This window comes from Microbulbifer maximicatervae (SeqCode) (genome assembly GCF_056232625.1).
On record NZ_CP174324.1, the window covers coordinates 1,155,930 to 1,213,600 of the forward strand.

General features: G+C 47.5%; 51 protein-coding genes and 1 pseudogene (2 of these 52 cut by a window edge). 31 read left to right on the top strand and 21 right to left on the bottom strand.

Annotation, left to right across the window (positions count from 1 at the left end; all coding sequences use genetic code 11):
• The 9 genes from ACJJI6_RS05040 to ACJJI6_RS05080 form a co-directional block, all read left to right on the top strand.
• Positions 1–654: the 3' portion of a sugar phosphate isomerase/epimerase family protein gene (locus ACJJI6_RS05040; RefSeq protein ID WP_475712676.1), read on the top strand. Its footprint begins 408 nt before the window's first position; only the last 654 of its 1,062 coding nucleotides appear in the window; its start codon lies off the left edge, out of view; it ends in the stop codon at positions 652–654.
• Between the two features lie 56 nt (positions 655–710).
• Positions 711–2,033, top strand: a complete 1,323-nt coding sequence (locus ACJJI6_RS05045; RefSeq protein WP_475712677.1) for an MFS transporter — start codon at positions 711–713, stop codon at positions 2,031–2,033.
• Between the two features lie 56 nt (positions 2,034–2,089).
• The gene (locus ACJJI6_RS05050; RefSeq protein ID WP_444897240.1) at positions 2,090–3,097 is read left to right on the top strand and encodes a LacI family DNA-binding transcriptional regulator; all 1,008 of its coding nucleotides are present in this window, start codon (positions 2,090–2,092) and stop codon (positions 3,095–3,097) included.
• Between the two features lie 70 nt (positions 3,098–3,167).
• Entirely contained in the window at positions 3,168–3,878 is a 711-nt protein-coding gene (locus ACJJI6_RS05055; RefSeq protein WP_475712678.1) for a 3-keto-disaccharide hydrolase, read from the top strand.
• Positions 3,879–3,881: 3 nt separating this feature from the next.
• On the top strand, positions 3,882–4,100 hold the full coding sequence (locus tag ACJJI6_RS05060) for a twin-arginine translocase TatA/TatE family subunit (protein WP_108733294.1): 219 nt from the start codon (positions 3,882–3,884) through the stop codon (positions 4,098–4,100).
• Positions 4,097–5,008, top strand: a complete 912-nt coding sequence (locus ACJJI6_RS05065) for a sugar phosphate isomerase/epimerase family protein (protein ID WP_475712679.1) — start codon at positions 4,097–4,099, stop codon at positions 5,006–5,008. The genes ACJJI6_RS05060 and ACJJI6_RS05065 overlap by 4 nt, the downstream gene beginning before the upstream one ends.
• Positions 5,009–5,260: 252 nt before the next feature.
• Positions 5,261–7,057, top strand: coding sequence for a GMC oxidoreductase (locus ACJJI6_RS05070; RefSeq protein ID WP_444957666.1), 1,797 nt, complete (start codon positions 5,261–5,263; stop codon positions 7,055–7,057).
• 1 nt (position 7,058) lies between these two features.
• Entirely contained in the window at positions 7,059–7,754 is a 696-nt protein-coding gene (locus ACJJI6_RS05075) for a gluconate 2-dehydrogenase subunit 3 family protein (protein WP_475712680.1), read from the top strand.
• Positions 7,755–8,000: 246 nt separating this feature from the next.
• Positions 8,001–10,670: a TonB-dependent receptor gene (locus ACJJI6_RS05080; RefSeq protein ID WP_475712681.1), complete on the top strand. Its 2,670-nt coding sequence runs from the start codon at positions 8,001–8,003 to the stop codon at positions 10,668–10,670.
• 741 nt (positions 10,671–11,411) lie between these two features.
• Here ACJJI6_RS05080 and ACJJI6_RS05085 read toward each other — a convergent pair.
• Complete coding sequence (locus ACJJI6_RS05085; RefSeq protein ID WP_475712682.1) at positions 11,412–12,074, bottom strand: TetR family transcriptional regulator; 663 nt, start codon at positions 12,072–12,074, stop codon at positions 11,412–11,414.
• Between the two features lie 272 nt (positions 12,075–12,346).
• Here ACJJI6_RS05085 and ACJJI6_RS05090 point away from each other — a divergent pair, with 272 nt between their 5' ends.
• The 3 genes from ACJJI6_RS05090 to ACJJI6_RS05100 all read left to right on the top strand — a co-directional run bounded on the left by ACJJI6_RS05090 (position 12,347) and on the right by ACJJI6_RS05100 (position 17,505).
• Positions 12,347–13,531, top strand: coding sequence for an efflux RND transporter periplasmic adaptor subunit (locus ACJJI6_RS05090; RefSeq protein WP_475712683.1), 1,185 nt, complete (start codon positions 12,347–12,349; stop codon positions 13,529–13,531).
• A gap of 11 nt (positions 13,532–13,542) precedes the next feature.
• Positions 13,543–16,725 carry an efflux RND transporter permease subunit gene (locus ACJJI6_RS05095; RefSeq protein WP_475712684.1) on the top strand — a complete coding sequence of 1,061 codons (3,183 nt, stop codon included), beginning with the start codon at positions 13,543–13,545 and terminating at the stop codon, positions 16,723–16,725.
• Positions 16,726–17,136: 411 nt separating this feature from the next.
• Entirely contained in the window at positions 17,137–17,505 is a 369-nt protein-coding gene (locus ACJJI6_RS05100; RefSeq protein ID WP_413665743.1) for a hypothetical protein, read from the top strand.
• Between the two features lie 68 nt (positions 17,506–17,573).
• Here ACJJI6_RS05100 and ACJJI6_RS05105 read toward each other — a convergent pair.
• A pseudogene (locus tag ACJJI6_RS05105) lies at positions 17,574–18,449 on the bottom strand (IS256 family transposase); the annotation flags it as partial.
• A gap of 995 nt (positions 18,450–19,444) precedes the next feature.
• Here ACJJI6_RS05105 and ACJJI6_RS05110 point away from each other — a divergent pair.
• Both ACJJI6_RS05110 and ACJJI6_RS05115 read left to right on the top strand, forming a co-directional pair.
• Entirely contained in the window at positions 19,445–20,005 is a 561-nt protein-coding gene (locus ACJJI6_RS05110) for a putative adhesin (protein ID WP_475712685.1), read from the top strand.
• Positions 20,006–20,043: 38 nt separating this feature from the next.
• Positions 20,044–20,241, top strand: a complete 198-nt coding sequence (locus tag ACJJI6_RS05115; RefSeq protein WP_475712686.1) for a transposase family protein — start codon at positions 20,044–20,046, stop codon at positions 20,239–20,241.
• A gap of 161 nt (positions 20,242–20,402) precedes the next feature.
• Here ACJJI6_RS05115 and ACJJI6_RS05120 read toward each other — a convergent pair whose 3' ends face one another.
• Positions 20,403–20,744: an IS30 family transposase gene (locus ACJJI6_RS05120; protein WP_475712687.1), complete on the bottom strand. Its 342-nt coding sequence runs from the start codon at positions 20,742–20,744 to the stop codon at positions 20,403–20,405.
• 77 nt (positions 20,745–20,821) lie between these two features.
• Here ACJJI6_RS05120 and ACJJI6_RS05125 point away from each other — a divergent pair, with 77 nt between their 5' ends.
• From ACJJI6_RS05125 to ACJJI6_RS05140, 4 genes are all read left to right on the top strand, one after another.
• Positions 20,822–21,082 (top strand): hypothetical protein, encoded by a 261-nt coding sequence (locus ACJJI6_RS05125; RefSeq protein WP_475712688.1) that lies wholly within the window; start codon positions 20,822–20,824, stop codon positions 21,080–21,082.
• A gap of 433 nt (positions 21,083–21,515) precedes the next feature.
• The gene (locus ACJJI6_RS05130; RefSeq protein ID WP_475712689.1) at positions 21,516–21,788 is read left to right on the top strand and encodes a class I SAM-dependent methyltransferase; all 273 of its coding nucleotides are present in this window, start codon (positions 21,516–21,518) and stop codon (positions 21,786–21,788) included.
• 1,002 nt (positions 21,789–22,790) lie between these two features.
• Positions 22,791–23,921: a hypothetical protein gene (locus ACJJI6_RS05135; RefSeq protein WP_475712690.1), complete on the top strand. Its 1,131-nt coding sequence runs from the start codon at positions 22,791–22,793 to the stop codon at positions 23,919–23,921.
• Positions 23,922–23,923: 2 nt separating this feature from the next.
• Positions 23,924–24,745 (top strand): hypothetical protein, encoded by an 822-nt coding sequence (locus ACJJI6_RS05140; RefSeq protein ID WP_475712691.1) that lies wholly within the window; start codon positions 23,924–23,926, stop codon positions 24,743–24,745.
• Positions 24,746–25,012: 267 nt separating this feature from the next.
• On the opposite strand, the gene ACJJI6_RS05145 is transcribed toward ACJJI6_RS05140, so the two are convergent.
• Positions 25,013–25,606: an FMN-dependent NADH-azoreductase gene (locus ACJJI6_RS05145; RefSeq protein WP_475712692.1), complete on the bottom strand. Its 594-nt coding sequence runs from the start codon at positions 25,604–25,606 to the stop codon at positions 25,013–25,015.
• Between the two features lie 101 nt (positions 25,607–25,707).
• Here ACJJI6_RS05145 and ACJJI6_RS05150 point away from each other — a divergent pair, with 101 nt between their 5' ends.
• Positions 25,708–26,157, top strand: a complete 450-nt coding sequence (locus ACJJI6_RS05150) for a LysR family transcriptional regulator (protein WP_475712693.1) — start codon at positions 25,708–25,710, stop codon at positions 26,155–26,157.
• Positions 26,158–26,200: 43 nt separating this feature from the next.
• Here the strand turns inward: ACJJI6_RS05150 and ACJJI6_RS05155 are convergent, their stop codons facing one another.
• Positions 26,201–26,506 (bottom strand): PhnD/SsuA/transferrin family substrate-binding protein, encoded by a 306-nt coding sequence (locus ACJJI6_RS05155; RefSeq protein WP_475712694.1) that lies wholly within the window; start codon positions 26,504–26,506, stop codon positions 26,201–26,203.
• Positions 26,507–26,510: 4 nt separating this feature from the next.
• Complete coding sequence (locus ACJJI6_RS05160) at positions 26,511–26,819, bottom strand: PhnD/SsuA/transferrin family substrate-binding protein (protein WP_475712695.1); 309 nt, start codon at positions 26,817–26,819, stop codon at positions 26,511–26,513.
• Between the two features lie 774 nt (positions 26,820–27,593).
• Here ACJJI6_RS05160 and ACJJI6_RS05165 point away from each other — a divergent pair.
• Both ACJJI6_RS05165 and ACJJI6_RS05170 read left to right on the top strand, forming a co-directional pair.
• Entirely contained in the window at positions 27,594–28,763 is a 1,170-nt protein-coding gene (locus tag ACJJI6_RS05165) for a hypothetical protein (protein WP_475712696.1), read from the top strand.
• The gene (locus ACJJI6_RS05170) at positions 28,751–29,587 is read left to right on the top strand and encodes a hypothetical protein (RefSeq protein ID WP_475712697.1); all 837 of its coding nucleotides are present in this window, start codon (positions 28,751–28,753) and stop codon (positions 29,585–29,587) included. Before ACJJI6_RS05165 ends, ACJJI6_RS05170 begins: the two co-directional genes overlap by 13 nt.
• Positions 29,588–29,713: 126 nt before the next feature.
• Here the strand turns inward: ACJJI6_RS05170 and ACJJI6_RS05175 are convergent, their stop codons facing one another.
• Entirely contained in the window at positions 29,714–30,307 is a 594-nt protein-coding gene (locus tag ACJJI6_RS05175) for an FMN-dependent NADH-azoreductase (protein ID WP_475712698.1), read from the bottom strand.
• A gap of 101 nt (positions 30,308–30,408) precedes the next feature.
• Between ACJJI6_RS05175 and ACJJI6_RS05180 the strand changes: the two genes are divergently transcribed.
• Complete coding sequence (locus ACJJI6_RS05180; RefSeq protein ID WP_475712699.1) at positions 30,409–31,341, top strand: LysR family transcriptional regulator; 933 nt, start codon at positions 30,409–30,411, stop codon at positions 31,339–31,341.
• Positions 31,342–31,386: 45 nt separating this feature from the next.
• Here ACJJI6_RS05180 and ACJJI6_RS05185 read toward each other — a convergent pair whose 3' ends face one another.
• Positions 31,387–32,268: a putative selenate ABC transporter substrate-binding protein gene (locus ACJJI6_RS05185; RefSeq protein WP_475712700.1), complete on the bottom strand. Its 882-nt coding sequence runs from the start codon at positions 32,266–32,268 to the stop codon at positions 31,387–31,389.
• Positions 32,269–32,807: 539 nt separating this feature from the next.
• Between ACJJI6_RS05185 and ACJJI6_RS05190 the strand changes: the two genes are divergently transcribed.
• Positions 32,808–33,635 (top strand): alpha/beta hydrolase, encoded by an 828-nt coding sequence (locus ACJJI6_RS05190; RefSeq protein ID WP_475712701.1) that lies wholly within the window; start codon positions 32,808–32,810, stop codon positions 33,633–33,635.
• Between the two features lie 129 nt (positions 33,636–33,764).
• Here ACJJI6_RS05190 and ACJJI6_RS05195 read toward each other — a convergent pair whose 3' ends face one another.
• Together ACJJI6_RS05195 and ACJJI6_RS05200 are read right to left on the bottom strand one after the other, a co-directional pair.
• A complete protein-coding gene (locus ACJJI6_RS05195; RefSeq protein WP_475713438.1) occupies positions 33,765–34,226 on the bottom strand; it encodes a DUF1097 domain-containing protein in 462 nt (153 codons plus the stop codon).
• A gap of 116 nt (positions 34,227–34,342) precedes the next feature.
• Complete coding sequence (locus ACJJI6_RS05200) at positions 34,343–35,152, bottom strand: SDR family oxidoreductase (protein WP_475712702.1); 810 nt, start codon at positions 35,150–35,152, stop codon at positions 34,343–34,345.
• Positions 35,153–35,210: 58 nt separating this feature from the next.
• On the opposite strand from ACJJI6_RS05200, the gene ACJJI6_RS05205 reads away from it, so the two are divergent.
• Positions 35,211–36,101 carry a LysR family transcriptional regulator gene (locus tag ACJJI6_RS05205; RefSeq protein ID WP_475712703.1) on the top strand — a complete coding sequence of 297 codons (891 nt, stop codon included), beginning with the start codon at positions 35,211–35,213 and terminating at the stop codon, positions 36,099–36,101.
• 271 nt (positions 36,102–36,372) lie between these two features.
• A complete protein-coding gene (locus ACJJI6_RS05210; RefSeq protein ID WP_475712704.1) occupies positions 36,373–37,569 on the top strand; it encodes a M12 family metallo-peptidase in 1,197 nt (398 codons plus the stop codon).
• Positions 37,570–37,648: 79 nt separating this feature from the next.
• Here ACJJI6_RS05210 and ACJJI6_RS05215 read toward each other — a convergent pair whose 3' ends face one another.
• Positions 37,649–38,494 (bottom strand): mechanosensitive ion channel family protein, encoded by an 846-nt coding sequence (locus ACJJI6_RS05215; protein WP_475712705.1) that lies wholly within the window; start codon positions 38,492–38,494, stop codon positions 37,649–37,651.
• A 238-nt stretch (positions 38,495–38,732) separates the two neighbouring features.
• Positions 38,733–39,482: a flavodoxin family protein gene (locus ACJJI6_RS05220; RefSeq protein ID WP_444913741.1), complete on the bottom strand. Its 750-nt coding sequence runs from the start codon at positions 39,480–39,482 to the stop codon at positions 38,733–38,735.
• 253 nt (positions 39,483–39,735) lie between these two features.
• On the opposite strand from ACJJI6_RS05220, the gene ACJJI6_RS05225 reads away from it, so the two are divergent.
• Positions 39,736–40,326 (top strand): hypothetical protein, encoded by a 591-nt coding sequence (locus ACJJI6_RS05225; RefSeq protein ID WP_475712706.1) that lies wholly within the window; start codon positions 39,736–39,738, stop codon positions 40,324–40,326.
• 299 nt (positions 40,327–40,625) lie between these two features.
• Complete coding sequence (locus ACJJI6_RS05230) at positions 40,626–41,306, top strand: GlcG/HbpS family heme-binding protein (RefSeq protein WP_475712707.1); 681 nt, start codon at positions 40,626–40,628, stop codon at positions 41,304–41,306.
• Positions 41,307–41,541: 235 nt separating this feature from the next.
• On the opposite strand, the gene ACJJI6_RS05235 is transcribed toward ACJJI6_RS05230, so the two are convergent.
• A complete protein-coding gene (locus ACJJI6_RS05235; RefSeq protein ID WP_475712708.1) occupies positions 41,542–41,913 on the bottom strand; it encodes a VOC family protein in 372 nt (123 codons plus the stop codon).
• Positions 41,914–42,183: 270 nt separating this feature from the next.
• Here ACJJI6_RS05235 and ACJJI6_RS05240 point away from each other — a divergent pair, with 270 nt between their 5' ends.
• Positions 42,184–42,639: a macro domain-containing protein gene (locus ACJJI6_RS05240; RefSeq protein WP_475712709.1), complete on the top strand. Its 456-nt coding sequence runs from the start codon at positions 42,184–42,186 to the stop codon at positions 42,637–42,639.
• 87 nt (positions 42,640–42,726) lie between these two features.
• Here the strand turns inward: ACJJI6_RS05240 and ACJJI6_RS05245 are convergent, their stop codons facing one another.
• Positions 42,727–43,737 (bottom strand): tyrosine-type recombinase/integrase, encoded by a 1,011-nt coding sequence (locus ACJJI6_RS05245; protein ID WP_475712710.1) that lies wholly within the window; start codon positions 43,735–43,737, stop codon positions 42,727–42,729.
• A 192-nt stretch (positions 43,738–43,929) separates the two neighbouring features.
• Here ACJJI6_RS05245 and ACJJI6_RS05250 point away from each other — a divergent pair, with 192 nt between their 5' ends.
• Positions 43,930–44,988 carry a DNA-binding protein gene (locus ACJJI6_RS05250; RefSeq protein ID WP_475712711.1) on the top strand — a complete coding sequence of 353 codons (1,059 nt, stop codon included), beginning with the start codon at positions 43,930–43,932 and terminating at the stop codon, positions 44,986–44,988.
• A 261-nt stretch (positions 44,989–45,249) separates the two neighbouring features.
• Positions 45,250–46,947 (top strand): BCCT family transporter, encoded by a 1,698-nt coding sequence (locus tag ACJJI6_RS05255; RefSeq protein ID WP_444893859.1) that lies wholly within the window; start codon positions 45,250–45,252, stop codon positions 46,945–46,947.
• A 30-nt stretch (positions 46,948–46,977) separates the two neighbouring features.
• Here the strand turns inward: ACJJI6_RS05255 and ACJJI6_RS05260 are convergent, their stop codons facing one another.
• The gene (locus ACJJI6_RS05260) at positions 46,978–47,889 is read right to left on the bottom strand and encodes a M15 family metallopeptidase (protein ID WP_475712712.1); all 912 of its coding nucleotides are present in this window, start codon (positions 47,887–47,889) and stop codon (positions 46,978–46,980) included.
• A gap of 286 nt (positions 47,890–48,175) precedes the next feature.
• On the opposite strand from ACJJI6_RS05260, the gene ACJJI6_RS05265 reads away from it, so the two are divergent.
• The gene (locus tag ACJJI6_RS05265; RefSeq protein ID WP_475712713.1) at positions 48,176–49,843 is read left to right on the top strand and encodes a BCCT family transporter; all 1,668 of its coding nucleotides are present in this window, start codon (positions 48,176–48,178) and stop codon (positions 49,841–49,843) included.
• Between the two features lie 55 nt (positions 49,844–49,898).
• Here ACJJI6_RS05265 and ACJJI6_RS05270 read toward each other — a convergent pair whose 3' ends face one another.
• The 6 genes from ACJJI6_RS05270 to ACJJI6_RS05295 form a co-directional block, all read right to left on the bottom strand.
• Positions 49,899–50,612: a TorF family putative porin gene (locus ACJJI6_RS05270; protein ID WP_475712714.1), complete on the bottom strand. Its 714-nt coding sequence runs from the start codon at positions 50,610–50,612 to the stop codon at positions 49,899–49,901.
• Between the two features lie 63 nt (positions 50,613–50,675).
• Entirely contained in the window at positions 50,676–51,893 is a 1,218-nt protein-coding gene (locus ACJJI6_RS05275) for a BCCT family transporter (RefSeq protein WP_475712715.1), read from the bottom strand.
• A gap of 123 nt (positions 51,894–52,016) precedes the next feature.
• Positions 52,017–53,690 (bottom strand): choline dehydrogenase, encoded by a 1,674-nt coding sequence (betA, locus tag ACJJI6_RS05280; RefSeq protein ID WP_445354255.1) that lies wholly within the window; start codon positions 53,688–53,690, stop codon positions 52,017–52,019.
• Between the two features lie 12 nt (positions 53,691–53,702).
• Positions 53,703–55,166 carry a betaine-aldehyde dehydrogenase gene (gene betB / locus ACJJI6_RS05285; protein ID WP_475712716.1) on the bottom strand — a complete coding sequence of 488 codons (1,464 nt, stop codon included), beginning with the start codon at positions 55,164–55,166 and terminating at the stop codon, positions 53,703–53,705.
• 477 nt (positions 55,167–55,643) lie between these two features.
• Positions 55,644–56,567 (bottom strand): TPR end-of-group domain-containing protein, encoded by a 924-nt coding sequence (locus ACJJI6_RS05290; protein ID WP_475712717.1) that lies wholly within the window; start codon positions 56,565–56,567, stop codon positions 55,644–55,646.
• On the bottom strand, positions 56,552–57,671 hold the 3' portion of the coding sequence (locus ACJJI6_RS05295) for an aspartate kinase (RefSeq protein WP_475712718.1). 311 nt of this gene lie beyond the right edge of the window; the window shows 1,120 of its 1,431 coding nt (coding positions 312–1,431); the start codon falls outside the window, past its right edge; the stop codon is at positions 56,552–56,554. Before ACJJI6_RS05295 ends, ACJJI6_RS05290 begins: the two co-directional genes overlap by 16 nt.

The window sequence follows — 57,671 nt, forward strand, 5'->3', positions numbered from 1 at the left end:
CATGCAACTTTCTCCGGCGCTTTACTCTGGCACACTTTTTATCCATGGCCCCAGCGCCCAGCGATGTTGGTTGAAGAAGGTTTTCGCGAACTGGCCCGTTTGTGGCGTCCGATATTGGATGCGTTTGACAGCGCGGGGGTCGATGTCTGCTATGAGCTGCACCCTGGTGAAGACCTGCATGATGGCTTGACCTTCGAGCGGTTTCTTTACGAGGTGGAAGATCACCCTAGAGCCAACATCTTGTATGACCCGAGCCATTTGCTCTTACAGCAAATGGATTACCTGGCCTTTATCGATATCTATCACGAGCGAATCAAGGCTTTCCATGTGAAAGATGCGGAGTTTCATCCGAGTGGAAGGGCTGGAGTATACGGCGGTTACGCCCCCTGGATTGACCGCCCCGGTCGCTTTCGCTCCCTGGGGGATGGTCAGGTAGATTTTCGTGGGATTTTTAGCCGACTGACCCAGTACGGTTACGATCGCTGGGCGGTATTGGAATGGGAGTGTTGCATTAAGGATCAACAGCAGGGGGCCAGCGAGGGTGCGCCATTTATTCGGGAGCACCTGATAACCGTGGCTGACAAAGCTTTTGATGATTTTGCCGGTGCTGAAACAGATCGCGCTCGAAATCGTAGGATTTTAGGGCTGGACTAGTTTTTGCCAATCCCAGTGAACAACGAATAACAATAAATCATGCGGAGACTGGATAGATGAGTACACAGACAAAGGCTTTGCACAGGAACGTCTTCCTGGTGGGAAATCTGTCAATCTTTATGATTGGCCTTGGGTTTGCTGTGAGGGCTTCGATCGCCGGCAACTTACAGTCGGATATTTATGATCATATTGATCTTGCCAACTCCACCGCAATGGTTGGAGAAGCGCTTGGATTTACCTTTACAGGGTTTGCCCTAACCCTGCTATTTGGCAGCGCATTGGTAGACTTGGTCGGTATCAAACGGATGTTAATGCTCTCATCAATAGGCTACGTGTTGGGCAGCCTGCTTATTATTGCAGCATCCTTGGTAACCCCCGGGGAGGGCGTTGAGAACTTGGTTCTTGCGGGGCTGTTACTTACCGGTTTGGGCTGGGGGGCAGTGGAGGCCGCCAGTAATCCAATGGTTGCAGCGGTTGATCCTGAAAATAAAACTCAGCGGCTAAATGTACTACATGCCTGGTGGCCTGCCGGGATTGTGGTGGGCGGATTACTTGGGTTAGCCATTTCTGCGCTTGAACTTCCCTGGCAGTTGAACCTGATTGTTTTGGCCCTACCGGCTGTGGTCATGGCGTGGCTTGTGTCCAGAACAGAATTCCCGGTAACTGAACGGGTTTCCTCTGGCATCAGTTATGGCGAGATGTTTAAAGAAGTTTTCAGGCAGCCGATGTTTATCGTGCTATGGATCTGTATGTGGCTAACCGCTGCAACAGAGCTGGCTCCAGGGCAGTGGGTTGACCTGACGCTCTCTCGAGTAGTCGGTATGAAGGGCATTCTCATTCTGGTTTATGTCAGCATGTTGATGTTTGTAATGCGCCACTTTGCCGGACGGCTGGCCAAAACTCTCTCTCCCATTGGACTCTTGTGGCTCAGTAGTTTACTTGCAGCTGTTGGCCTCTATTGCTTAGGAATGGCGAGAACCCCGGTAACTGCATTCTTAGCGGCAACAGTTTGGGGCATCGGTGTCTGCTATATGTGGCCCACCATGCTCGCTACGGTATCCGAGCGTTTTGTACGCGGTGGCGCACTGTTTTTGGGGTTGCTGGGGTTTGCTGGGGGAATGTCTATTCAGTTCGTACTGCCGAAACTTGGAGAAATTTTCGACAACGCCAAGATTGAGGCTGCCGGTGGTTTGGAAGCCTTTGAAAAGTTAACGGGCGATGAACTGGATGCTGTGTTGGCAACTGCCTCTATCGAATCATTCCAGTCACTGGCCGTGGTTCCCCTTATCTTGCTGCCGATTTTTGCGTTTATCTGGTTTTGGGATCGCAGGCAGGCAGCGAGCAAAGTGCAAGGTGTCACTGCAGTAGGCAACCAGTAGGCGTTTTCCATTTGTGCGAAAATAGTCGACTACTAACAACAAAGTAACGGAAAAGTATGTCAAACATTCGCGAAGTTGCACGTCGCTCCGGTGTTTCCGTCGCGACCGTGTCCAGAGCCCTGAAAGACCCGCAAATGGTTTCTCCGCGGACCAGGGAGCGCGTGCTGAAAGCAGTGGAAGAGGCCGGCTATCGGCCCAATATGTTAGCGAGAAACTTTAGTTCCGGTAAGTCATTTGCGGTGATGGTTCTGGTCCCAAATATCGCCAATCCATTTTTTTCCAAAGTTATCCGAGGGATAGAAAAGGCAGCTCAAGACCAGGGTTACTCCGTATTGCTGGGAGATACCAAGGGCGAACCAGCTCATGAGCAGTTCTATGCGGGAATGGCGCTGACGAATCAGGCAGATGGGCTTATTCAACTGGATAGCCGCTATCCATTTGCAGAGAAAGATGCAGCTTTAGCAGCGTCGATTCCAATGGTAAATGCGTGTGAGCGCATTGCTGAAGACGACCGCTATCCGGTTGTTGAACTGGATAATTCTGGCGCGGCGCAAGCCATGGCTCGCCATTTGATCGAGCTGGGTCACCGCCGGATCGGCATAGTGACCGGCCCACTTAATAGTCCGATTGTGCGTGATCGCCTGGCCGGTTTTGAGGAGGAGATGCAACGGCACGGTCTCGAATTGAATTCTGACCTGGTTGTAAACGGAGAATTCACTATGCCGTCTGGTGCGGAGGGTGCAAAAAAACTGCTTTCTTTAGCCAGTGCGCCTACCGCCATTTTTTGTATGAATGATGAAATGGCTATTGGTGCTGTTCATCAAGCGAAGGAAATGGGTTTGCAGGTGCCTGCGGATGTGTCGGTGGCGGGCTTCGATAATATTGAGTTTTCGCAATTTACGGACCCACCCTTGACAACAATTGACCAGCCCGCAGAGAAGCTGGGCAGATATGCGATGGAAACCTTGCGCCGCATTATTGATGGAAAACCGTTAAAAGCGAGCCGAACTATTTTGCCCTTTGATTTAGTGGCAAGGGGAAGTACTGCCCGCTATCAGGATTAATAAAGTACGGATGTAAAACCATCACGGCGAACTGATTAGATAAACACCAATTCATGTGGAGATAACAACGATGAAAAAATTCACTGAGACAAAATTTTGCACGTCTTTACTGGCCTCTGCAGCACTACTAGTCACACTAGGGGGTTGTGAACGGATGCCGGAAAAGTCCGGTATACAAGCGGATAAGGACTGGAGGCATTTATTCGACGGTAAAACGTTGCAGGGTTGGACCGGTGCCAATGGCTCTCATGTAGGAGAGGCCTGGCAGGTCGTTGATGGCAACCTGGTGCTCACTGCTGGTGGAGCAGGGGATATCGTCACTGCAGATAAGTTTTCTGACTTTGAGCTGGAACTGGAATGGAAGATATCTGAAGGCGGCAACAGCGGCATTATTTATCGGGTAGCTGGTGGCAATGCACCAGTCTGGATGTCAGGTATGGAATACCAAGTACTTGATAACAGTGCTTTTCCCGAACTGGAAAAACTGAGCCACAGCGCGGGATCAGTCTTCGACTTGTATGCACCCAGAGAAGATGAGGTAAAGCCGGCGGGAGAATTCAATAAAACGCGTATTCGAGTGGAGAATGGCCGGGTTGAACATTGGCTGAATGGAAGCATGATTGTCAGCTATGAACTTTGGTCTGAAGATTGGGATACACGTCTTGCCAACAGTAAGTTTTCCTCTTACCCCGATTTTGCCCGTAGTGAGAGTGGCTTTATTGCTTTACAAGACCACGGCGACAAAGTGTGGTACCGCAATATCAGAATTCGGGAGCTGTAAATCATGGGTATTTCAGGCGTGGGTATTTGGCAGGTACTTATTGTTCTTGTGTTAGCGGTTCTACTATTTGGTAGTGGCAAGATCCGCCGTCTGGGAGAGGACCTTGGAGGAGCGATTAGTGGTTTCCGCCGCTCATTGCATCAAAGCGATAAGGATGGCACTAGAGAAGATTCCCCAGGTAACTTGTCTGGCAATCTACTCCAAGCTGGGGAGCGGGAATGAAGCGTAGAACTTTGCTACAGGTTGGTGCCGGCTTGGCTGCAGCTGCTTTTACCGCCCCCTTGTTTGGTAATAGTGGGCGAATCATTACCAATACCCCGGGCGGCCCTGTGAAAATTTCCCTGGCCCAATGGTCCCTGCATCGGCAATTGCGAAGTGGCGCTCTCAAGGTATTGGATTTTCCTATTAAGGCAAGAAAGGCATTTGCAATTGACGCGGTAGAGTATGTCAATCAGTTTTTTGCCGATAAGGCCAGGGATCAGAATTTTCTTTCAGCGTTGAAAGTGCGTGCAATAGATCACGGGGTTAAAAGCCTTTTGATTATGGTTGATGCAGAAGGTGATCTTGGTAACCCAAATGCTGGCGAAAGACAACAAGCGGTAGAAAATCATTTCCAGTGGGTTGAAGCGGCCAAATATTTGGGTTGCCACTCTATCAGGGTGAATGCTGGCGGACAGGGTAGTAGCAAGGAGGTTAGTTCTGCTTGTAGAGATGGGCTGCGGGCTCTCTCAGAGTTTGCATTGGATTTTGACATCAATATTGTGGTGGAGAACCACGGTGGCTATTCCTCAAACGGACTTTGGTTATCCCAATTATTACAGTCAGTGGATATGCCGAACTGTGGAAGTTTGCCAGACTTTGGAAACTTTGGTGACTACGACCGCTACTTGGGAGTAGAGCAGTTGATGCCCTTTGCCCGCGGAATCAGTGCAAAGAGTTTTTCATTTGATAAGCGGGGAAATGAGACCAATACGGATTTTGCCCGGATGCTGCGGATAATTCAAAAGGCGGGTTACAAGGGGTATATCGGCATTGAGTATGAAGGCGCCGGCGATGAAGACTGGGGGATCAAAGCAACGAAAGAGCTTTTGCTGCGCTTGTCGCGACAGGGTGAGCTATATGGTGAGTAAGTAATAATTATTTGGTTAAAAATGTAACCGGTTACTCTCATTTTTTGATCAAAGTATTTAGAGATTTCTAGGTTCGTTAAAAATATTCATAAAAATTAATCTTTTTGGTTAAAAAAACATAAGTTAGACATTAAATGTAACGGATAAGTAAAAATTTTTGGCAAAAAATGTAACCGGTTACAGATTTATCTTATAAGTTATTTAAAATTAAACGAGTAAAACAAAAATAATTGATGAAGTAGGAGAGAGGCGATGCCGAATGATGACTTCGAGAAGAAAGAGTATGACGCACTGATTGTTGGATCTGGTGCTGGCGGCGGTATGGCTGCCTATGTACTAGCCACTGCAGGGCTAAAGGTTCTACTGCTGGAGGCGGGGAGATCCTATGACCCGGTTAAGGAAACCCCAATGTTTAACCTCCCAAAAGATGCGCCTTTGCGTGGGGGGAGCACACCGGAAAAGCCGTTCGGTTTCTATGATGCAACGGTTGACGGAGGTTGGCAGGTACCCGGCGAACCCTACACTCAGGGCTCCAGAGAGAGAGGCCGCCGTTTTGACTGGTGGCGTGCCCGTATGCTGGGTGGGCGCACGAACCATTGGGGACGTATTTCCCTGCGAATGGGTGAGTATGATTTTAAACCCTACTCAAGGGATGGACTCGGTTTTGATTGGCCGATCAGTTACAACGATCTCGCTCCCTACTACGATAAAACCGAGATGCTCATAGGTGTCTATGGTACTAACGAGGGGTTAGAAAACACTCCTGACTCCTCCGAAGGAGTGCTGCTGCCACCCCCGAAGCCCCGTGCCTATGAACTTCTGGCCAAAAAAGCGTGTGATAGGCTGGGGATCCCTGTAATTCCCTCTCACCTGGCTATTCTCAGTGAGCGTCTGGATCACGAAAATATTCCGCAGAAATTATTCCCGGACAATAAATTGGCTCAGGACGTCACTCGGGAATCAATGAAATCTCGCGCAGCCTGTTTTTGGGCCACGCCCTGTGGGCGCGGTTGCTCAATTAAGGCAAATTTCCAGTCCACGACTGTACTACTGCCACCGGCATTAGCGACGGGCAACCTGGATATCATTACTGATGCCATGGTGCGTGAAGTTACCGTTGATAAAAAAGGTAAGGCAAACGGGGTTATTTATATTGATAAAGATACCCGTCAGGAAAGATTTGCCAGTGCCCGCGCTGTGGTTGTTGCAGCCAGTGCGGCTGAAACTTCGCGCATTCTCCTTAATTCCAAAAGCACTTTATTCCCCGATGGTATCGCCAATGGCAGCGGTGCGGTAGGGAAATACCTGATGGATACAGTGGGAGCGGGTATCGGCGGGCAGATTCCCGCTTTGGAAAGTATGCCTGCCCACAACGAGGACGGCGCATCGGCGATGCACATGTATATGCCCTGGTGGTTGTACAAGGAACAATTGCGTGGTGACCTGGATTTCGCCCGTGGCTACCACATTGAATTCGGCGGTGGTCGCAGTATGCCGGGCGCAGGTGCCTTCGGCGGTATGGGTGATTTTACCAGTGGTGCTTATGGCAAAGACTTGAAAGAAGCCTGCCGGCGTTACTACGGCTCCTTTGTGTGGTTTGACGGTCGCGGGGAAATGATTCCCAACGAGGACAGCTACTGTGAAATTGATAAGGACCAGGTAGATCAGTGGGGCATCCCGGTGTTGAAGTTCCATTGGAAATGGAGTGACCAGGAATTGAACCAGGCCGCTCACATGCACAAAACCTTTGCTGAAATCATTGAGGGTATGGGTGGTAAGGTCACCTCTACCGTGCAAACCGACGGTGCCAAGGCAATTATCAACGGCGGTGCGATTATTCACGAAGTCGGCACCGCGCGCATGGGCTCAAATCCGAATGATTCCGTGCTCAATCCTTACTGCCAGTCCTGGGAAGTACCGAATCTCTTCCTTACTGACGGCGCACCCTTTGTCTCCAATGCTGATAAGAACCCAACCCTGACCATTATGGCGCTGGCCTGGCGCACCTGCGACTACATCGTGGACCAGTTCAAGAAGAGGAATATCTGATATGAGCGAGGAAAAAACCAATCTGGGTCGGCGCAACGCCCTGCGTTTGATTGCTACCACCGCTGCTGCAGTTCCAGTCATTGGCTGTTCTGAGAAAGTAGCGCAAAAAGTTGTAGTGAAAGAGGAGGTGCCAGCGGCTGAACCGGCAGTAAAGAACCTGGACGCCCCGAAGCAGACCCTGGCCAGGGGCACGCCGACAGATCCGGACCTCCTTAATCCCGTTGTGCCTTGGGAGATGCAGCTTGAAATGGGTGAGTTAGCGGTATTGGCAGCAATTTGCGACGTCATTATTCCCGCAGATGAAACTTCTCCGAGTGCCTCTTCAGTAGGGGCCCATCACTACATCAACGAATATGTCAGCGCCCCATATTCCAATAATAAAGCAGATCTTGTCACGATTCGGGGAGGGGTTGTTTGGCTGGAGGGTGAGTCCAAGCGCAGATTTGGAGGTTCCTTTGTCGATCTGAATGAACCTCAAAAAGTAGCCATCTGTGAGGATATCAAGTGGACTCGCACGGCGAAGCCTGAGTTCCAGGCTGGTGCTCGTTTCTTTGACAAAGTTCGAATTCTCGTGTCCACCGCTTTCTATACCACCGAGGAAGGTATGGCGGATATTGGTTATGTGGGTAACCGACCAATGGCGAGTTTCCCTGGAGCACCCCCTGAAGTCCTCAAGCGACTTGGCTTGGATAGCTAAAGACGCTTTTTGCTATAGCGCTATACGCACATATAAAAATATCGAGACAGAACTGGATCGATAAGAGTAGGGCATATTCCGGTGGCCCGGCGAATGATTTGCCGGGCTTTTAGGGTGAACGGAAAGCTAGAAAAAAATAATAAAAGAGAAATTTGAGCAATGAGAGATATACCCTTAAATACAAATCGCCAGCTAGATCTATTGAGGACGTCTGTAAGTGTTCTAGTGTTGTGCGGTGTTGTTGGTATGGCAAATGCCCAAAGCACCAGTGAATCTGATACAGAGAGTCTGGTGCTAGAGGAAGTAGAAGTATTGGGTATTCGCCGGAGCATGGAGAAAAATCTCGATGTAAAGCGTTTTTCCAATGCGGTGGTAGACTCAATTACCGCTGAAGATATGGGTAAATTCCCCGATAAGAATGTTGCGGACTCTTTGCAGAGGGTTCCAGGAGTATCTATCGTTCGAAGCGGCGGCGAGGGTGCCGAGGTAAGTATCCGAGGAACTGCACCTGAGCTCACTTTTACTCAGCTAAATGGAAACTATATAGCCACTCCCGGCGATGATCCATCCCGATCATTTTCCTACGCGTTGCTACCCTCAGCGATGATCTCCCGAGCGGATGTGTATAAAAGTCCAGAAGCAAAACTGGATGAAGGCGGGATAGGTGGTACTGTAATTTTACACACCCGCAAGCCACTGGACCTGGATTCCGGGGAGGGCATGTTATCCGTTGAGAGTACTTATGCTGATGTTACTGAGGAGTACGAACCTCAGTACACCGGTTTTTACTCATGGAAAAATGATCAGGAAACCTTTGGTGTATTGTTTGGATACTCAAAGCAGGATCGTCAGAACCGGGTAATTAGCACCTCGGTAGAAAACTGGGGTTGGCAGGGAGATGAGTCCCCCCAGGCTGGCGTAGAGGCCAGGGGGGCGATGGTGGATATCGATGGTAATGAATACCGGGATTTCTATGCGCCGCGAGCCGTTGTCGGTAGTGTCTTGGAAGAGGATCGGACCCGGGATGGCATGCAGCTAAGTGCCCAATGGCGTCCGGTAGAACAGCTGGAATTTGGTGTCAATTATTTCCGCTTTGAGCTGGGCGGCAACTCAGAGAATTATCGTATCGTATTTCCTGAGTGGAACTACGGGGATGCAATAGCGCCGGGCAGTCTCAAGTTTGATGAAGATGGTGATACTCTGCTCGGTATTGGTATGCTCGATCGGGGCCAGGCAGAGTTACAGTCTCCACAGGTAGCTGGTGACTACACTCGAGCGGAATATGTTTCGGACACGCTGGATTTCAATATCAGTTACGAGGGAGATGGGTATAGTGCTCGGTTGGTAGTCGGTAATACCAGTGCAGAGGGCGGCCCCTCCGAGAAATTGTTTGCATCAGTCAATTCCCGTTATGGCACTGCAACCGATTGGAGCTGGGATCTCAGCAGTGGTACTGCTGAAATTGATACCAGTGCAGATCTGGGAGATCCCAATACTTATCCTTTATATGACTGGTTCTCATCCCATTGGACCAGCAGCGAGGACGAGGAGAGTTACTACCAGCTGGACGTTTCCATCGATATGGATTATGCCTGGCTTACCTCCCTGGATGTTGGGGTTAAGTACCGGGAACACGAGATAAACCGCCGCATCACCAAACAATCCTGGGATGATGATAATCCTCCCTGTCCAACGATTAACTGGGGTGATGTTGATGGAGCTTGTTACCCCTGGTGGCCAAGTGATTCATTCCACACTGACCCCGATGGTGTGCCCGACACAATCGATATCCTTTCAAACGGCCCTCTCGATAATATTATTGGCGGTGTGAATGTGCCAAATTTCGCATACCTGGAGTTTGATAAGTTAAAAGAGTTTCTATACGCAACCTATGGTGACCCTAAGGTAATCGTCGAGAAAAATCAGGTTTACCGTGTTGGTGAGGAAATTACGGCTGCTTATGTACAGCAGAATTTTGCCTCGGCAGTCCTGCGCGGAAATTTTGGCATTCGAGCAGTCCAGACCAAGCAGTATGCGAGCACCTACGACAATATTGATGGGGTCTTACAGGACGAACCCAATATTCGTGACAGCAGCAATACTGATATTTTACCGAGTGCTAATATCGCTTGGGATATCTCCGATGAACTGGTTATGCGCGCAGCTCTCGCCAGAGTCGTAGCGAGAGTGGAATACGATAATCTCGGTGGATCTGAAGTGATCCACGCTCCTTTGCCCGGCTCAACAGTCAGTCAAGGGTATGCAGGCAACTCTGAATTGGAACCTTATAAAGCTGATCAGTTTGATTTGGGTCTGGAGTGGTATTTCGATGATGCCTCTGCTGCAGGACTGACCTTGTTCAGAAAGGATATTGCTTCGTTTGTGATCAACGGCAGTTCCATGGTGACAAGGGATATCGATGGTGTTACCCGGACAGTGTCTATGTCTATGCCGGTAAATGGCACTGATGCTACCGCGCAAGGTGTAGAGCTGTTTGTTCAGTATGCCTTTGATAATGGCTTTGGAGTCTATGCAAACTATACCTTCACTGATACGGAGCTAGCTGAGATTGACTCTGAAGGTATCAAATCCAAAACAGAAATTGCCGGCACTTCGAAGGACCAATACAACCTGTCCCTCTACTATGAAAATACCGACTTTAGCATTCGCGCTTCTTACAATTATCGCAGTGACTATGCAGATGGTTTTCACAATGGCATGAACACTTTCACTGATGAATACGATCAGTTGGACATTAATGCGTCTTATCGTTTGATGGATAACCTGACATTGACCGCCTCCATAATCAATCTTACCGAAGAGAAGGTGGATAGATATTGGGGCGAGGAAAACAGGGTTTGGGGCTCCTCATATTCAGGGCGACGAGCCTATATGGGGCTGACTTATAGCTTCTAACCTGATTGCCACCCAGTCACGCGGACACAGGGACGTGTCCGCACCTTTCTGTAAATTTTCATACTTATTCTGCGCATAAGCATAGGGAGTATCGAGTATTTGAATAATGCGAATATAACAGTTCGTTCTAGCTTTATTGGCCATTTTTCACCCGTACCTAGCTGAGTGAATAAACTTAAAGCGAGACCTTTTGGAATGGATTCTCGATCACTACGTGAAATTTCGTATCTTTTCGCTTGTTAAAAACTATATAAGGCCACTTAGAAAAATAAATTACTTTGGATGTTTTCGCGGCAGCATGATTGGTGGCGCACTATAGGCTACTGACATATCTATCGAATAGCCCATCTCGAAAAGGGCTATCTATCTGAGAAAATATTTTTCTACGCCCCCATAAGCAAAATATATTTATATAGGGAACATTTTGTGATGAAGAGTTTGAGAACCTGTTGATGCTTGATAAAGGTAGCGCCGTGCTCTACTTTTTGGCTGCTGTGGAAACTGAATATGTGTGTTTCGTTATTAAGCGCCTGCCGCCTAGCCAAAAAAACTAGCCTTAATTAGCTTAATTTACTTATTTTTGCTAGTTGAGAAAACTGGTAATCAATAATCTCAGGGCTAAGCTAACGTGTGTGAGCGATTCTAGTGAGGGGTGAGAAGGTATTGGTGAAGCAAAGATATTTATGTCGGGGCATGCTACAAAGCAATAAGCCCCGTCTGTGTAGATAAAGAAAAGGTGTGTCAGTGCAGGGTGTGGACCAGTCGTGAACTTAAGCGCATGGTGGGGGAGAAGCGGATCATATCGATCAGAGAGTCGATATAGCGTTCTCCGAGTTCGCCTATATCTTCAATTCTTGAGGATAAGAGCCAAGTTTCAATCACACCGAACAGGCCACCGTGTAACATCTGCATCGCGAGGTCTGTATCAAGATCTTCGGGCAGTTGGCGCTCGGATACTGCGAGGGCAATTAGTTGTGCCATTCGCTCAAGCCCGCGGGTGCGCCCTTGCTTCATACGCAAGTGGGCTTCATTGTTCTCGGTAACCTTTTCTTCACAGGGATGGAAGATAATCTCAAGTACCTGCTGCCACTCTGGGTTACAAGCAATTTCCTGAAACAGCCACACCCAGCGGGTTCGCAGTGTACCGAGAGGATTGGCGTTGAGTTGCTCGCCGGCGTTATGACAAAGTTGTTCGCCGGGTAGTACCATGCGTTCTGTCAGAGCGAGTAGCAAACCGGTTTTGCTGTGAAAGTGGTCGGTAACAGCACCGCAACTAACTCCAGCCAGCTTTGCGACCTCGGAAAGGGAAGGGCGACACACTCCATATTCATGAAACACATTGAGCGCGGCGTTTAATATACGCTCACGAGTGGTTAAAATTTGCTCATCTCTGCGTTTGGTCATGGGGAACAGCGGCTTCTTTAATCAATTATTAGTTTCACTCTGGCTCATTTTTGCAGCATTTAACCGCAAGTATGCAAAGGGATTTTATGTGCAAACCCCTGAATATACTGGGTGAAAGTGCATGTTAGATGAAAATTGCACGATTATGAACAGTTGATCCTGTTTCCTACGTACTCATAAAATGCCACGCTACTTTACTCAGATTTCCTTGTCACTTAAAAATTCCGCTAACTGCCAATATTTTGTCTGCGCAGTCATTTTTAGAGGTAACCATGTTAAAAGCCCGAGCTCTCACCAGCCTTTTGGTCGCTTCCGCATTGTTGGCGGGGTGTAACGAGGAAGCTTCGGCTCCACCGGGAATGGCCCCCCAAGTGACCGTAGTCACACTTCAGCCGGAATCCGTCACTCTTACCAGGGAGCTGCCGGGGCGGACTTCCCCCTTTAAAGTGGCTGAGGTTCGCCCGCAGGTTAATGGCATCATAAAACGCCAGTTGTTCCGTGAAGGTGGCCAAGTTAGTGCAAATCAGCCACTTTACCAGCTAGATGACGCTCTTTATCGTGCTGACGTCGATAGTGCCAGGGCAAGTTTGCAAGGCGCAAAGGCGGCTATGAACATCGCTCGCCTCAAAGCCGAGCGTACCGCGAACCTGGTGGGTAATGGTGCTGTTAGCACGCAGGAAAATGATGCTGCGGAAGCCGATCTTCAGGAGGCCCGAGCCGATGTAGCCGCAGCTCAGGCGGAGCTGCACAGGGCTGAAATCCAGTTGGAATATGCGCGGGTCACCTCTCCGATTACAGGCCGAATTGGCAAATCCACAGTTACTCAAGGCGCTCTGGTAACGGCCAATCAGGCCGGAACTTTGGCTACTGTGCAGCAACTAGATCCGATCTATGTTGAGGTTACCCAGTCGGCAGCTGAACTTGTTAGCCTCCGCCGAGCGCTTCAAGCGGGCACATTGGCCGATGCCACTCATCTACCTGTGACAATCCTATTAGAAGATGGCAGCAAATTTGAGCACCAGGGCAAGCTGGAGTTTGCCGAAGCCAGTGTTGACCCCTCAACGGGCAGCGTATTGTTGCGAGTAGTTGTCCCAAACCCGGACACCATGCTTTTGCCGGGCATGTATGTGCGCGCAATTGTCGGTAGTGGTGTCCGTGAAGACGCAATTCTGGTACCTCAGCAAGGAATTGCGCGGGACCCTAAGGGCAACACCTCAGCCATGGTTGTTAATGAGAAAAATGTGGTTGCCCAGCGATCTGTGCGGGTTAGTCGTACGATTGGCAATCGCTGGCTAGTGGAAGATGGACTCGAGGCCGGGGACCGGGTCGTAGTTGCCGGGCTGCAGAAAATTCGCCCGGGAGCCCCGGTACAGGCCAGCGAGCGCGAAAATGAGCAGCTGCCGGCGGCTGAAGGTGATCAACAGGCTAGCGAAGCGCCTGCACAGCAGGGGTCTTAAGGGTAGGGGTTATGGCAAGTTTTTTTATCAATCGGCCCATCTTTGCCTGGGTGCTGGCAATTATCACGATACTGGCAGGTGTACTATCCATCGGCAAGTTAGCAGTAGAGCGCTACCCGGATATTGCCCCTCCATCAGTGAGTATTGAAGCAAATTATCCAGGGGCTTCAGCCAAGGTGGTTGAGGACTCGGTGACCCAAATTCTTGAGCGCAATATGAAGGGGCTGGATGGCCTCCTTTATATGTCTGCCACCAGTCAGTCTAATGGCGGCGTTTCCATTTCACTGACCTTCGAGAATGGAACTGATCCAGACACGGCCCAGGTCCAGGTACAAAACAAAGTACAACTGGCAATGCCGCTGTTACCCCAGGAAGTTCAGCTGCAAGGTGTGAATGTTAGTAAGTCTCGGGGCGGCTTCATGATGGTTGCCGGTTTTGTTTCTGAAGACGGCAGTATGAATCGCAATGATATTGCAGACTATATCAACTCGGCCATCGTTGACCCGATAAGTCGAGTACCGGGAGTCGGTAATGTTCGAGTGTTTGGCTCCAAGTACGCCATGCGGATTTGGCTTGATCCCAATAAGCTCAACACTTATGGCCTCGCGCCTAGTGATGTCGCTGACGCAGTACGGGCGCAAAATGCTCAAGTTACAGTGGGGAGCCTTGGCGCTGCGCCGGCGATCCCGGGACAGCAGTTGAATGCAGCGATTACTTCTCAGGGACGCTTGCAAACCCCTGAGCAGTTCAGAGATATTATCGTCCGAGCCAATGGGGACGGTTCTCTGCTACGGCTTGGAGATATTGCCCGTGTTGAGCTGGGAGCTGAGAGCTATGAGTTCATTTCCCGCTATAACCGTCAGCCCGCTTCAGGTATCGCTATTAGCTTGGCAACCGGGGCTAACGCTTTAGAAACAGCGGATGCAGTAAAGTCCAAGCTGAAGGAGCTGGAAGTTTACTTCCCGCGTGGCCTCACTTCGGTAGTTCCATTTGATACGACGCCATTTGTCGAGGTCTCGATTAAGGGGGTTATCAGTACCTTGATTGAGGCGATCGTGTTGGTATTCCTGGTGATGTACTTATTCCTCCAGAATTTCCGCGCCACTTTAATCCCAACGATTGCAGTGCCAGTAGTGTTGATGGGCACTTTTGCCGTACTGGCTGCGCTGGGCTTTTCGGTGAATATGCTCACCATGTTTGCCATGGTGCTTGCTATCGGCCTCCTCGTAGATGACGCCATCGTAGTAGTGGAGAATGTCGAGCGCGTGATGCAGGAGGAAGGGCTATCACCGAAAGAGGCTACCAAGAAGTCGATGCGGCAGATTACTGCGGCTCTGATCGGAATTGGCGTGGTGCTATCGGCAGTGTTTGTACCTATGGCATTTATGGATGGTGCTACCGGTGTGATCTATCGTCAGTTCTCCGCCACAATTGTTGCAGCTATGACGCTGTCAGTGTTGGTGGCGATTATCTTGACCCCAGCGCTGTGTGCAACCTTGCTCAAACCGATCTCTAAGGGTGAGAGTCACGGAGAAAAAGGATTTTTTGGTTGGTTCAACCGAAACTTTGAAAAGGGTAGTCAGCATTACCAGACCGGGGTGCAAGGTATTCTTAAACGCAGCGGCCGATTTATGCTGTTGTTTGCAGTGCTCTCCGCCGCAATGGCTTTTCTGTTTCTGCGTCTACCGAGCTCTTTCCTGCCGGATGAGGACCAAGGCGTGCTCTTTTCTATGGTGCAGGCGCCGGTGGGCGCAACCCAGGAGCGTACTATGGGCTCCATAAAGAAAGTGGAAGACCAATTTCTGGATAACGAACAGGGCACCGTTAAGTCTGTATATTCCGTGCAAGGCTTTAGTTTTGCCGGTAGCGGACAAAATACCGGTATTGTTTTCGTCAATATGGAAGATTGGTCCCAGCGGGAAGAGGAAACGCAAAGCACCGTTTCGGTCGCCATGCGCGCGATGGGCGCCCTGATGCAAATTAAAGATGCGATGGCTTTCGCTTTTGCACCTCCGCCACTCCCTGAGTTGGGTTCTTCTGGTGGTTTCAACTTCTACCTTCAGGACAACGGCAGTTTGGGCCATGAGGCATTAACTGCAGCCAGGAACCAGTTTCTGGGAATGGCCGGACAAAGTGAACTTCTGGCGAATGTTCGCCCCAATGGCCAGGAGGATACTCCGCAATTTCGTGTGAAAATTGATAATGCGAAAGCAGCAGCGCTCGGTCTTTCTATTGATGATATCAATAGCGCTTTGAGTACGGCTTGGGGTGGCTCTTATATTGATGACTTTATCGATCGCGGACGAGTAAAGCGCGTGTATATGCAGGCTGATGCTCCTTTTAGAATGGTCCCGGAAGACTTCCAATTGTGGTCAGTGCGTAACGATCAAGGCGATATGGTACCGCTATCTTCCTTTGCCAGCTTTGGCTGGGAGTACGGCTCCCCCCGCTTGGAGCGCTATAACGGCGTTCCATCAATGCAGGTTAATGGGCAGGCTGCACCCGGAGTCAGCTCTGGTGAGGCAATGGAAGAGGTTGAGCGCCTAGTGGCGCAGCTACCCGCAGGTATTGGTATGGAGTGGAGTGGTCTCTCATATCAAGAGCGCTCTGCTGGAGCACAAACCCCATTGCTGTATACCTTGTCCCTTTTAATCGTGTTCTTGTGTTTGGCTGCTCTCTATGAAAGCTGGACCGTACCGACAGCAGTACTATTGATGGCTCCTTTGGGAATCCTGGGTGCAGTACTGGCCAATAGCCTAAGGGGCATGGAGCGCGACATTTACTTCCAAGTCGCGATGCTGACTACAGTGGGGCTAACCAGTAAAAATGCCATCCTGATTGTGGAGTTTGCCAAACAGAACCTGGAAGACGGTATGGAGTTGGTAGATGCCACGATGCGAGCTGTACGGGACAGGTTACGCCCGATCTTAATGACATCTCTTGCTTTTGGTTTGGGGGTGTTGCCCTTAGCCATAGCAACCGGAGCTGGCTCAGGTGCCCAAAGGGCAATCGGTACCGGTGTGTTCGGCGGCATGATTGTTGGAACTCTACTGGGAATCTTCTTTATCCCACTGTTCTTTGTTGTTGTGCAGCGGTTGTTTGGCAAGAGAGTGCATAAGCAGGAAGTGGAGCTGGCTAAACAAGACATCTCGTCAGAAAAAAATGAGAGAGCAGAAGCGGCCGAAGCGCTTTAACAGAGCTTTAACTATAAAGTAAATAAAGCCAGGCCAGGTTAATGGGCCTGGCTTTTTACTTTCTGGCCCCCCATAAGTCATAAGATCCCTGAATAGGGTGCTACTGCCAGTCTCAAGATACAAAGTGAACCTCTTTAGTTCCAGCTCCGCCAACATGTCATCGTTTTAAATTATTCGCTGAAGTAATGAAGCATTAGCAATGATTTAAATCAAGAAGCCGAATAGTGTTTGGAGTCAAAATGCTAATCCCAGGCAAGGTGAGTAGCTATCCATACATGATTGAGCCTCACTTCCAAGCTAGATAGAGTGCAGTATAGAAGCCTGATATGGACGTTCATAGATTATTACTTCTATGGGGCCACCGATATTGCATAAATGTTATTAGCAGATAATTTAAAGTGAAGAGTCGGGATGGATTTAAAAGTTAAAGAAGGTCAAGTGTGGAAATATGATAATCGAGAGGGCGAGGAGAATTCGCGGGTTATCATATTAAAAATTGAAGAGTCTAAGGACGATTCAATGGTGGTACATGCTCAGATTTCAGGCATTAAAATTTATAACCCTAATAGTGGAGAGGTCATTGAGGAAATTACTCATATGCCGTTTTCAATTGAGGCATTAGGGGCAAGCATATCTGAACTAATGGGGGAGTGTGAGATACCTGATTATGAGGATGGCTATAATTCATGGAAACGTGAATATATTAATGGCAATGCCGGAGTGTTCACTATTTCTATAGGAGAGGCTGTGAAGTATATGGATGATGCGGTGAACAGCTAAATAATAGATTTGCTACCACATTTCAGCGACAAATGGAGGGTATTCAAAACTCTGTGTCAGCCATAGCCTCAGAGGCTGATGTATTTCTCCAAACGATCGGGGAAGTGGATCGTTAGCTGTGACAGCGTCAGATTCCAGTTTTGAATTGGGTGCGTCCGGCGCTGGGAGGCTTTTTAGTATACCGGCGTACAGAAGCTTCAGTAAGCTATTCTCATTGGCGAAGCCTCCCTTGGTTTTGGCCAGTTTGTGGAATTGCCGGCGGACGGCTTCCACTGCATTTGTCGTGTAGATCGGTGTGCGGATAGATTCCGGGTAGTTAAAGTGGGTAGAGAGAATTGTCCATTTACTGCCCCACGACTTGATTACCATTGGATATTTTTCTCCCCCACTTAGCTTCCAGCTCATCTAAAGCGCTCTCGGCGGTATAGAGCGCTTTCGCTTTGTAGATGCACTTAATATCAGCTATTAAGGTCTTCTGATTTTTTGAAGCTACATACTTCAGCGAGTTGCGGATCTGATGAATGATGCAGTGCTGGATCTCGGTATTTGGGCAGATGATCTCTATGGCCTCGGGAAAGCCCTGCATGCCATCAGGATATCTTTGACCCCAGGGTTATGGAGGTCAGTTAGGACGTTCAGCCAATGGTGGGCGCCTTCTTGGTCGGATAAATAGAGTTCCAACAATTCCTTCTTGCATTCGATATTGAGACCAAGAATCGTGTAAATGGCCTTGCAAGCATAACGACCATTTTCCTTGATCATATAATGAAAAGCGTCGAGCTAGACGATTGGGTAAATAGCCTCCAGATCACACTCACACCAGGCTTTAAGCCCAGGCACAGCTTGTTTGTAACGGTGTTGTTGGTACCGTTGGAAAGCTCCATTTCACAGATATCGGCAATATGTGTACGAATGTTCTGGTAGCTGTTACCCAAGGCAAACAGGGTAGGGCAAGCGTTCAGTAATTTCTCTGTTCGATAAATCTTCATCGCCAAGCAATAAAATTGACAGACGCTCTTTGATTCCCGCTGGAGTCTTACCACTGCGACAGAGACGTTGAAACTCTTTACGTTCCTCGTCTGTGAGGGCTATTGTTACGGGGGCGGGCACTGTCTGTATACCAAGAGCAGCCAAATTATATTTAAATAGTTTGTTCGTTACACCCCTACTAGTTAAGTAGAGACCGCTGATCAAACTACCTGAGAAACATCCTCCATACCTCGAAACAAGCATGCGCTAAAACTAAGGTCTTTCCAGCAAGTGCTCAGTGGAGGGTAAGGTGAAGGATGGTCTTTCTATCGTAACCTGATAGCAAAATCCATAAGGTAGCCTCAAAACATACTCAGTTATCAATAGGTTTCAGACCTACTTTTCTACATTGTAGCTGGGGAAGACAAGGCTCAATCAATTTATGAGGCAACTTATAGTTCTTAGTTAATTTGAGCGTAAGCCTGTTCACATTCAATTTTTTACATTCTGTGAATACAGGAAAGAAATCAATTCCAAGTGGTGAAGTGTCGTATGTTGATGGAGGTTTTAGCAATTCTTGATGGCGGTATGGCCACTATTTCTATAAATAACCATAATATCCATACTTATTTTGTGAGTTTTAATCGGTATATTTTGTAGAGAGAAATATACAGTATGACTTTAGTATCGCTCCTTTTTTTTCTGTTTTGAAATGTGCACGGAAAATTCCTTAATTGATAAATTTAATGCCCCAACCCATTTTGTGAGATGTTTATCCTAATGTGTTTGTTATGTCAGGTGTGCATGATTATGTTGTTGTTCGGAAAGCAGGTTTGTGGCTATTAATAGCGGGCGGGGTGAGGCCCTTACGGATTTTACCGTTGATCTGAATTTATTAATCTGTAAGTATTTAATACAGCTAGACCCGGATAGGGAATTTTAAATAACCTTTTAATTGATAGAGATTGTTATGGAAACTCGTGAATTCGGAAACGTAATAGTACATAGGAAAAGTAACGCGAGTGGGAATGAGGCCATTCTTTATGCGCATGGTTCATTTGATAAAGGCTCCGCAACTGTGGCGCTGCCAAAAGACGTATCAATGTACTTTTACTCCTTTCATGGATCTGCTTCTACTGATCATGCAGTCAAAAGTTTGACTAAAACGGGTAAGCCTGCCGACGAGGATAACGAGAATGGTTTAGTCAAATTTAGCGAAGCTAAAATATTTCTGAAAATGGGATCTGGGAAAGTGATCTCTATTGCTGGCTACGGTTCAGATGTTCGCAACTATAATCTTTCGTATAACGAAAAAAGCCTTCCACACCTGGATAATATCAAAACCGCTTGGGAAAGTGGACTTCATGACCACGATCTGATTTTAGTGAAAGAGGGTGCCAGCATTAAATTGGCTGATGTTTTCGAGGTTATCACTAAAAACAACTTAAAATACGATAGGGTACATTTCACTGCTTGTCGGTCACCTAGTCGAGGGAATGATTTTGACCAGCAGAAGCCGTACCCGTACTAACTTATAGAATTTCCGCTCATACCCTAATTCTATGGGGTATGAGTATTAATGGTGCTTTACCGAGGGCAGTCCCAAGCCTTTTACACTACTTTGGCGATATGGAAGATCCTAGGCTTGGTCGACGCAAGCAGCACGCCCGACCCGATATTTTACTTATCATGTTTTGCGGTGTCATTTGTGGAGCAAAAATCTGTAGAGATTTGTTGATTTCGCAGAGTCGAAGAAGGATTATCTAAAAAGATTCACACTGCTAAATAACGGAACATCCTCAAAAAACACTTTTAACCGGGAGGTTTCGTAAGCGATTAAGCAAGCCCACCTAAAATACCCACCAACTTTTCTCTACTCTCCTGTTTTTTAACGATCAGGAATTCTCAATGAGCACCCAGAGCACTAGCTAGACTGCCAACATAAGTGACAGACGCTTACCCACCAGAAATTCCAGTGGGCTCCAATAATTTAACATCACTCTAGGTCGGGCATTAATACGATACACTGCATCGTCAATTTGTCTGTTCGGTAGCTTGCTAACCTCTATCCCTTTTGGAAAGAAACGCCTCACCAGTCCATTGGTAATTTCGCTCAAGCCACGCTCCCACGAGTGATACGGTTTGGCAAAATATATATTGCAGCCTAGTTTCCGCGCGGTCGACTGATGCCCGGCGAATTCACCTCCGTTGTTGTAAGTTATGGTTTTACACACGGACTGATAAGACTTCAGCAATCTGTTTGATTGCACGGCCCTCTGTCTTCTTACTCCTATTTGATATTCTGCGAGTGAGCAACTTAAAAATTGAAGAGTCTAAGGACGATTCAATGGTAGTGCATGTTCAGATTTCAGGTATAAAGATTAATAACCCTAATAGTGGAGAGGTCATTGAGGAAATTACTCATATGCCGTTTTCAATTGAGGCGCTAGGGTCAAGCATATCTGAACTGATGGGGGAGTGTGAGATACCTGATTATGAGGATGGCTATAATTCATGGAAGCGTGAATATATTAATGGCAATGCCGGAGTGTTCACTATTTCTATAGGAGAGGCAGTGGAGTATATGGATGATGCGGTGAGCAGCTAAATAATAGTCTTTTTACTACATTTCAAAAACAAATATCCTTTTATGTGATAACCGTCTCAAACTTACAGCCCCTAATTAGAGTTGCAGGGGCTCAACGCATTGAATTATATCGAGAAGGCAACTCTATTCGTTTAGTAAAAGCTCACTATTTCTGATGGTTCAGTTGGCAAAATGCATATTGTGGAATCAAGTTGCAGCTAAACAGGATTGGGGTCTCTGTAAGAAATACTTAACCTGAATAGAGCTGACTTGCCAAGGCCGTCAATATGCTTTGAGTTCCTCAAGGATGAAAGTGGAACACCAGTACCCTATAAATGTTCGTTTTGGAAATACATTTCTTGGTACAATCGTCTCGTATTTGTGGTGAAATAGAATTGCTTGTTTCAAATGGCCTTAGATTCGGAGTGAGTGAGGTGGTAGCGGGAGAATGTCAATGTTTATTGCTGACTCTGACAAAGAGTGGGAAAAGTTTGGTAAAGAAGATGCTTATTACGGTGTTCTAACCGAAGAAAAATTTAGGAAGGAAAACTTAACAGATAGCGCGAAGCAAGATTTCTTTAAAACGGGACAAAGCCATGTTCACAATATACTGACAAAAGTGAAACAACATGTAGATGATAGCTTTGTCGCCAAGAGGGCGCTTGATTTTGGCTGTGGAGTTGGAAGAGTAGCGATCCCTTTAGCGTATATTGCTAAAAAATGTTGAATTTGTGAAAGCTGATGAGAAGCTCTCTAGTTCAGGGGAAATTCAACTTCATCCACTCCTTTATAGTGTTTTAACATATCCCTGTTAAAAAAGGGCAAAGACTATTTAGTCTTCTGCTTGATAAGTTAGAATCGGGCGGGGTTTGCGTTGCCCATTTTTCATATACCAAAACTTCAAAGGTTGACTTCATTTTTGAGTAGTACTGTGCCTTTTTCAGGAAATATCCTTAACCTTCTTAAAGGCGAGCCTTTTATGGCTCCAAGAATGCAGATGAATAACTATGATTTAAATAGGTTGCTATCCCAAATTCAAAGGGAGGCTATGTTACATTGCTATTTAGGTTTTACAGATAATGGCGGTGCGCTTGGGGTAACACTCTATTTCAAAAAAGTGTAAAGAGGCGGTAGTCATTTTCACAGTTCGTACCTTCCTCCCAATAGACTTAGTTTAAAATTCTACGAATTAATACATGTCGTGTTTGTTAGTTTATAATTGGTGGCAAAGCCATATAGATCCCTGGGTGTGACATGTATTTTCTATTCCCCTCATACTTTTAATCGAGCATAACCTGCGGCCTTGGAGGTCAAATTGTAATCCAGTGGTTGGCTTTGAGAAAAAGATATAGTATTTCTCGGGTGGTTTTTTGCTTGCTATTACAAATAGCTCCTGTTTGACAAATGGGTAGTGAAAAATGGCGTTTTTGAAAAGATATTACTGGGTTTAGCGCTGAATTGATGTGGCCAGGTTTTAGTTGATGTTTCATTGGTGGTTGGAACGATAATTTCTGTTTCGTAGAGAATATAGAAGAGCCAACAATTGGCGTAATTAAAACACAAGTCTCAAATAAAAAATGGCGGCTTGAAAGTGATTTAAAAGGCTCATTTTTGCGAGATAGGTCACAGAGGAATGCATTTAAGAGGGGGGGCGGGGTCATCGATGTCTAGTTTTTCTATGTTAATATCCTTGTAAGATTATGTCGGATAGTTTCAGGGATGAGTATTCATGAGTGGTTACAAGAACTTTATTTTTTTTCATCCAAAAACAACAGGGATGCAAGATGGTAGGGCTGTTTTTATCGACCCGAACTTACTCCCCAGGTTTATTGATTTAGTAGATATAGGCTCTGCTGAAGGCAAAAGAACTGCAAGTAAGCTGATCGAGCTTAGAGGGGCCGCAGGGGGAATTACTGCTGACAGCAACCTAAAAACAGCAGGTGTACACCGCGAAGCAATGGGTGTTGTAGAGGTTCTTTACGAGGTGGTTCAGCAAGGGGGTCCTGAGAACAGGGGAGCAGGGGTTTATATCAAAAAAATAAGGCGGGCCAATGGAAGCTCTGGCTCAGCAGCTCTGCCAGCGGGTTTTTATAAGTCGATTTTGGAAGATGAAAGTTGGGCGTTGAGGCCAATAAAGAATGAAGTTATTCCAACAGCAGTGGGAGCAATAGGTGCCGTCTTTGATGAAACCGCTTATGATGCCCTATCTACTGCAAAGGAGTATGGTGAATATTTTCAGGCTTCAGGAAAGGTAAGCCATAAACTGCTGAATAATAGTTTCTCACTTTACTATGCACCTAGCTTTGTAGTTGATGAGCTTGGAGGGTGGGAAACAAAATCCCAGAAGCTCTTAGGGCCTAATGCTGGGCCTGAAGAGCTGGCTCGTATTTTAAATAAAGCGGAGAGGTCCTGGGATGAGAGGGATCAAACCATAAAATACCACTGGTATGTCTTTAAAGAAGGGGCAAAAATACTCCATCGAGCCTTAAAAATATTTAAGCAAAAAGCGGGTGGGAAAAAATTGCAGCAACACGGTTTCTACTTTGTTAACCCGCGAGAAAATCTAGGTTTATTGATGCAGGAGGTTGAAGCTATTGGCGCGCAGACGAAAAAGACTAGTTACGAACATGAGATGGTGGATGATATCGCTAGTAAGGTACATCAAATAAAGGATAGTAATTGTGCTGTGAGAGGCCTACAAAAAGTAGTGGATGCTCCTTGGAGCAGATTTGATACAGATTTGCAAAAGTGCAGTAGCTATTACCAGGAGAAATTGATAGCTAGCGGTGATAGCAGTCGAACTTTTGCGGACGCAGTTAACCATATTAGAAGCGAACTTAAAAGTGGCTGGGGTGGTTGATTGTGGCTTACGTGGATTCGCTGGACTTAAACTCTCCGATTATCGAACAGCTTGATGAAATTTACTGGTCACCCTTTGACATGATGCCAATACACCAGTTTGACCTTGGTTTATGGTATCTCTCGTTTAACGGAAAGCTATTACAGCAAACCTATGGAGGTAGGAAGTATGCCCCATATGTCACACACATTAATAAGGAAGAAAGTTACCCTAGGTTCTATGGTGGACAACCTATGTGGGACAAAGAAAGTCCTTATATTTGGTTTACCTTCCACCCTATCAGGACGACATGTAGTGTCCATGTGGGGCCGGATGATACATGGATTGTGGGTGGTGGCTATTTCTCAATTCGGGTGATTCAAGTACAAGAAGCATCTAAATCTGGAGTCTTTGAGCTCTCTGATTGCAGCCAATTAAAGCAGTTTATATTTAAAAAGCATAAAGATTCACTAGAGCGCCTGCTAGAGTCAGGAGATGAGGACCGATTTAGCGCCTGGACCCCAGATGAGATCCAAAAGTACAAAATTAAGGGCCGGGATTGGTATGAAATTGTTGACGGAACTCGAGCTTTAAACTGGTGCTTTAACTTATATACTCACTTATCCGATAAGCACCTGCTGTGTATCACTTATGAGCCCAGACAGTTCTGGCCGCCTTATCATGTTCCTAGTGAAAAAGCTTTGCTGGTCAGTAAATCCCCCATGTGGGATTTTATGGATAATTTAGAGCTTTCCAAAATGGAGGAGGGTGGCCAGGTGAATACTGGCACCTTGGAGCGAGAAGCCGATATTTCTGGAGAAGATGAATTTGATAGTAGCTGGTAAGCTAACTTAGTAAGTCGGCGAGAGTAACTATGGCTTGTGAGGACTTGCTACATAGTGGCCAAGTGTCCTCGGATAATAAGACGAAATTTCCTCTAGCGTTGGATTTCTATTGGGGTTGCAAACACATTGCTATCAACTTTCAGAAGATCTAAATGAGAATTTACATAGCTAGAATGGGTCAAGTAATAATCATCTGAGTTTTTTATTTAGAGGGGGGGAAGCCTCCCCCCTTCAAGTATTCACATACAGACTTGTTAGCTTTCTATTTTACATAAGCTCTGCAATACGCTTCTCTGCAGCAGCCAACGACTTCTCTTTTGCTTCTTCTCCCATTGCCAAGCCTTCAGCATAGACAAACTCCACATCAGTAATACCAACAAACCCCAAGAACTGTCGAAGGTAATTACTTTGGGGATGATCGTCACCATAAACACCACCCCGTGAAATGAAGATGATGGCCTTTTTGTTCCTTAATAAGCCCTCAGGGCCGTTTTCGGTATATCGGAATGTTACCCCGGCACGTGCAATAAAGTCGAAGTAGGTGTGCAAATTAGACGGGACGTTGAAGTTATACATCGGGATACCTAGCACCAGCAGATCTGCAGATGATATCTCCTCTATCAACTTGTCCGAAAGTTCTGCAATTTCACTTTGCTTGTTTGAACGGCTATCAGCTGGCGTATTGTGGGCTTGAAAGTGCTCCAGGCTCAGATGAGGTACAGGCTCGGATACCAAGTCACGATGGATGATTTCATCTTCCGGGTTCTTAACCTTCCAGCGCGCTATGAAATTGTCCGCAAGTTGAGATGACTGGCCGTTCTCTTGAAAGAGGCTGGACTTGATGTTGAGTACCTTTGCCATGACTGCTTCCTCGTAACTAACTTTGTATGACGCTATTGAAACATTCATTAAATTGATTAAAAATTAGAATTATCTGCTTATTTATATCGAAAAATTCGATCATGAAACAACAGTTAACGCAATTATCAAACCCAAAGATCACTCTTGAGCAGTGGCGTTGCTTGATAGCGGTAGTTGAAGGGGGAGGGTATGCAAAGGCCGCCGAGCTACTGCACAAGAGTCAGTCGTCGGTAAGCTATTCGGTGCAGAAGTTGGAATCACTACTGGCTGTAGCGGTTTTCACCATTAGTGGACGCAAGGCGATTCTGACTCCCGCAGGTGAGATGCTCTACCGTCACGCAAAGCAATTACTGGAGGATGCTTCTGCATTGGAGCAGGCCGCCAGCCGGGCCTCGGCTGGATGGGAGTCCCAGATTGCGATTTCCGCGGAGGTGCTATTCCCAATTTGGTTGTTGCTGGACTGCCTAGCGTTTTTTGGCGAAGAGAGCCCTCAGACTCGTATTGAAGTGCATGAGATGGTGATTAGAGGAGTGGAACTTTGGAGGCCTTAAATAAGAGAGGTTGATTCTGCAATTTGCCTAAGAAGCCGTTGCCTCAAGTTTCATCGACATCCCCACGAATTGTCCAATTGTAATCTGGATATCTCGGGGTCTTCCAGATCACTTGCACGTTGTTTTCGTCCACTTTGCCGGCTTTCTTTTCATTTTCCCACGCTTTGTGATTTAGGGTGCCAACCTGATACTTCCCAGAGTGCACAAGTTCCTGGGTGTTGGAATGGTCACGACCGAAGCCCCCTCGACTGAATACGTCGGCAGGGGGCTTGCCCAAGCGTATTTCGAATAAATGTTCCAGCATGAGCCGTCCAGAAGTGGTGCGCCCTGAACCAAAAGCAAAGGTCATACCCTCAATACCAGGAGGGAGCTCTTTTGAGGAGGGGGAGGCCAGTACTGCTATTCGCAATAAAAAAGGAGGTGAAATTTCGACCTCCCTCCCCCAGGGTAATAGCCTTGGTGACAGGTTCTGCAATACGGGCCTGCACTCCGGTAAATCTGCCGAACCAGGCCAACTGAATTTTGTTATTTTTAAAGGCTTCAACAGCATTTCTGTAGGAGCTCACCAGTAAGCACTTAACTTCAATCTCAAGCGTCTTGAACAAATACCGTGTAACTTTTCCAAAGTATTCACACAAAAAATTGAAGGCTATAATGTCCATTCAATGATGTTATCTTTCCAGATTTCAAGTATTAAGATTAATAACCCAAATAATGAAAAAGTCATTGAGGAAATCACCCATTTGCCATTTCCAATTGATGTATTAGGGGCGAGTTTGGATAAGCTAATGGTAATGCCGGAGTGCTCGATATTTCTGTTGGTTAATCCGTGATTTATATGGATGATGCGGTGGACGACTAAGAAATAAATTTATTACCATACTTCAACAAAAAATATTCTTCTGCATGACAGGCGCCTCAGTCTAAGGAACCCTATTTATTCAATATGCAATTATCATAGGGGCCTATTACGCATTCGCTCCCGAGCACCTCTATCTTCTTTATTTAAGTTACTCAGTGCTGCTGGAAGGTGGATTTGTATCCCAAAGGGAGCTTTGAATGGATTGTTACTTTTTAGGAGGGTGACCATTTTTTAGGTGTTTATATATTAGATGTTTTTGCAAATTAATGGCCTATTCTAAATTTGCTCTCTCTACTTTCCCCCTTCCTGATTGGTAGGATATTGAAGAGGTTCTCTTTGAGTACGGAGGTACAAGGTTTATTATTAAACTCAGGCACACATATTATAATGTTGTGGGACACTGGTTCCAGTAAGGTGAGTGTAGACATAAAATAAATTTATAGAACTTTTTTTGTGATGCAGATCACCTAGCTCTGCCTTCAGAGGAGAGATTTAACCGATGGGGGCTTCATAGTTTATGATATTATTTTGTTAATTGTTTTGTTGGGTTGCTATCAGACTAGGGATGAGGTGAATGAGAGACTACAACAATTTTATCTTTTTAGATAATCGTGTCAGAGGGGAAGTTGGCAAAGCAGTATATATCGATCCCGGGTTGCTTCCACGCTTTGTTGATTTAATAAATACCGGCGCTTCCTTAGGTCGAGGTATCGCACAGACTATGGGGTACCTCGGAGACCCCGAACAATTTATCAAAAAGTTAGAAGAGCTCAAAAGTACAGTGTCAGGTCTTACCTCAGATAGTTGTATAACTGAAGCGGGTAAGCATCGCCAGCCAATAGGTAATGTCGAAGTTAGCTATGTTGTACTTCAGGATGATGGTGCCAAGAATAGGGGGGCTGGTGTTTATATTACAGACCTAAAACGAATTAATGCAGGTAATAACTCTAAGGATTTGCCGGCAGGTTTTTATCAGTCGAAATGGAGAGACGGGAGCTGGGATCTAAGTCCGATTAAAAAAGATGAAACTATTCCCACCGTGATCGGGGCTATTGGTGCCAGCTTTGATGGTATCAAGTACGATGCCGAACTCACAGCCAATCGATTCGGAGGGTATCTCGCGGGAAATAATGGGGTAAATCAGCAACAGCTTAACAACAGTTTCTCACTCTATTATGCGCCCAGTTATATCGTCGATGAACTAGGAGTGTGGCAAACTTCAGCCCAGAAAATTGCTGGCCCTAATGCCGGTCCAGTTAAGTTGGCTCAGCTTCTTTATAAAACAATTCCCTGGGATGATAGGGATGATACTATAAAGCATCATTGGTATGTTTTCGGAGAAGGAGCTAAGATGCTTTCCCGGGCTTTAAAAGAATTTAGGCAGCTTGCTGGTGGCAAAAAACTGCAGCAGCACTGCTTTTATCTTGTCGACCCTCACGAAAACCTTGGCCTACTGAAGCGAGAGATGGACTCCGTAGGCGCACAGACTAAAAAGACAAGTTATAAGGCAACTAAGGGGCAGATAGCCAGTCAGATGCATCAAATAAAGGATGCAGATGGTACACTTCAAGCTCTGCAAAAAATGGATCAACCCTGGACTAATTTCGACAAAATAGCAGATCCTCTCCATGATTTTTACCAAAATCATCATATTCTTGGTAGCAATAAGGATCGTACTTTTTCAGAGGCGGTAAGATATATTAGAAATAATCTTAAAGATCTGGACGAGGGGTGGAAGAGATAATTATGGCCCATGTAGATTCACTGGACACAAATCGCCCCATTATTGAGCAGCTTGAGGAGATATATTGGCTACCTTTTAATATGGCGCCAGTGCATCACTACGACTTAGGCCCCTGGCACCTTTCATTGACTGGCGAGTTGGAGCCGCAATTGTATAGTGAGGGTAATTATGCCTCATATACTTCACACATTGATAATGAAAAGAGCTACCCAAGGTTTTATGGTAATCTACCGCGTTGGAACCATGAAAGCCCCTATGTCTGGTTTGATTTTCACCCTATTAGAACCGGTTGTAGGGTCGAGGTGGGGGAAGATGAGGTTTGGGTTGTTGGGAGTGCGGTCTTTGAGATAAGAGTGATACAGTTACGGGAGCTTGCTAAAGCTGGGGGCTTTAACCTTTCTGACAGCAACCAATTAAAGCAGTTTATATTTAAAAAGCATAAAGATTTATTGGAAGACCGGTTAGAGGACGGAGATGAGGACCGCTTTAGCGCCTGGACCCCCGACGAAATTAAAGAGTATAAAATTAAAGATAGAAGTTGGTATGAAATCATTGATGGAACTCGTGCGTTAAGCTGGTGCTTTAACTTCTATACCCACTTATCCGACAAACACCTTCTTTATATTGCATATACGCCTAGCCAGTTCTGGCCCCCTTACCACACTCCTAGTGAAAAAGCCTTACAGGTTAGTAAGTTCCCTCTATGGGATTTTCTGGACAATTTAGAACTTTCCAAAATGGAAGAGAGGGATGAGGTGATTACTGGTACGCTAGAGCGAGAGACCGATAGTTCTGAGGAAGATGAATCAGGCTATGGTTGGTAAGCCGTTTTAGTGAATGGGTCGCAATAGTTATGTGGTTTAGTTGCGGTCCATGTAGATTCCTTGAATCTAGGTGTCCCATTTTCGGGAAGCTTTAAATGGGGGGATTCTGCTCCCCCAAGTCACGTTTCACACTAGCTCAGCAATACGCTCTCTTGCCGTAGTCAGCGCCTTCTCTTTTGCATCTTCTCCCATTGCCAAGCCTTCAGCATAGACAAACTCCACATCAGTAATACCAACAAACCCCAAGAACTGTCGAAGGTAATTACTTTGGGGATGATCGTCACCATAAACACCACCCCGTGAAATGAAGATGATGGCCTTTTTGTTCCTTAATAAGCCCTCAGGGCCGTTTTCGGTATATCGGAATGTTACCCCGGCACGTGCAATAAAGTCGAAGTAGGTGTGCAAATTAGACGGGACGTTGAAGTTATACATCGGGATACCTAGCACCAGCAGATCTGCAGATGATATCTCCTCTATCAACTTGTCCGAAAGTTCTGCAATTTCACTTTGCTTGTTTGAACGGCTATCAGCTGGCGTATTGTGGGCTTGAAAGTGCTCCAGGCTCAGATGAGGTACAGGCTCGGATACCAAGTCACGATGGATGATTTCATCTTCCGGGTTCTTAACCTTCCAGCGCGCTATGAAATTGTCCGCAAGTTGAGATGACTGGCCGTTCTCTTGAAAGAGGCTGGACTTGATGTTGAGTACCTTTGCCATGACTGCTTCCTCGTAACTAACTTTGTATGACGCTATTGAAACATTCATTAAATTGATTAAAAATTAGAATTATCTGCTTATTTATATCGAAAAATTCGATCATGAAACAACAGTTAACGCAATTATCAAACCCAAAGATCACTCTTGAGCAGTGGCGTTGCTTGATAGCGGTAGTTGAAGGGGGAGGGTATGCAAAGGCCGCCGAGCTACTGCACAAGAGTCAGTCGTCGGTAAGCTATTCGGTGCAGAAGTTGGAATCACTACTGGCTGTAGCGGTTTTCACCATTAGTGGACGCAAGGCGATTCTGACTCCCGCAGGTGAGATGCTCTACCGTCACGCAAAGCAATTACTGGAGGATGCTTCTGCATTGGAGCAGGCCGCCAGCCGGGCCTCGGCTGGATGGGAGTCCCAGATTGCGATTTCCGTGGAGGTGCTATTCCCAATTTGGTTGTTGTTGGATTGCCTTGCGCTTTTTGGCGAAGAGAGCCCTCAAACTCGTATTGAAGTGCATGAGATGGTGATTAGTGGAACTTTAGAAGCCTTGAATGAGGGGAGAGTTGATTTTGCAATCAGCCCCAGAATACCGCTGGGCTACAACGGTGAATTACTGCCATCTCCTGCACGTCTAATCCCGGTGGCCCATCCCAAGCACCCCCTGCATGAACTGGACCGCCCGCTAACTATGAATGACCTACGCAATCATCGTCATCTGGTGGTTCGGGATACGAACCCCCAGAGTGGTAGTAAAACGCTCACGGTTGAAGTGGCTAAGCGGTGGACTCTAAGTAGCATGTCTTCTTTGATTGGCGCTGCTTGTAAAGGCTATGGTTTTTCATGGCTGCCAGAAGACAAAATTCTGAATGAGCTCACTGAGGGAAGCTTAAAACCCTTGCCCCTCCAAGGAGGAAGCAAAAGGGAGGTCCCTATGTACCTGATCTTCCCTAACCGGGACGATATCGGTCCCGGCGCACGGAGATTGGCGGCTATTATTAGGGACCGTTTGCAGGATCTGACACCCCCGGAGGCTTCTTAGCTAGGCCATGAACTGGTTAGTAGGGACAATTTGAACCTGATTCGCTCACTCATTATTTAACAAGCCAATTTCGTGAGCGGTCTCGACGATTGGCTGGTACATTGAGTTGTCTGCTTTGATAAACCCTTTGCGGGGAAATGCGGCAAGTAGTTTAGAGTCCCGCATATTCAAAATCGCTTGCTGGACCTTGTCTAAGAAGCCATTGCCCCAGGTTTCATCGACATCCCCACGAATTGTCCAGTTGTAATCTGGGTATCCTGGGGTTTTCCAGATCACTTGCACTTTGCTTTCATCCACTTTGCCGGCTTTCTTTTCATTTTCCCACACCTTGTGATTTAGGGCGCCAACCTGATACTTCCCAGATTGCACAAGATCCAGGGTGTTGGAGTGGTCACCTCCAAAGCCCACACGGCTGAACACCTCGGCAGGGGGCTTACCAAACGCTTTTCGAATAAAGTATTCCGGCATTAGACGTCCAGAAGTGGAGTGCTCTGAGCCAAAAGTAAATGTCATACCTTCAATACCACGGGGGAACTCTTTTGAAGGAGTGAGTCCAGTACTTTTATTCGCAATAAAATAGGAGGTGAAATTTTGATCTCCTTCTCCCTGGGCAATGGCCTTGGCGCCAGGCTCCGCAATACGGGCTTGTACTCCAGTAAATCCGCCGAACCAAGCCAATTGAACTTTGTTATTTTTAAAGGCTTCAACCGTATCGCTATAGGATTTGACCGGTATGTATTTAACTTCAACCCCAAGCGCGTCGGACAAATACTGTGCAACTTTGCCAAAGCGTTTTTGTAAGCGCTCTGGGTCCTGGTCTGGAATGGCAGTGAAAACAAAAGGTTTTGGGTTTTCTTGAGATGATACGAAGGGTACGCCGCACAGTATAACGAGGCTTAGAATAGACACGGTTAAACGCTTTAACATTCTTTTGGTCCTCTGCGGATCTGTAGTTCAAAATTTGTAGGATAAAACTAAAAGTTTAACTATAGGCGTTATATATAGATCAGAAAACCTGACTAAATTACATTTTCTTTATTTGGCTTAATAAAAGCGAGATGGCCTTATAATTTCTGTGCGCAATATCTGGCTTGTTAATATATTTGGCAGATATTTGTTTGTTAAATACTCTGTAGGTCTTAATTATTACAGGGTTCCTTCTTTGTTGAATAGCCTTTGTACGAAATATACTTATTCTTCGAACTGCTAATAGTAGACTTACGCGTTCATTAAGCAGGCCTAGCTCATATAAGGGCATCGGTCCGAAAGAGGTTTCAATGTCCATCCTTAGTGTTTCGAGGAGTACCCCATAAACCTGCCTCCTGAAAGATAAGCCTCGCCTCAGCATGAATTGCCCCGTAAGCCAGGGGAGTCACGAACTTGCTTAGAGGTTCTTCAGACTCTAGAGAGTTCCTTTGGTGTAAAATAGGCAGTTTAAGCCGGTAATTGCGGAGTTGACAGAGTAAATGAGTGAGTATGATGATCAGTTTAATCTGCGTAAGCGGCACCCATTTGGTAGAGTCCATCTGCTAATCAATGGGCTACAAAGCTATTTGGCTACACAAACCCTAAGAAACTCGCTGGATATCAGCTATGGAGATAGCTCCGGTGAGAAAGTAGATATATTTCCTGCTAAATCCCCCAATGCACCGGTATTTGTATTCATCCACGGAGGGTACTTCCGGGCGCTAGATAAAAAGCAATACCGGTATATTGCCAAGCCCTTTGTAGAGGCCGGGTGTACAGTTGCTTTGGTCAACTATGATTTGGCGCCCGCCGTCAGTGTTAAAGAAATTATTGAGCAAAATATAAAGGCATTCTTATGGATATATAAAAATATCGATCGCTGGAATGGCAACCCCAGTAATATAGTGATCTGTGGTCACTCTGTTGGGGCATTCCTTGTGGCTAAAATTTTAGAATTTGAGTGGACACCTGAAGTCCGTAGCTCAATTAGCGGCGCTATTATGTTAAGCGGGCTCTATGACTTAACAAAGATGAGGCAATCTTATCTCAATGAGTCTCTACGTTTATCAGAAGATGACGTTACTAATTTGAGTCCCATTTTTGGCGATATTAGATGTTTCACCAAAGCGATTGTTGCAGTAGGTGATGATGAGACTGCGGAATTTATTGATCAGTCAAAAAGATACTGTGGGAAGCTACAGCAAACGAAAAGCCCGTGCGAATATATACTTTTGAAAAATAAAAACCACTATACCGTATCGCGTATTTTAAGCAGTAGAAATAATGATCTAATGAATAAGATACTGGATATCTGCGGTGTGAATTGAGAGAGGGGGGATACGACTTAGCGCTCAATTTATATAGTTTTGAACATAAGTTGGGATTACCAGCTTAAGATCAGGGAGCCTCTTAAGGCCTCTAGGGTATTACTGAATAATGCCTAGACTCCCTGACTATCAAGTAGCGTTACCTTCTCCAGTAATAGATTGTAGGTAGGAGCAGCAATAGCCAGCGAGTATGCCAAGAGCGGTCACTATTGTCAGCCCAATCACTCCAGAAAGAGCATTTCCTGAATGGGCAGCAAAGAAAGTGATTAACCCTAAAAACCAGGCAATGATATTACCTACAAGTGGCAGTCCTCTTAGCGATACCACCACAAATGCAACGGAGAAAACTGTAACTGCAAAGGCAATGCTGCCTACCACTGGCTGCAAAAGGGTATTGACTATAGCTGCTGTCATTCCCATCAATATTCCCAGAGCAATACAAATCCCGCTGGAGATTGCACTTGAGGCAGAATTTGGCTGGGTAAAGAAAGCAACCCATCCAACAAACATGGCCCAGGGAGGAAGTTCTAGCATATAGCAAGTAAATGCTGCTGCACTGGCAACGGTTGCAGCGATAAGGGTGTCCCTGATGTATTTACCCTATAGTACCGGTGATTGAGCGGTCATTGGCTTTTAGTCCTAAATCATCCCTGCTCGGATAACGCTTAGCTGGGGATAGTTAAATAGAAGGGCGATTGTTTGTGAGGCTAGACAAGTCCACCATTGGCTCGTATGACCTGTCCATTGATCCAGCCACCTTGCTCACTGACTAAAAAGGCAATGGTATTTGCAATATCTTCAGGCCTGCCCAACCGTTCAAGTGGTGACATTTTGGCAAGAGTACTCACCATTTCATCGGTCTTTCCCGACAGGAATAGCTCGGTAGCGGTAGGCCCTGGGGCGACGGCATTCACGGTGATATATCTCCCTCGCAATTCCTTGGCGACTACCTGGGTCAGAGCTTCAACCGCTGCCTTGGTCGCCGCATATACGCTGTAAGTCGGCATACACAAATCGACAACACTCGAGGATAAGTTGACAATCCGGCCACCTTCTTGAAGCCTTGCGGTGGCTTCACGCATGACATTGAAGGTGCCCTTAAGATTTACAGCTACCTGACGATCGAAATCAGCTTCTTCACATTCTGCCAGAGGGGCTAGTTTCATAATGCCCGCATTATTGATGACAGTATTGATTCCACCAAAGGTGACTTCTGCCGAGTTGAATAGGCGTGAAACCGACTGTTGATCACTGATATCGGCTTGGGCAGTAACCGCCTTGCCACCCTCGGTTTCAATGCGCTTTACCAACTTTTCGGCAGCTGAAATATTACTTTCAAAGTTCACCAGAATGGTAAAGCCATCCTTTGCCAGGCGAGAGGCGATCGCCGCGCCTATGCCACGGGAAGCTCCTGTTACCAGTGCCACTTTCTCCATAATGATCTCCGTAGTGATTACTGGAGCCGCCCTTGCAGCTCCCTGATTTGGCTGTATTTCCATACTATTCGTGTTATTCATGTAGATAATCCGGCTAAAATGGAATCTATTGTTCCAAATAAACAAACAATAGGGCGATATGGATAAGCTGGATGCGATGCGCTTGTACGTGCGGATTGTGGAGCGGGGCAGTTTTACAGCCGCTTCTACTGATCTTGGGATTCCGAGGTCGACATCGACTCAGGTCATCAACCGGCTAGAGAAACGGCTGGGAGTCAGGTTGTTGCAGCGATCGACTCGCAAGGTCAGGGCAACACTGGATGGGGAACTGTATTATCAGCGCTGTATTTCAATACTTGCGGACGTAGAGGAAGCAGAAGGGGCATTTACAGGTTTATTGCCAGGCGGTGAGGTGCGGGTAGATGTACAAGGGACTATTGCCCGTCATTTTGTTATGCCGCAACTCCCCCAATTTTTTGCCCAGTATCCTGACATTTCTTTGGTAATGAGTGAGGGGGATCGATGGGTGGACTTAGTCCAAGAAGGGGTTGACTGTGCTATTCGCTATGGACACTTGGCAGATAGTGAGCTGATTGCCAGGCGTTTAACCATGCTGGAACGGCTTACATGCGCATCGCCGCAATACCTGGAACACTACGGCCACCCAAGCTCTTTGGAACAACTGAATGGTCACCGTGTTGTAGCGCTTCGCTCTATAACGACTGGGAAGTCTACGCCGCTCTCTTTTTGTCTTGGCGATAGGGTAGAGACGTTGCAAGTTCCGGCGCAATTGACGGTAACTGGGACAGAGAGTTACTTGGATGGCGTTAAGCGGGGGCTCGGATTAGCTCAGTTTCCAAAGTTTCATGTAGAAAAAGAGTTGGATGCAGGAAATTTAGTTGAAATATTGCCCAATTTTCGCCCGCCCAGCGAGCCGGTATCAGTTGTGTTCACCCAGAATCGCTTTTTATCTCCCAGGGTTAGGGCATTTATTGAGTGGCTAAGTAAAATATTTTCAGCTTCCATTTAAAGGATTGTGATTAAGCTTTCATTTGAATTTAATTTTCCAAAAAGTTATCTGCTCTTCAGATAGTAACTTGTCAAAAATTTGCGAAGTTAAATTATCGGTAGGCGTAAGAATATTTTTTTAGTTAAGAATCATATAGAGTAGCCGCGCACTGTGGATTTCAATAAATATTTCTATTCAGTCTTTTAAAGGCTGCATTAATAGATTTATTTTTATCTTTAGTGCGGATCTTTCTAAATTGATTTTCCGAGAAGTAGATACAGGGAGTATGTCTGTGAAAAGCTTTAAAATTTTTGCGCCTTTCGTGTTGCTATTTTCTACATTTGGCGCTCATTCAGAAGAAAATGTGCATGTTGTTTTTGAATCTTCCATGAGTGAAAGTAGATCAAATCTAATCTCAAATAGAACTAAAAAAAGTTTAAATAACAAGATTTTTAGCTTGAAGCCCGGTAGTACCCTTGAGGTTCCCAGTGAGCTCGGCAAGCAACGGTTTACCTTGCAAAATATTCGCTCAACAAAAAGTAGGGCTTCACTATCTGCATTTTCTGAGGATGGAAAAGGGTTTATAACCTTAGCCGAGAACAACGGTAGAATTGTTGGCTCAATACAATCTGAAGGTAGGCTCTACAAAGTGAGACCTGCCGGAAACGGTGCGGTTACAATCGCTGAGGTTCCAGACAATTCACTTGTCGACCATGATAGTAACTACTTCGAAGAGATGAATTTTACTTCCAAGGTTGGTGCGCTAAACACAACCTCAGGAATTGCGACTACTGACTCTGGTGGAAAAATAACCGTTATAGTTGCTTATACCGATGCCTTTGAGGCAGACGCCGGTGATGTACCCGCCTATATGGATTTATTGGAGGAGGAAACCAATGTTTCATTTGCCAATAGTGTAGTCAATACCTCGGTAGAAATTGTTCACGCTTATAGAACCAGCTATGCAGAAAGCGGTAGCTTCTATGTGGACCGCGAGTACTTTTCGAATGACGCATATCCAGAAACTAAAGAACTATACGAACTTAGAGACTTGTATAGTGCAGATGTAATGATTGTTTTAACCGGCAATGATTTGTACAGCGGATCATGTGGACTGGCTAAGACGATCTACGCATCGGAATCAACAGCCTTTGCTTTCGCAAGGGAAGGGTGCGCAACGGGGTACTTCAGCTTTGCCCATGAAATTGGCCACCTGCTGGGAGCCCGGCATATCATCTATAGTGATTCGAATATGGAGCCGTTTGAATATGGCCACGGCTACTGTAATACCACCCCTTCAACTTGGAGGAGTGTGATGGCCTACAATTGCCCGTCGGATCGAGGCGGCCCCAGAATTCAGCAGTGGTCCAACCCGGATATCACAATAGATGGAGACCCTACAGGTACCTCCAATCTAGAGGATAATGCGCGGGTTATCCGTGAGCGCGCCTGGGAGGTTGCCAACTTCCGGGTCGATGGGGAAAGTTAACGGCAAATTCATACAATAGCCGCCAGCAATGCAGAACTGCTAGCGGCTTCAATCGCCGATACCCTTCAATACAACTGCGTTAAGCTTTGGACTCCACGTCCTTAGTTTTCTCGAACCAAAAGTTATAGAAGTCTTCAGTCACCAGCTGTTCGATATTGGTGGCTTCCTCTCGGGGGCAAAAGACGGTTACCGTGGTTACATCGTGGCCGAGTTCATTCGTCGTGATACAGACTTTTGCATCAGGCCCCGACAGCTCAACGCCCATGCGATTCTCGATCAGGTTGCAGTAGCGTTCGGCAACTTCACGGAAGGACTCGCAGTGTTCTTTAAGTCGCTCAGAGATAAACTTCTTGGCTTCAAATGGATTCATTCCTTTGCTTTCCCGGGTAATCGAAAAGGTATGCTCGATATACCGGCGCATAAAGTTCAGGTTCTTTACCGGTTGGGTAAAGAAGGCATTGTTAGGGATGTACAGAGTTGTTCCTGTATAGCCATTGCCCAAACCGTGCGGATCGATTTCCAAAAGGGTGGTGCTTAGCCAGTCACTATCGGTGACTTCACCAAATTGATTGCCGACTTTAATCCAGTCTCCCACAGTAAACGAGCGCATGTTTGCCTGATACAGACCACCAACGAGGCACTGCACCCCCTCTCTCAGTGCCAATACAATTGCCACAGAGAAAGCGGCAATGGATAGGGCAAAGTCCCGGAGTTCGCTTACCCAAATTGCTATCAAGCCAACTACCAATAATAAGTTGCCTAGGTTATGTACGGTATTGATACGGCGGCGCTTATCCGCTTTTTGCCAACTACTTCGTGCTATTACTAGCGTGAGCAGGCCACGTAATAACATCACTAATGAGATCAGGCATATGGTGATAAATAATTTGCTATCCAGGATATGCGCTAAGAACTCTGGTTTCATTCGGGACAGGGACCTCACAGGAATTACTGGACCACCAATTCATATGGCCACGCCTAGCCCCTTTATGGAGAAAGGAGTGCTATGCCGGGCAGGTGGGTGTTAATGGGAGCAAAGAAGGCGGGAATTTATCCCTGGTGCTACATCTTGTAAATAGGATTTTGTAAATACGGATAGACTTGGCCAAACAGCAACAACTTTAGGCTGCTTAGCTCTATAAAGTTAAAAATGCAGGATATTTCTATCGATAATCAGGGTTAGGAAAGTCGGGCTTACAGCCGGCATCCCAGGCAGAGCGTTGGTTGCCGTGGGCGGGAATGCCCCCAGCATCTTTTATCATTCGCGCCATATGCATCAGGTTCCAGGTCATAAAGGTGGTGTTGCGATTGGTAAAGTCGTTTTGTGGACCACCGGAACCGGGGTCAAGATACGAGGGGCCGGGGCCAGCTTCTCCCACCCATGCCGCATCTGCCTGGGGAGGGATAACATAGCCAAGGTGTTGCAGAGAGTAGAGAATATTCATGGCACAGTGCTTTGCGCCATCTTCGTTGCCGGTGATAAGGCAGCCGCCCACCCGACCGTAGTATGCGTACTGGCCTTTAGAGTTCAGGTCAGCTGAGTTCGCATAGAGCCTTTCTATAGTTTGGGTGCAGATAGAGGATTTCTCTCCCAACCAGATCGGCGTGGTTATAACCAGGATATCTGCGTCTTCAACCCGGCGATAGAGCAGTGGCCACTCATCAGTGTCCCAGCCATGCTCCGTCATATCCGGGTAAACACCAAAAGCGATATCGTGATCAACAGGGCGTAAAACCTCAACTGAGACTTTGTTGCGCTCCATGATTTCCCTGGATATGCGAATTAGACCGTCTGTATGGGAGAGTTCAGGCGTAGGCTTTAGAGTGCAGTTGAGGAATAGCGCCTTGAGGTCGGAGAAGTCCGACGCACTAGACTTGCAGTCTTCAATTTGCTTTTGATTTAACGTCGTCATTTTGGGCCTCCTTGCCACCACTTAGATAATAGCCTGAGTTCTAATCCCGTGATTTCAAAGAGGATCCGTTGAACTTTACCCAAATAGATCTGCGACACGGTGTTAGTCCATATAACTTACGGGTATCAGGCTTCGACTTATCCATCCAGGGTCCGCTGGGGGTCATTACTATTGGCGTGATTCGGCTTGCCCCGGGATTATCTAACCGTAAAGCTGCGCCTATATTTGACTGACTACCACCTTGGAGGTCACCATGAAAATAATCAATCAGCTATTACTCCTGTTGTCCTCAGTACTTCTGACTCTTGTTGCCACTCACGCCAATGCCCAATCGGAAGCTAAAGATTCCTTGGAAGGAGTCTGGTGTGCAATTGAAGGTGAGTCGTTTATTTTTTACGAGCACAGTCCAGACGCCTTTACCTTAGAAAAGGAGCAGATTTGCCGAACTTTTAAAGTTCTCAAGCAAACAGGGGTGGGTGGTGGTGGTCGCTATCTTGAGGTAACGAAGAAGCCGGATGTTAAACACCAACTAACTGCAGTTGAAGAGAAGGTGAATGAGACCACTATAGCTAAGGATATCGGTATCTTTGCCTATATGAAGAGTGGCAATAGAATTCAAGTGGTAGCTGTTGATGTGTCCGATGAGAGCGTTACAAATTTGACCCTCGATGGCAGTGGCACTATGCGAGGTTTTATCGAGGAGGTTACTGCTGACAGCACCACTAAGAAGGGTCATGAAGCTCATGTTGGTGTGTTGTTCTTTCGGAGGACTTCCTCGTCAATACCCGAGACCTTTGATCAGGACTGGGAATCAATCTTCAATGAGACCCATATCAAGCAATAAGTGCTTGGGCCTAATGATACTGCCGGGGATGCGATGTCATTACCATAACTAAACAATTCAGCAAATTAGCTAAAGATCGTAATTCTATTAAGGCGGTATCGTCGATACCTTTGCGAAAGGCGACCTAGTGCGATTTTTCATGCCTACTCTAGCCAACCATTAAAGACATTTATTAGGAGTGTTAAAAATATAGCTAAAACCCAAGGGCATAATTGATTCTATATTAATCTAACCTAGTATTATCAACGGCCCATCACTCTCAGCAAGAAATGAAGATATAGATTATGCAGGTTAATTCAATGGAGTTACCAAAATATTCCGAACTTAAGGCGGTGCTAAAAGATGTCGTAAAAGAACAGAATGGCGGTTTTAGCTTAAATATGTGGGCAACGGTAGTTGATAGAGATGGAATAGTTAGAGCTGTTGTATTTTCCGGAGAAGATAGAGGCGACCAATGGCCCGGTAGCCGCGTCATTTCAGCGCAAAAAGCAAATACAGCAAATGCTTTCAGTCTGCCAGGCCTACCCTTATCGACAGCAAACCTTTTTACAGCTGTTCAGCCTGGTGGAAGTTTGTATGGTTTACAGCATAGCAATCCAGTTGATACCAATGTTGCTTATAGCGGGCTACCCAATGATATTGGTACAGAACACGACCCAATGATTGGTAAGAAAATTGGAGGCGTTAATGTTTTTGGTGGTGGTTTAGCGCTGTACAAAGACGACGGTAAGCTTCTTGGAGCAGTTGGGGTAAGTGGTGATAGTTCATGTGCGGACCATAATATTGCGTGGAAAGTTCGTCATATGCTCAAGATGGACTACATACCTGAAGGGGTGAGTCCTAGCAAGGACGATAACATCGTCAATGACATTGTGGGTGGTGTTAGCGCTGGTGGTTGGGGGCACCCTGCCTGCTCGCCTGAAGCAAGTGACATTGCCAAAAAACTACCTAAGACACATCCGACTAGATCTAAAAACTAAATTACTTTAGAGCAATTCAGGTAATGAACTGACTTGGCTCTCCATATGTACTTAAGTTGATCGGCTAGTCGCCGATATCTACTAGTGTAAACTGATGAAAAAATCTAGCTGTAAGGGTGATAAATAGGCTACCGATCCAATCAATACTAATAAACAAGAGCCTCTTTTATTGCGGCTGTAAACGGGAGATAAGATGGTGGCGACGCCTATAGGCGCCGCAAACGGGTAGGGGGATCTATTTATTAGTCGTACTATTAGTGAACTCCCGAAGCTGAATATGATTGCCTTCAGGGTCAGCTATATTGCAGGCTTTGAATATTGGATTTGACCACTCTCCGTCAAGGGATTTGCCACCTAACTCTATTGCTTGGTGCCGTGCCTTTGTAAGGCTTTGTACTGCTATAAATACTTTGACTGTATTAAAATTTTCCTCGGGAAGTTCAATAGGGGGAGTATGCACAACAATATTGAAACCCTCTCCGCCCAAACTAACCAGTTGGTTTGTTTTATGAAGTACAGACAAGCTGAACATATTTATATAGAATTTTGACAATTCATTGATATCATTTGCGTATACAACGACACCAAATTTTGCTGGTCCGCTCATATTTCCTCTTTACCCATACTTAAATTCTTCGTAGCGATAACTTCTATGTTAAGTTATCAATAGTTATTTTTAGCAACAACAAATTGGGTAAGGCTTTTCAGTGTGCCTTAGCGCAGAGCAGCTTGGTGCATATTATATTGATCTAGTGTCAATTAGTTGAGAGTTGTTAATCAATCAAGAAAGTTGAAACTGCGCTAGAGCGTTTGCCTTTCGTTTCACTGTATACGCGTTGAAGACTGCCAAGGCGTTTTGGATTTCTGGAGTTCGAGAATGAATGTAGTAGAAGGTGATTTGATCAAAATGGCACTTGAGGGCCATTTTGATGTAATTGTTCATGGGTGTAATTGCCAGTGCCAAATGGGAAAGGGGATAGCCTTAACTATCAAGAAGCTTTTCCCTGAAGCCTACCAGGCGGACTTGGGTACAGAAAAAGGCTCACGACTTAAACTGGGCACCTATTCAAGTGCCTACATATCACAGTTAGAGGCCAGCTTTACGGTCGTCAATGCTTACACTCAGTTTCATTGGAGAGGTGAGGGGGTAATGGCGGATTATGAGGCTATACGCAGTGTATTCACCAAAGTTAAGAAAGATTTTCCGGGAAAGAGGATTGGGTATCCTCTAATAGGTGCAGGGCTTGCCGGTGGAGATTGGGAGGTAATTTCCAACATCATAGAAAATGAACTTGAAGGCGAAAATCACACACTTGTTAAGTTTGTGCCGTAACAAGCACCCTGCAGCCAGGCTGATTACTTCCGCACATATACTGCCCGCCTCAAAGGCGGGACTTGCCAGCAGGTCAATAACAGCTTCTTAAGAGAGTAGTTCCGACATCTTCTTCATCAAGATAGCTGAGGCGTTGTCGGTAAACTGTTGCCCCTCCTCAATATACTCCCAGACAGTGGCGTCACTCTTCCAGCCACCTTGCTTCTTGATCAGCTCAAAGCCAACTTTTTCTCGCGCTGCGGAAGTAGACAGGCCTCGGCGAAAGCTGTGGCTGCTGAGTTCGGCAACAAAGTCAAAACCGCAGGCTTCCCCGAGATTTTTCAGTAGATCGTTGATAGCTGTGGGGTTTAACTGTCGATTTTGCACCGTATCCCAGCGATTGACTGACCGAAATGCTGGCCCAGTTCTAATGCCACTAACGTCTAGCCAGGACTTAAGTGCTCGTGCGGGGCAGATTTCAGGGGTGCCGTAGGGAAGGGCGCGCATCATTCCCTGACCACTTTGATCCGTCTTTGATTTGGGTAGGCGAATGATCAAGCCTTCCTCCTCCCATATCAGGTCTTCTACCTGGATCGCCACTAACTCACTGCGCCGGAAGGCGCCAAAGAAACCTACCAGTACCAATGCCAAGTCACGGGCCTTCTTCTTGGAGTTGGGCTGAGAGCGCAGCTGTCGGGTGAGGGCTGCAATGTGTTCGAGGCTCAGCGCCTTGGCTTTTTGCTTGGGCTTTCCGTGGGTGCGGCGAATACCGCGCATGGTCTTCTGCACCAGCGGCTCAGCGACTGGGTTGGCAATGCCTTGATAAAGGTGCCACTGGCCTATGGCGGTTAAGTGCAAACCCAGGGTGCGCGGGTTCAATTGCTCGGCCCGACTCAATAGATAGCTAACCAGTGAATGGCTATCGGTGGGGAGTCGACCTCCCCATTTCTCAAACTGGCGAATGGCAGACCGATAGGCTTTGCGAGTGCTGTCTGAAGTCGCTGCTCGCAGGTACTTCTGAATGTCATCCTCAGTCAGAAGTGCTCCAGCCCCGCTAGATGTACTGCTGAGCGGGGATTGGGGTTGGATTTTGGTTGAGGTTAGAGGCTGTTTTCTCATGAATTCTGTGTCACCTGAAAGCCACCATTTGTACTGAGGGTACGTTAAATGGGGGCTTCCTTACTTTTATAACCTTCGATAAGAATCATTATCGAAGGTTAGTTAGGTTAATTCAAGAATTGGTTTATTTTCATATATTATGTATTATTACGTAATACGTAATTTGGTACAAAATAATCTGAGGAAAGGTTAATGGCGCGCACAGGGGTCACCTATCTGGACATTTTTGAAGCAGCAAAGGCGATTAAGGCCCGGGGCGAGGAGCCGACAGTTGATAGGGTGCGCGCTCATCTGGGGACTGGGAGTAAAAGTACAATTGCGCCGCTTCTAAAGCGGTGGAAAAGCGAGAGTTCCAGCAGCACTGATGTCAGCGGCTTGCCTAAAGATTTGGTGGAGGCGCTGAAAGGGCTTCATCAGCGTATCCAGGGCGATGCAGACCAAAGAGTGGAGCAGGTTCAGCAGGAATTTGAAGCTAAAGATCTGGAGATAACAGAGAGACTAAATGAAGTTCAAGAGACCAGTAGCAAGCAAACCGCATTGATTCGCGAGCTGGAGCAGAAGCTTTCAGCTTCTGAAGGTGAGAAGCGCCGCCTCAAAGTTACCCTGGGTGAAACTCAGTCAGAACTGGAAAAAAGTGAGTTTCAATTGGAGCAGGCTTCGGTTCGAGTTGAGGAGCAGAAGGCCTCAATTGAAGAGATAAAGCAGGAGAATCGCGATGTGCGCGAGCACTTTGAGCACTTCCAGCAACGAACAGCTACAGACCGGCAGCACGAGCGAGATCAGTTTCGATCTTCCAGTGAGCAACTTAAGGGGCAGGTGGCCTCACTGACGGAGCAACTTGGGTTGGCGGAACAGAGGATTTCTGAGCAGGATCTCCTGTACAAACAGGGGCAGGCATTAATTACTGAACTCAATCGGGAAAAGCAGGAGTTGCGTGAAAATATAGGCGCCGCTCAAGCCGAAGCAGCAAACTACAAGCGGCAGGCTGAAGAGCGGGCAGCAAGCGCTGAATCCCAGTCTTCTGAAATTACACGATTACAGGATGAGGTTACCCGCCTCCAGAGCAGCGGTGTAGGACAAGCTAAAGAGATTCAGCTTCAGCAAGTATCTTTGGAAAGGCTGGATGCGGAACTGGGCGCTACAAAAGACCGGATAGAGACCTTGTCAGACGAGAATCGTATCCTTCTACAGGAGAAGGCAATGCTACAAGGACAGTTTGCTCAACTGGAAAAATCTCTGGGTAAGCAGTAGTTCAGAACCCGGCAGGCTGGGGCGGTCGTCAGTTGATAGCCCCAGTTCAATTGGTTGTCGCACCTAAACAGATGTGACACCTGTCAAATTGAAATACTTTGACTAGCTGGTACTATTAAAGATAAGTAAGAGCAAATTTAGCTGTAGTTGATCTACCTATCCTTATATAAGTCCTACTCACTAACACCGCATAATAAAGTTCCTTATATAAAGTCCCCCTTGCTTTTATTTGCCGCGGTTTACAAGGCATTTGGGAGGCAAGTGTTGTCCAATCATTTCAGAGAAATCATCGATAAACCCACTTTTTTTGGTTCGCTGGCGCTGCTGTTGGCAGTGACAATCCCTCTGGTGCTGTTCCCGGAAGTTGGTGCCGCCTGGGTTTTAGCCGCTAAAGGTTTCGTTACTGACAAGCTGGGGGTTTTCTATCTGGCACTGGGTGTCGGGGCAATTCTCTTTATGGTCTATATCGTGTTTAGTGATATCGGCCAGATCAAGCTGGGAACACCTGAAGAAAACCCTGAGTTCTCCACCATTTCCTGGGCATCAATGCTGTTTTGTGCCGGCATCGGCGCATCGATTCTCTATTGGTCTATGGTCGAGTGGATCTACTATTACCAAACTCCACCTTTCCAGGTTGAAGGAGGCACACCCGAAGCTGCGCGCTGGGCAGTTGCCTACGGTATTTTTCACTGGGGCCCGCTGGCGTGGTCCATCTACCTGATTCCCGCTCTGCCAATTGCCTACTTCTACTACGTTAGAAATCACAGCGTGCTGAAAATTAGTGAGGCGCTGATGCCCGTTTTGGGGGAGCAGCGTGCCCAAGGTGGAATTGGTAAGTTGATCGACGTGCTGTTTATCTTTGGCATGTTGGGCGGTGGCGCTACGACCCTGGGGATAGCCGCGCCGCTGATTACTCAGGGGGCTCATGAACTCTTGGGCGTGCCTACCGGGCTGGGAACCCAGGTTGTAGTGCTGATGATATGCACGGCAATCTTCGGCTATAGCGCTTTTGTTGGGCTTAAGAAGGGTATCCGCGCACTTTCCAACCTGAATATGTGGCTGTCTATTGTGCTGCTTCTGTTTGTTTTCCTGGTTGGCCCCACCTTATTTATGTTGAACACTGGCTTGGATGCCCTGGGTCGTGTCTTGGATAACATCTTCCATATGGCCGCCTGGACTGAGCCATTTGCAGAGTTTGAGCAGTTCCCGGATACCCATTTCCCCCAAGACTGGACCATCTTCTATTGGGCGTGGTGGTTGGTTTTCGCTCCCAGTGTCGGCTTGTTTATTGCGCGTATCTCGCGGGGGAGAACCATTAAGACCATGGTGGTTGGCTCCATTTTTTATGGCACCTTAGGCTGCTTCCTGTTCTTTATGGTGCTGGGAAATTACGGCGTCTACTTACAGTTTTCCGGTGAGCTGGATGTGGTGGGGATGCTAAATGAGCAGGGCGCAACCGCTGCAATTTTTGCCACACTCAAGACACTTCCCGGCAGTAAACTAGTGATTCTAGTGTATACGGTGCTCGCCCTCATCTTTACTGCAACTACATTCGATTCCATCTCATACATTCTTGCTGCTGTTGTGCAGAAAGAGGTCGATGAAGAGCCGGCTAGATGGAACCGCCTGTTCTGGGCATTTGCGCTTTCACTGATGCCGATAACGCTGCTGTTTTTGGGCGGCCTGGATACGCTGCAAACTGCCAGCGTGATCGGTGGCGTGCCGCTTTTAGTTGTTGCTTTGCTGCTGTGTATATCGATTGTGAAAGCCGCTCACTATGACCTGCGCTACCAGCCAAGCTACGAAGAGAAGGAAATCTATATTGAAGAGTTTCCAGAGGATGATCCGTGGACAGAAGAGGGGAATTGGGAGGTTCCTGCCCAGGCAGAGCACGGCGTATCCCATGATGACAAACCCCATATAGAGGGCGATCCGGGAAGCCATCCGTCTCGACTTTAATAGTTGGGCAGCAGGAGGAGGCTGCCATTTTCACTCCTGCTCTCCATCAAATTCTGATACCACTTTATCGACACAATGCTTTCTGAGGTGAGTAGCGTTTTTTATCGAGTTGCTCTCCTCAAAACAGCGATTCAATTGCTGGGTATATCGGTTAAATAGTTGTTTTGCACTCTCCTTTGGCAAAGTTACAAGGCGGTTAATGAACTGACGGGAACCAATCTGAAAGTGCATATAATCAATCGGGACATTCCAGTCTCCACCCCAGACAGCGAAGCCATGCCTGGCAAAGATTGTGGTTACATCTTCAGACAACCCCATGCGGATTGGCTTTCCCGGGCGAAACTTTGCCCGGTTTAAATATCCCTCTGTTGCATCCTTGGGGATTACTTTGGCCCGGGTGTGTTTATCAATATACAGGTAGGGGTTTTGTAGGGGGTTTATATCAATAGCGGCACCATAAGCGTGCTCAGACCATCTGCTCCCACCTGTAATGGGACGCGAATCAAAGGCCAGCGTGTTGTTTCGATCATCCGCCATTCGCTCTTGCAGGGTAAAATATTCGACAGGAATGGCTGACTGTATTGGAAAGCGAGATCGGGAGATCTCACCAAATAAAGACAGGACGTTCTCGGCAACGATATCAAGGACAACAACAGCGCCCCTGCGGTCTAGATCGGCTCCGATGCCAAAATTATCCTGGGCAGGGGTATCCAAGAGAGGCGCATAGTCGAAGACGACTCTCTTCAGCCTTTCACAGCCAATAGGGGAGTTGCTCCGAAGTACCTGCCGGAGCTTCATTAGCTCACAGTCTTCTTGGGATATGTCATAAATGCCTGTCTTTGCTTCAGGTTTAAAATCATTAATATCGATATTCCTGGCCTGGTCCTTGGTGCATGCAAATAGCACCAAGCCCGCGATGGCGGCGATGGCCTTCTTATACATATCACTTCTCGGTATTCCTTTGGGAAAGCCCCATTTCAAATAGTATTTGAGTATGCGCATCCTGTTCCTTGAATTGCACTCGGCCTGCTAAATCAGCAATCAGAAGGGTGCTAATCACGTCGTGCCTGTCGTTGATCAATGGCAGTGTAGTGCTTGTCTTAAAGATTGGCGCTTTTGCTTTCAACGGTTCTGTTTTTGGGGGTTATAAAACCACCAGGCCGTGATCATTTAAACAGCCAGCTTAATTCCACTTTCTTTGAGAAAATCTTTTCAAGAGGGGGCCCTATTGAATAGGGGATCAAAGGACCTCATAGACAAGCCCACTTTTTGGGGCTCTTTTGCATTGCTACTAGTGGCGACAGTGCCCTTGATCCTCTTTCCCGAGGCGGGTTCTTTATGGTTATTGGCAGCTAAAGATTTGGTGACAGATAAGTTGGGGGTCTTTTATCTCCTGCTTGGCCTAGGTGCGATGTTATTTGTGCTGTATATCGCCTTTAGTGATATCGGCAGGATAAAGTTGGGAGGGGGGAAAGAGGGCCCCGAATTCTCAACTCTATCCTGGGCTGCCATGTTGTTTTCTTCCGGTATTGGCGCCTCTATTTTGTATTGGTCGATGGTTGAATGGATCTACTATTACCAACAGCCACCGTTCCAGGTTCAAGCAAGCTCAGCTGAAGCTGCGCGCTGGGCAGTTTCCTACGGTATCTTTCACTGGGGACCGCTGGCTTGGTCTATCTATCTGATCCCAGCACTGCCAATTGCCTATTACTACTATGTGCGTAAACGCAAGGTTCTAAAGTTAAGCCAAGCGCTCGCGCCAGTATTGGGTGATCGTAGCGTGGGAGGGCCCATTGGTAAGCTTATCGATACCTCCCTGGTATTTGGCATGTTAGGGGGCGCGGCTACACGGCTTGGTATTGCGGCGCCGTTGATTATATTGGGATTGCATAAGCTATTTGGGGTTCCTACTGGAGTGGGATTTCAGGTTGGGGCACTGATATTTTGTGCGCTATTGTTTGGTTACTGTGCTCTTGCCGGCGTAAAGCGGGGCCTTAGTGTCCTATCAAACTTTACAATTTTTCTCTCACTCGTCTTGCTGCTCTTCGTGTTTATCGCGGGACCAACACTATTTATGCTCAATAGTGGGTTGGATTCCCTGGGTAGAGCGCTGCATAACTTCTTGCAAATGGCCACTTGGACTGAGTCCTTCTCTCATTTTAAACAGTTCCCCAGTACTCGCTTCCCTCAGGACTGGACGGTCTTCTATTGGGCTTGGTGGTTGGTTTTTGCTCCGAGTATTGGCTTATTTATTGCGCGTATCTCCGGAGGGCGGACTATCAAGGCGATGATTCTTGGGGCACTATTTTTTGGAACTTTTGGCTGCTTCTTGTTTTTTATGGTGCTAGGCAACTACGGCGTTTACTTGCATTTTTCGGGCGAGCTGGACTTGGTGCAAATACTGAATCAGCAGGGGGCTAATACCGTGATCTTTGCCGTTTTAGATAAGTTGCCGGCGAGCCAGTTAGTTGTGTTGCTGTATACGCTGATCGCACTGGTTTTTACGGTCATTACTTTTGACTCCATATCTCATATTCTTGCCGCAGTTGTGCAGAAAGAGGTCCATGGCGAGCCGCTTCGGTGGAATCGAATTTTCTGGGCCTTCGCGCTGGCAATAATGCCTATTGCTTTGTTGCTTATTGGAGGGCTGGAAGCATTGCAGGCGGCAAGCATTATCGCTGGTGTCCCTTTGCTGCTAATTGCCCTCTTGCTTTGTATCTCAATGGTTAAAGTTGCCCGGCATGACTTGAGTTTGCACCCAGTTATCCTTGAAAGGGAAATTGTTTTGGAAGGGGTGGCTGAGGAAGGTGCCTGGAGTGGAAATGCTGAATCAGGGCAAGTTGTGATGAAGTCTGCAAAGAAGATTAGCCCGGGAGGCAAAGAAGAAACACCCTGAGTGCAGGCTAGTAAGATAGGCCGGGGCTATTTTAGGCCCCGGCTGCACTTATACCTTAAAGGCTAAAAGTGCGAGCGACAGAGAAAACGATACGCTCGTCGGTATCCTTCGTATCGATAGTAGTGTTCTCAGCAGCAATATTGAAATCAAAACCGTTTAGAGAAGTCATGTATTCTACACGGTAGTGGTTGTAGGATTTTTTATTATTGCCCCAACTCCAGTTGTCCAAATTGGTAGAGGTAGAGCGGTCCACACTGAAACGAACGTTATGCCCCTCTGCAAATTCAAAAGTGTGAGCCAGCATCATAATGTAGTGGCTGCCGCCCAGACCAAAGTAGTCCCAGCTGTACCAGCCATTCACTTCGGACTCGCCCAGGTTGGAGCTATAACCCAGCTTGGTATAAGCTTCTGGGTAGTCATAGCTTCTAGAGACATCCTTATCACCGTGATAGGTGTAGTAAGCAATACCAGTATCCAGACTTACCTTGTCATTAAGTTGTAAGAATTTGCCAGCGTAGAAATTTAGCTCGAGATTGACGTCATCACCTACAAAATCCACATTGGAAGCCCAGGAGCCAATGTACCAACCGTTATCGAAGCCGTAGTCCAGGCTTGCCTGCAGTGCTGGGTCGCTTTTGGTCTGGCTAACACCATTAAAGGTGTAATCGGTGGTCAGATTTACAGTAGAAGACAGCTCTGCTTGGGATTGTTGGGCAAGCACCAGTAGGGAAGCACAGGTCAGTGCAGAAAGTTTCAAAGTTGATTTCATTGTTCAATTACCACTTATTTATTTTTTGTAGCCCCCGCCAAACTAGGCGGGGGATTTCAACAGTTAGCTCGCCAGTTCGATCTTGTTAAAGTCGATCTTGTTTTCTTTAGGCGAGGAATCGATAGTTGCTACCGCCCTGAAGCGCTTCACCAGGATGTAACCCAGGCAGCAGAAGAAAATGCCAATTACCAGGGCGCCGATCCACTGGATTTGCAGGAAGTTGAGCTTGAACAACAGGGTGAGCAGGCTCATCGCAACCAGGTTCAGCACGAAGTATTTCCACTTGCCCAGACGCGCAACGGTCATACCCAGGTTGTCGGTGTACAGGCGAATCAAGGAGTCCAGTGAATTGATCACGAAGGTAATACCCACAATCACCATGGCCAGGTTGTAGAAGCCACTGGTATCCAGGCCTTGGCTGGAGTAGTAGTAGAGCACGGTGAACCAGAGCGCGATGGGGATGGATGGGAAGATCAGCATCGCCGCCAGTACTTGGTAAGTGCGCAGGCCGCCCACAAAGCGGGAGGTAAACTGGCCAATCATAATGCTCCAGGCAAACCACCAGAACAGGTAGAACTCGTGGTAGTCATTTAATGGCAGTGCGAACTGGTGGATATTGCCGAAGTAACCGCCGAGCAGTGCAAAGGTGGAAGCAAAGTCTCCAACGCTGCCGTTCTCACCGGTAAAGGCGCCTACCCACATTACCGCGATCAGGCCAATAAACATCCAGGTAGTCGCCAGGCTGAGGAAGCGTACATAGCGCAGGCTGGTGGATGAGTAGACCGCAGCGGCGATCACTGCAAAGACGATCAGGTAGAAGGTGCCAACAATAGTTTCACCATCGCCAACTTGCGGCAGGTACCAGGGCAGGTTGCTGAGCAGCAAGTAGGCGGTAAAGGCACAGGTTCCGATAATCACTACATTGTTGATTAGTTTTACTAGGCCTATCTCAAAGAATTTAACTTTGGGTTCGATAATGCAGAAGTAAAAGCAGGTGAGGAAGTAGAAGCCCCAGATCAGGAAGGCCCAAAAACCAAACTCAATCGCGAGCGCGTTGGTGAAGCCGTATTCTGGGTTTGCGGTTAGGTCTGCGTAGCCACCGAACTCGGTGAGGGGGAACATGATAAGGCCTACATCGAGGCCGGAGGTGAAAAGGATCGCTATAAAAGTGAAGGTTTTAACCGGGGTCACCCCGACCATCTTCACATTTCCCCATTTAATCAGCGAGAAAATTATTGCCGTGAAGGTAAACAATAATCCCGCAGAAAGCCAAGCTGTCATGCTGAGTCTCCAGCTAGTTATTGGTATGCCGGCGCCCCCAGAGGGCATTGCTGTGCGAGATTTGAGTATCCCCGTCGCATTTGAAGGGGGCAGTCAAATCTCTGCCAGAGCGCCGACGTAAATTCAGCTCACTGAGCGCGCAGGGCGGCCAGGTCGCTGAGTGCTGGTAGCTTTGGTCGCTACCGATGCCTCGGAGGGCGCCAATACAGGGCGCCCTAAAATCAGGTCAGCAGCCCGCTCCGCCACCATAATGGTGGGCGCATTCAGGTTGCCGTTGGGAATGGTTGGGAAGATGGAGGAATCTACAACTCTTAAACCCTGCAAACCGTGTACGCGGGTTTCCGGGTCTACCACTGCCATTACATCAGTGCCCATCTTGCAGGAGCAGGACGGGTGGTAAGCACTCTCGACGGATTCCCGTACGAAAGCGTCAATTTGTTCATCAGTCTGGATATCGGTGCCAGGCTGGATTTCATCGCCCCGGTACTCGTCGAAAGCCGGCTGATTGATAATCTCTCGAGTCAGTCGTACACAAGCGCGGAAACCCTCAACATCCTCTTTCTCCTGTAAATAATTAAACAGGATGGAAGGGGATTGCTTGGGATCACTGCTCACCACTTTGACCCTGCCGCGACTCTTGGGCTTGTTGTGCCCGATATGCACCTGGAAGCCGTGGCCGTCGAAAGCTTCGCGGCCGTCATAGCGCATGGCTGCCGGCAGGAAGTGATATTGCAGGTCCGGCCACTCCACATTTTCTTTGGAGCGAATAAAACCGCAGGACTCGAAATGGTTGGTGGCTCCGAGGCCATCCTTCTTCAGTATCCAGCGGGCGCCGATCAGGAATTTATTCCAGGGGTCGAGCTTGCCATTCAGGGAAATCGGCTGGTTGCAGCGGAACTGGAAATAGAACTCCAGATGATCCTGCAAGTTTTGGCCGACGCCGGGGAGTTCGTGTTGGAGTTCGATACCGGCTTCTGCCAGTGTGTCGGGATCTCCGATTCCGGAGAGCTGAAGAAGGTGAGGGGAGCCGATGGGACCTGCGCTGAGGATGACTTCCTGCCGCGCCTTGAACTCCAAGATCTTTCCCTTGCGTTCAAGTTTGATTCCGACTGCCCGTTTACCTTCCAGAATCACCTTATGTACAGTGGCGTGGGTCAATACCGTCAAATTGGGGCGCTGCATTGCCGGTTTCAGGTAGGCGTTGGCGGTAGACCAACGCTTTCCATCTTTTACCGTCATATGCATGGGGCCAAAGCCCTCTTGCTGCTCACCGTTGTAATCTGCGGTGTAGTCGTAGCCAGCTTCTTTACCGGCTTCGATAAAGGCTCCATAAAGGGGGTTGGCCATCTCATTGCCGTTATTGACCCCCAGAGGACCTTCGTCGCCACGGTAATCGTCACCGCCGAAAGCCCAGGTCTCAGAGCGTTTGAAGTAGGGCAGACAGTGCGCATAGTCCCAGCCTTCGGCGCCGTGCTGTGCCCACTCATCAAAGTCTTTGGCGTGCCCGCGCACGTAAACCATCCCGTTAATCGAGGATGAACCCCCGAGCACCTTGCCTCTGGGGCAATGCATGCTGCGGTTGTCCAAGTACGGCTCTGGTTCAGTCATAAACTGCCAGGCGTACTTGTCGGTATTCATGGGAATAGATAGTGCGGTGGGCATCTGGATAAAGATGCTGCGATCACTACCTCCTGTCTCTACCAGGAGGACTTTTTTATCTTCCTGGGCAGACAGGCGGTTGGCCAGAACGCAACCGGCAGAGCCGGCGCCGACAATGATGTAGTCAAACTCACTCATACAGGGTACCGCTTAAAATGGACTTTCCAGTGGTGCCAGGCCCACATACACCGCTTTTAGCTGGGTGTAGTGGTTCAGGGTCGCAAGTCCATTTTCGCGTCCGATTCCGGATAACTTGTATCCGCCTACCGGCATTTCTGCCGGGGAAGCGCCGTAGGCATTAATCCAGCAGATACCCGCTTGCATTTGGTGGATAACACGGTGGGCGCGAGTGATATCACGGGTAAATACGCCGGCGGCGAGGCCCAAACGGGTATCGTTAGCGCGGCGGATCACCTCGTCCTCGTCATCAAAGACCAGTACCGACATTACCGGGCCGAAGATCTCTTCGCGGCAAATGGTCATATCGTCATGACAGTCGGTGAATACAGTGGGAGCAACGAAGTAACCGTTAGGTGAATTCTCAGGTGAGAGGGTGTGGCCGCCGCAGAACAGGGTCGCGCCTTCCTCTTTACCCTTGCTGATGTAGTCCATCACCAGTTGCTGGTGCTTGGCAGAAATCAGGGCGCCGAAGTTGGTGTCCGGATTCATCGGATCACCGGCAATAATATTTTGCTCAACACGCTCCTTCAGGCGAGCAAGGAACTGATCGTGGATGCTGCGGTGTACAAATACCCGGGTACCGTTGGTGCAGATTTCACCCTGGGTGTAGAAGTTGCCCAGCATGGCAGCAGAAACGGCTTGCTCCAGGTCGGCATCATCAAAGATCACCAGCGGGGACTTGCCTCCCAGCTCCATGGTGACTTCTTTCAGGTTGGAAGCCGCTGCGGCCATCACTTTCTTGCCGGTACCCACTTCGCCGGTAAAGGAAACCTTGGCGATATCCGGGTGGCTAGTCAGCCAGGCACCCACGGCGCCATCACCCTGGATTACGTTGAAAACACCCGGGGGCATGCCCGCTTCAATAAAGATTTCAGCCAACTTCAAAGCACCTTTGGGGGTCTCTTCGGAAGGTTTGAAGATCATGGCGTTACCGCAGGCCAGGGCCGGGGCGGCTTTCCAGCAAGCGATTTGTAAGGGGTAGTTCCAGGCACCGATTCCGGCGCAGATGCCCAGGGGCTCGCGGCGGGTGTAGTAGAAGTCCTCACCGACTTGCTGCTGATTGCCTTCAATGCCTGCAGCCAGGCCGGCAAAGAATTCGATGGAATCGGCCCCAGTCACCACGTCGACAACACTGGCTTCCTGCCAGGGCTTGCCGGTATCAGTCACTTCGATAGCTGCCAGTTCGTCGTTGCGCTCGCGCAACAGTGCTACTGCTTTCAGCAGGATGCGGCTGCGTTCTACCGGCATCATCGCTGACCACTGGGCAAAACCGCGCTTGGCGCTCTCGATGGTTTCTGCGAGTACCTTCTCGTCGGCAACCTCAACCTGGTAGCTGACCTCGTTGGTCGCCGGGTTATATACATCAAAGCACTCGCCGCTCTCATTCGACAGGTAGCGGCCGTCTACAAAATTCCGTTGTTTGTCCAGTGACATCTGTCTCTCCATACTGCTTTAACAGAGGGTCAGTCGGTTGTTCGTTGGCGATGGACTTGAAGGGCGCAATGGGCCGATCGTGAAGGTCCAGTCATCATAAAAAAGGGCCGGTCTGACGAAGACATTTGTCCCTAATCGTCAGATTCCAGCCCGGTCTCGATAGTCGTTTATCGAGCGATATGACACAAAATGTAACATATTTTTAATTTGAACTCTAATTGTTAGCACTCAATGCAACAAAAGCGGCAGGTTCGTAGGGGATTTATTTCCCGGCGGATACAGCGTAAAACCGATTTCTAGAGGGGTAGGTTAGGCTCGAATTGGGCCAAAAATCTCATTTGAACTCTATAAAAAGGGCTGTTTAAAAATCATACAAAAGGTTGGGCCTGCAACTCATAAGACTATCCAGAGGGAGGGTAAAGCCAGGTCGTTAACCGGCTTGGGGATTTAATATGGCCTGCTTGTAAGCGGCCTGTTTTATGAGCCCTTGCCACTGTTCTGAGGGAAGGGGGTATTTGCGATAACCTGGTCCAGATCCTTAAAGACTTTGCTCTCAGCTAAGGGTTGCAGAGCGCTATCACTGATGATTTCTTCTCGATAGCTCTCCCGCCGCTGAATTGCCTCAGCCAGATAGCGCAATGCTTCATCAAATTGCCCCATGGTGGTATGGGCACAAGCCAACTGATAAAAGGCGTGGCTGTTATCCGGGTCGATACCCAAGGCCTGATGGCAAAGGTTCGCGGCCCACTGGGGCTCATCCAGTTCCAATACCGCATCAGCCTTATAGGTAAGCGCCTCTACATCTTCGTGGCGAAGGCGCAATATCTCATCATAGATCGCTATTTTGTTGGCAATAGAGGATTCCTGTTGCGCTCGTAACCAAAGGGACTGAACCTCCTGGGTTAGCTCGATTTCCTCGCGGTTTTCTTCGATATGTTGGGTTTTCTGCTGGAGCTGCTTTTCTATAACTTCCAGGCGCTTCTCGTACTCTTGGACCAGTTTGGATATTTCTTCATCGGCCAGGGAGTGCACGCGCTCCTTAATATCCTGGAACGATCGCCAGCCCACCAATACCAGAATCGAAGTGGCTGCGGCTATCAGGTAAAAGAAGTAGGTCACCGTATCGGTGGCATAGGCCACTGCGCGATCAACAGAGTTGTGCTCCCGATCGACGATTTGCTGTATTAACTCCTGCTTGGCTTTAGCCTGATCAATACGCAATTGCTTGATTTCATCGAGCACATAGCGCTCGACAAAGGGGGTGTATAGGGGTTTCTGGAGGGTATCTACTTCGCTTTGCACACTTTCCTGATCCTGCTTCTTTTCTCCTGCCTCCTGTGCAGCAGATATAACTGAAATAAATACCAGGAGCAGGGCACCCGCACTCAAGAGGCGAGGCATATTGCCGTCCCGTGATCATAAATTTCAACCAGGGCCTCATGCAGGGTTCGAACGGCTGTGTCATAGTCCAGCTCATTAACAATGAACTGCATATCCACATGGCGCAGAGACTGATGCATAGCCAGCACTTGAATGTTGTTAGTGGACATCGACTGCACTGCCTTGGCAAGTACGCCGGGGATTTGCATATCACTACCGATGGCGGAGACGATCGCAACCTTGCGTTGATTCAATTCTGCCTCGGGAAAGCGCTCTTCTAATGCCGACTGAATCCGTTTGATAGTTTTCAAATTGGTGGAGAGAAAGTGAGTAAGGGTGTTGGCATTGGTATCTTTGGAAATAATGTGGGCCTTAAAGCGCTTGATAACCAGTAGCACCTCGCGATCATAATCGTGAATGGTTCCAGCCATATCCTGATCAAATAACTCCAGGGCATAGACACCTTTGCAGCCCGCAATGATCTCCACCCTTGGGGAGTCGCTCACATAATCACCCGTGATCAGGGTGCCGGCGTGTTCGGGTTCAAAGGTGTTTTTTACTCTCAGGGGAATATTCTGTTGGCGCAGCCCCTTGGCCGCTTTTGGATGAATTGCTTCCACCCCGAGGTTGGCTAACTGATCTGCAACATCGTAATTGGTTCGGCCGATCGGTACCGCGTTTTCCTTTCCCACCAAGTGGGGATCAGCGCTGCTCAGGTGAAACTCTTTGTGAATTACCGCTTCCTTTGCACCGGTAAGGACCGCGAGGCGGCTGAAAGTCATTTCACTATAGCCGCGATCAAATGAAGTCAGCAGTCCCTTGTCGCTGTGGGCATAACCGGTCACGACGGGAAGCTGCTTGCTTAAGTCGATATTGGAGAAGGCATCGCGAATGCGCTCATCCAAAGGGATGTGCCTATTAGTTCGCCAGCCGGTGAGGTCCACAAAGCAGGCATTAACACCATCCCGCTGGAGTAATTTTGCGGTATTCCATGCACTGTGGGCCTCGCCCAGGCTGGCTAACATTTCCCTTACGGTGGCCAAATGGGCATCGAGGGAAAAATGGCCGTGCTGGCAGAGACTTTGCAGATCTCGCAAACATTTATTGGCGCTCTCCAGCCGCTCG

Excerpts from the sequence above, each read along its gene's own strand:
- ACJJI6_RS05045 (WP_475712677.1), top strand. The coding sequence starts at position 711 with ATGAGTACACAGACAAAGGCTTTGCACAGGAACGTCTTCCTGGTGGGA.
- ACJJI6_RS05050 (WP_444897240.1), top strand. The coding sequence starts at position 2,090 with ATGTCAAACATTCGCGAAGTTGCACGTCGCTCCGGTGTTTCCGTCGCG.
- ACJJI6_RS05055 (WP_475712678.1), top strand. The coding sequence starts at position 3,168 with ATGAAAAAATTCACTGAGACAAAATTTTGCACGTCTTTACTGGCCTCT.
- ACJJI6_RS05060 (WP_108733294.1), top strand. The coding sequence starts at position 3,882 with ATGGGTATTTCAGGCGTGGGTATTTGGCAGGTACTTATTGTTCTTGTG.
- ACJJI6_RS05065 (WP_475712679.1), top strand. The coding sequence starts at position 4,097 with ATGAAGCGTAGAACTTTGCTACAGGTTGGTGCCGGCTTGGCTGCAGCT.
- ACJJI6_RS05070 (WP_444957666.1), top strand. The coding sequence starts at position 5,261 with ATGCCGAATGATGACTTCGAGAAGAAAGAGTATGACGCACTGATTGTT.
- ACJJI6_RS05075 (WP_475712680.1), top strand. The coding sequence starts at position 7,059 with ATGAGCGAGGAAAAAACCAATCTGGGTCGGCGCAACGCCCTGCGTTTG.
- ACJJI6_RS05080 (WP_475712681.1), top strand. The coding sequence starts at position 8,001 with ATGGCAAATGCCCAAAGCACCAGTGAATCTGATACAGAGAGTCTGGTG.
- ACJJI6_RS05085 (WP_475712682.1), bottom strand. The coding sequence starts at position 12,074 with ATGACCAAACGCAGAGATGAGCAAATTTTAACCACTCGTGAGCGTATA.
- ACJJI6_RS05090 (WP_475712683.1), top strand. The coding sequence starts at position 12,347 with ATGTTAAAAGCCCGAGCTCTCACCAGCCTTTTGGTCGCTTCCGCATTG.
- ACJJI6_RS05095 (WP_475712684.1), top strand. The coding sequence starts at position 13,543 with ATGGCAAGTTTTTTTATCAATCGGCCCATCTTTGCCTGGGTGCTGGCA.
- ACJJI6_RS05100 (WP_413665743.1), top strand. The coding sequence starts at position 17,137 with ATGGATTTAAAAGTTAAAGAAGGTCAAGTGTGGAAATATGATAATCGA.
- ACJJI6_RS05110 (WP_475712685.1), top strand. The coding sequence starts at position 19,445 with ATGGAAACTCGTGAATTCGGAAACGTAATAGTACATAGGAAAAGTAAC.
- ACJJI6_RS05115 (WP_475712686.1), top strand. The coding sequence starts at position 20,044 with ATGAGTATTAATGGTGCTTTACCGAGGGCAGTCCCAAGCCTTTTACAC.
- ACJJI6_RS05125 (WP_475712688.1), top strand. The coding sequence starts at position 20,822 with ATGGTAGTGCATGTTCAGATTTCAGGTATAAAGATTAATAACCCTAAT.
- ACJJI6_RS05130 (WP_475712689.1), top strand. The coding sequence starts at position 21,516 with ATGTTTATTGCTGACTCTGACAAAGAGTGGGAAAAGTTTGGTAAAGAA.
- ACJJI6_RS05135 (WP_475712690.1), top strand. The coding sequence starts at position 22,791 with ATGAGTGGTTACAAGAACTTTATTTTTTTTCATCCAAAAACAACAGGG.
- ACJJI6_RS05145 (WP_475712692.1), bottom strand. The coding sequence starts at position 25,606 with ATGGCAAAGGTACTCAACATCAAGTCCAGCCTCTTTCAAGAGAACGGC.
- ACJJI6_RS05150 (WP_475712693.1), top strand. The coding sequence starts at position 25,708 with ATGAAACAACAGTTAACGCAATTATCAAACCCAAAGATCACTCTTGAG.
- ACJJI6_RS05155 (WP_475712694.1), bottom strand. The coding sequence starts at position 26,506 with ATGACCTTTGCTTTTGGTTCAGGGCGCACCACTTCTGGACGGCTCATG.
- ACJJI6_RS05160 (WP_475712695.1), bottom strand. The coding sequence starts at position 26,819 with ATGGACATTATAGCCTTCAATTTTTTGTGTGAATACTTTGGAAAAGTT.
- ACJJI6_RS05165 (WP_475712696.1), top strand. The coding sequence starts at position 27,594 with ATGAGAGACTACAACAATTTTATCTTTTTAGATAATCGTGTCAGAGGG.
- ACJJI6_RS05175 (WP_475712698.1), bottom strand. The coding sequence starts at position 30,307 with ATGGCAAAGGTACTCAACATCAAGTCCAGCCTCTTTCAAGAGAACGGC.
- ACJJI6_RS05180 (WP_475712699.1), top strand. The coding sequence starts at position 30,409 with ATGAAACAACAGTTAACGCAATTATCAAACCCAAAGATCACTCTTGAG.
- ACJJI6_RS05185 (WP_475712700.1), bottom strand. The coding sequence starts at position 32,268 with ATGTTAAAGCGTTTAACCGTGTCTATTCTAAGCCTCGTTATACTGTGC.
- ACJJI6_RS05190 (WP_475712701.1), top strand. The coding sequence starts at position 32,808 with ATGAGTGAGTATGATGATCAGTTTAATCTGCGTAAGCGGCACCCATTT.
- ACJJI6_RS05200 (WP_475712702.1), bottom strand. The coding sequence starts at position 35,152 with ATGAATAACACGAATAGTATGGAAATACAGCCAAATCAGGGAGCTGCA.
- ACJJI6_RS05205 (WP_475712703.1), top strand. The coding sequence starts at position 35,211 with ATGGATAAGCTGGATGCGATGCGCTTGTACGTGCGGATTGTGGAGCGG.
- ACJJI6_RS05215 (WP_475712705.1), bottom strand. The coding sequence starts at position 38,494 with ATGAAACCAGAGTTCTTAGCGCATATCCTGGATAGCAAATTATTTATC.
- ACJJI6_RS05220 (WP_444913741.1), bottom strand. The coding sequence starts at position 39,482 with ATGACGACGTTAAATCAAAAGCAAATTGAAGACTGCAAGTCTAGTGCG.
- ACJJI6_RS05225 (WP_475712706.1), top strand. The coding sequence starts at position 39,736 with ATGAAAATAATCAATCAGCTATTACTCCTGTTGTCCTCAGTACTTCTG.
- ACJJI6_RS05230 (WP_475712707.1), top strand. The coding sequence starts at position 40,626 with ATGGAGTTACCAAAATATTCCGAACTTAAGGCGGTGCTAAAAGATGTC.
- ACJJI6_RS05235 (WP_475712708.1), bottom strand. The coding sequence starts at position 41,913 with ATGAGCGGACCAGCAAAATTTGGTGTCGTTGTATACGCAAATGATATC.
- ACJJI6_RS05240 (WP_475712709.1), top strand. The coding sequence starts at position 42,184 with ATGAATGTAGTAGAAGGTGATTTGATCAAAATGGCACTTGAGGGCCAT.
- ACJJI6_RS05245 (WP_475712710.1), bottom strand. The coding sequence starts at position 43,737 with ATGAGAAAACAGCCTCTAACCTCAACCAAAATCCAACCCCAATCCCCG.
- ACJJI6_RS05250 (WP_475712711.1), top strand. The coding sequence starts at position 43,930 with ATGGCGCGCACAGGGGTCACCTATCTGGACATTTTTGAAGCAGCAAAG.
- ACJJI6_RS05260 (WP_475712712.1), bottom strand. The coding sequence starts at position 47,889 with ATGTATAAGAAGGCCATCGCCGCCATCGCGGGCTTGGTGCTATTTGCA.
- ACJJI6_RS05270 (WP_475712714.1), bottom strand. The coding sequence starts at position 50,612 with ATGAAATCAACTTTGAAACTTTCTGCACTGACCTGTGCTTCCCTACTG.
- ACJJI6_RS05275 (WP_475712715.1), bottom strand. The coding sequence starts at position 51,893 with ATGACAGCTTGGCTTTCTGCGGGATTATTGTTTACCTTCACGGCAATA.
- betA (WP_445354255.1), bottom strand. The coding sequence starts at position 53,690 with ATGAGTGAGTTTGACTACATCATTGTCGGCGCCGGCTCTGCCGGTTGC.
- betB (WP_475712716.1), bottom strand. The coding sequence starts at position 55,166 with ATGTCACTGGACAAACAACGGAATTTTGTAGACGGCCGCTACCTGTCG.
- ACJJI6_RS05290 (WP_475712717.1), bottom strand. The coding sequence starts at position 56,567 with ATGCCTCGCCTCTTGAGTGCGGGTGCCCTGCTCCTGGTATTTATTTCA.